We start from the raw sequence: 57,671 nt of genomic DNA on the forward strand, positions 1-57,671 counted from the left end.
CAAGGGCGGGTCGAAAATAACCGATGAGAGACTAATGACTGCGCTAATTAACAGGGCGAAGCCGAGCCGAGAGGAGAGCTCACCGCGAGAATCGAATTTACTTATGGACGAAATGTACATGATGCTGATGATGGCACGTATGCCAAAATAGCAGGCAATAATAAGCGGGTAGTTTACTTCCAAATCTTCCCCGATCCGTGCCGATAGCACAATGAGCAGGAGCATTATGAATAATGTTGCCAAACGGTGAAGATTGCTGTCTGTATCAAACCTGTTGGAGTAAATCGTGTGACTGGACCAGATCCACCACAACGGTACAAAAAGCAGCAAGAATGTCCATAATTGCTTATGTTCAAAGTGCCCGTCATGAACATGTCCGAGAGTGTGCGTAACCTGGCCTATCGTAACAACGAAAGTCAGGTTAAAAAACAACTCCAACCATGTGGCGTGTCGATTTTTTTCATAATACTTCAAAGATTTCATTAGCTGCCGGCTCCGTGTACACCTCTTTAATGTAGAAGGAAGCTAACGCTGGTTTGCCCTCGGCTCTGGTGTGGGTGATGCCGGGCCGATGTCGCAATCTAGCGATTTCGTCCGCGCACTAACAGAAGCTCAATCATCTGACTCATCTCGTTGAACTCTGGGACCCCGTCATAGCGAAGCCCGTCAATGTAAAACGCTGGGGTGCCATTCACGCCGCTGCGTACACCGCCATTGAAATCGGCTTGTATTTTGGGAATGTAAGTATCCTCTTGCATTGCAAGATCGAATTCCTCCCTGGAAAGGCCGTGTTTGAGAACGATGGCGCGATACAGCGGCAGGCCCAATCGATCCTGATTTTCGTACAATTCGTCGTGGGCCTCCCAGAAGAATCCTCGACTCCCGGCATACTCAGCGGTGACCGCTGCACCCAATGCATGGGGGTGAGCGGTGGTCAGAGGGAAGTTACGAAACACAAACAGCAAGTCATCGCGAAAATGCTGTTGCAGATTCTTGACCATCCAATAAGCTTCACCGCAATAGGGACATTCATAGTCGCCAAATTCCACCAAGGTGACCTTGGCATGCGCACTTCCCTGGCGATGGTCGTTGGCACTTACCGGGACTTTGAGAGTGGCCATGTAATCACCTGTTAATTTTTGGTTGGCGTACTTTGTGGCGAATTCACCAGAGCATCCAGCGCATCCAGAATGCCGTCCGCCCCAGGGTTGATTGCCATTGGTGAGACGTAGCTCCAGGCGACCACCCCCTCCTTGTCAATCACGAACAGTGCCCTCCTACAAACTCCGAGCTGGGACTCGTACGCTCCATACTGTCGTGCCACCGTCCCTTTGGGCTCGAAATCGGCCATCAGGCTGAAGTGGAAATTTCGATCTTTGGCAAAGGCCTGATGACACCAGGCGCTGTCAACCGAGATACCCAATAGCACCGCACCATATTCTCTGAAGGTGGGTAACAACTGGTTGTACAAGGTCAGTTGGTCACCACACACCGAAGTCCAGTCAGCGGGATAAAACGCCAGTATCACGGGATTTCCCTTTAGCTCACGCAGCGACAACTGTTGATCAGGGGTTGCGTGAAGAGTGAAGTCGGGCGCGACAGTGCCGGCCGGCAGCGGACCCTGAACCAGGTCGCCATTGGTTTTTTGTGCATCATCTAACTCTGGAGTATTCATTGCTTGAACCTTGATAGATGGGTGGTTGGGACGTGCTCAGTGGGATACGACGTGCCCGACGGGATAACTCCATCCACCATCAAGGGTTCAAATAAAGACAACGCTGCCTCGATCTCAGCCTGAGCGTGAGTAATTTCGGCAGCGAAACGTTTACGTTCCGCATCAAAGAACACAAGAAGATCCGCCGTGTAATCGCGGAATTGGATTAGGCCAGGTTGGCAGGGGAATGGTCGGATTCGCTCTGGCTCACCAATGACTATAGTCGTTGATGACGCTTACCGTAGTAACTGAACGAATTTTCGGTACCCTCCAGTGCCAACAACAGTCACGCGCTTAATGCGTCCACGGCCAGGCGTGTTGAGCAGAGCTTGGGTCTAAAGCGCTCAGTTTCCCAAACGCTTCTGGACCCGGCAAAAGATCTGAAGCGCTCAACAGGAACGCTCCAGGACCGAAGTGGCAACTGAAGTGTGGTTCAGGGCAACCGGACTCGTTCGAATCTGAAGATTCGCCTTTTCAAACTTCGGGACAGACAAGATCGGGCGTCAGGGACCGGGACGCGCGAAGGCTTAGGAAAGCTTCGAGGTCCGCATAGGGCATCGGTTTAGCAAAGTAATACCCCTGAAAAACATCGCAGCGACCGCCCTTGAGAAAATCCACTTGAGACTTGGTTTCCACACCCTCGGCGACCACCGTCAGGCTGAGGTGATGGGCCATGGAAATAATGCCTTGGGTGATCGCGGCATCGTGACGGTCGGTAGCGATATCCCGGATGAAAGAACGGTCAATCTTGATTTTGTCGATGGGTAAGCGCTTGAGGTAGCTGAGGCTGGAATAACCGGTGCCGAAATCATCGAGCGCAATGCGTACACCTAGAGCCTTGAGCTGGTGCAACGTGTCGATCGCCTGCTCAACATTATGCAACAGGAGCGACTCGGTAATCTCCAGTTCCAACTGCCCGGCGCTAAGTTCGTACCTGTTCAGCACTGCCTGTATACACTCGACGAACTGCCCACGCTGGAAATGCATCGGCGAAATATTCACGGCCATCGAGATGCCTGTGATGCCCTGCTCGCCCAGTTGACGCAACTGCGCGCAGGCCGTATCGAGTACCCAAAGGCTCAGCGGGATGATCTGACCACTGTCTTCAGCCACTGTTACAAACACCGCTGGTGAGATAAATCCTTTTTCCGGATGCTCCCAGCGCAGCAAGGCTTCGATCCCGACCACCTGCCCCGTGCGTGCGTCTATCTGCGGTTGATAATGCAGCTGGAAGGATTGAGTTTCGATAGCCTTTTGCAAGTCATTGCGCAGGCTCGCGTGCTCGCAAACACGTTGATTGAGCTCGCTGGTGTACCACTGAAAGTTGTTGCGCCCTTGCTGCTTGGCTTTGTACATGGCCATGTCAGCCTGCTGGATCAGTTGCATCGGCTGCTCAATGTGACCATCGCTCAGGGTGATGCCGACACTTGCACTCACATGCAGGTCAATGCCCTGGATGCAGTAGGGTCTGGCAATGCTGGCCATCAAGCGCTCGGCGACTGGCACTGCGTCCTCGTCACGTAGCAGGTCCGGCAGCAGCACAATGAATTCGTCACCGCCCATGCGCACGATGGTGTCACCGGGACGAACTTGCTGGGTCATGCGTTGCGACACTTCGATCAGCACCTGATCGCCGAAGTAATGCCCGATCGAATCGTTGATGGATTTGAATCCATCCAGATCAATGCACATTACCGCCAGACGCCGATTACGCCGACGACTGATGTGGCAATCCCGAACAAGTCGCTCTTCAAGCGAAACACGGTTAAGCAAACCGGTCAGCCGGTCATGGCTAGCATTGAAGCTCAATTCGCGTTCGAAATTTTTCTGTGCGCTGATGTCCCGGGCAATGCCGAATACTCCCACAATCTCTCCGTTGACCATGATGGGCAGGTTGGAGATATCCATGGTCAACAGTTGCTCACTTTCGTCGCGAAGCTGTGCCTCGAAGCGCTGAGGCGATCCGGCACGGGCTGCGCAAAAATGCTGACTGACCCGTTGCAGATCCTCATCGAGTACAAGATGGGAAAAATGATGACCAATGAAATTGACGGCCGTCTGCGGTTTCAGCTTCAGGCCCGCAGGATTGACGCTCTGGACGTTGCCGGCCAGATCGAGGGCGAACACCGGGTTGGGGTTATAGGTGAACAATGAACGAAAACGTTGTTCGCTCTCCTCCAATCGCCGACCGTCACGCTCATGACGGATCGCAATGACTGCCAGTTGCGCGGCAAACACCAGCTGTTGAATCTGCACCTCGTCCGGCGCATGGATACTCTTTTGGTACAGGGCAAATGTCCCCAACACCGTTCCTTCATGGGAGAGCAAAGGGACTGACCAGCAGGAACGCAGGTCATGCCCCAGCGCCAGGCTGCGGAAACGTTCCCAGTTCGGGTCCCGTGCGATGTCTTCGGTGACTACAAGCTCGCGCCGGAACGCTGCTGTGCCGCAGGTCCCTTCCTGCGGACCAATGGCCATTCCATCTATCGCCTCGCTGTACTCGGCCGGCAGGCCTGGTGCCGCGCCGTTAAGTAAGTGCTTGCCCTCTGCATCCGCCAGCAGGATAGAGCAGTAGGTTTCGGGAGTCTGTGTGTCGAGCATCTGGCAGATGGCGCAGAGTACATCGCCCAGATGCTGATCGGTCGCGATCATGCCGAGAATGTCACGTTGCGATTGAGGGAAGGTCTTGCTCTGAAAGCTTGGACGAGTATTCATGGTGATTCCTGAAGACTCTCGATTCGTCCGGTCTTCAGAGAGCCAGAAACTGCAGCGGGCCGATCACTGTCCCCTTGTGCGTCGGATATACACTCTATAGAGCGTTGCCCCGTTAAAAACAGACTCAGATCTAACAAAAAAAGCAGGATCACATTGTTGCCGTCTGGCTGACTTCGCTGTCTCGACTTTTGGAAATCCGCCCTTTTACGGACGTTCACGACACCGCAGGTGGCCAGATCGAACGCTGCGATTTTCAAGCCTGATTGTTCACCCGTGGCTACGGCGTGGGCGGTGCCAAGACGACGCCGCACCCTAGCGATTTCGTCCGTGCCCTACAGACCGCTCTACTGGAGTCCCGTCATACTGCCTATGGCCGAAAGCAGTCATTTGTGGACGGCAGCTATCGGCCAAAAGCGGACATTTCAGAGCGGCACCTTCCGACCAAATGGCAGGCGCATCGCTGGCCTTCTGTTGTTAAGACGTGCCGAGATAAACGGTGAATTCGATCCCTCATGCCAATAGAGTTCATTTCCGAAATGACGCGTTTAGAGGAAAAAGTGCCGGCATCGCACTGACGTTGCTAAGTCGCACACTGGACTATCGCTCGTTGCCCTAAAACGCGCTTAAGCTCAGGTCCACAAAGCTGCGTACTTTGGGATCCATATAGCGGCTCGATGCGAATACGGCGTGGACCGGCGCAGGTATCTCCGCCCATCCGGACAGCACGCAAGCTAACTTGCCTTCCGCGACATGTGGCTCAGCCATGAAGCGAGGAAGTTGTGCGATTCCCAGCCCCTCAAGCGCCAGGTTTTTTGCGGCGATCGTGCTATTGACGGCGCACCGGGGAACAGCAGTGACTTTCTCCGAATTCGTTCCGTTTACCAAGCTCCAGTTCGAGCGGCCGCGCGTAGTTTTCATGATCAGATCATGATGCTTCAGGTCGCTGACAGCTTTAATCCTCGGTCCCTGCTTCAAGTATTCCGGGGTTGCGTACAGCCCATAGAACACCTCGCCCAGTTTGCGCGCCGACAGTCCTGAATCTTCAAGCTTGCCGACACGAATAGCGACATCGAAGCCTTCATGAATTATGTCGACCAAACGGTTGGTGTATTCCGCCTCCACCGTCACCTTCGGGAAATGGCGCAGAAACATGGCGATCCAGCGATCCACAACCATCGTTCCGAACTCAGATCCGGCCGTGATTTTGAGCAGGCCCTTTGGCTCCCTAGATTGTTGCGCCACAGCCGCTTCAGCCGCCTCGGCGGCGGTCAGGATGCACATGGCCCGCTCGAAATAATCGCGTCCCACTTCAGTTACGCTCAGACGCCGAGTGGAGCGGATGAGCAGTTGTGCACCGAGCTTTTCTTCCATGCGCCGGACGATCCGACTCACTCGGGCTTTATCCGTGCCAAGTCGGTCCGCCGCCGTAGTGAAAGAGCCATCGGTGACAACGGCGACGAAGACTTTCATTTCCGGCAAATCAATTGATGTGTTCATGGACAACAGTCTGTAACTTCAGGCTCCATTTATCAATGGACCGATCGAATCTAAAGTCCGCTCCAGGCACTACAGGGTGCTGAATGTCTCTCGGCGGGTCCCGCCGAAACCCCCATAGAAGGAATATTCAAGATGACCCAGACGATCGGAATCATTGGCTCGGGCTTGGTGGGCAAAGCAGTAGCCCATCTTGCGGTCGCAGCAGGCTACAAGGTCGTGATCAGCAATTCTCGCGGCCCTGAGTCCCTTTCCAAGTTGATAAAGGAACTTGGACCACTCGCTCGTGCGGGCTCTATCGAAGAGGCCATCGCCTCGGGCGATATCGTCTCGCTGGCCATTCCGCTTGCGAACTTCAAAACTCTGCCGGCCCACAAGTTCGTTGGCAAGGTGGTTATCGATCAAACCAATTACTACCCAGGGATGGGCGATTTTCGCCGGGCCGATCTCGATCAGGGTAAATTAACTTCCAGCGAACTGGTCCAGCAACACCTCAAAGACGCGAAGGTGGTTAAGGGTATCCATAACATTGGTTGGATCCACATGCAGTACAACGCTCGTCCCAAGGGTGATGCCGAACGTACCACCTTGCCCATCGCTGGTAACGACGCCGTTGCTAAGGAAATCATCACGCGCTTCATAGAGGCCGTTGGATACAACGTGGTCGATGCGGGCTCACTCGCCGACAGTTGGCGTATCGAGCCCAACACGCCGATTTACTTCTGGCCCTACGCGCCTGCGGTTCCAGAAGGCTTGACCGAGGAGAAGGCCAAAGAAGTCTACCGTCAGCGCGGCAAACCGCTTTCGCCAGAACAAGCTCGTCAGTTGATCAGCACTACCAAGCGTCCGTCTCCCATCGGAGGAACGCTGGAAGGTCTTCCGCCCATCCATATTGCTCTGTTCCTTGAGCTGGCGAGTGCGAACACCGTCGAGGGGTAATGGTTCTAAACCGGGCGTCTTTAAAGCTGGCGTCCGGTTCTTTCAAAGTCACACCGGTCCTATCTTAGATATTCACTGATGTATCTATAGACAACAGTCTGTCGCTCCACATGCTATTTATCTATTTTCCATGCCTTCTTACAGTGATGTCTTTCACCGTAAAAAAGAGGGGCTGTAATGAAGATAGGAATACTGAACACCGGGAATCTTGGCAGTAGGCTAGCGCGGGCTTGGGGTGCTGCGGATCACCAGTTGGTGCTCGCCAAGGACGGCGAGGATCGCAAGATTGCGCCGTTGCTTGCCGAACTTGGCGATCGGGCCCGCCATGGCACTTTCGAACAGGCGGCTCAATTTGGCGAAGCTGTGTTGTTCTCGGTCTACTGGCCCAGGGCAGACGCTGTGATCGACGCGGTTGGCAACGCACTCGACGGCAAGATCGTGATCGAAACCATGAATCCGCTCGGCGTTACTAACGAGTTTGTGCACTTTCATGACCATGCTTTCATGCGTGACAACTCGACTGCCGAGTATCTGCAAAACCGTCTTCCGCGTGCGCGGGTGGTCAAGGCCTTCAGCCTGTTGGCGGCGCCGGTGCTGGAGGGTGCTGCCTGGTCTGCCTCGGCGACCAAACCTAACGTTTTCTACGCAACTGACGACCAGGAGGCAGGCGACGTCACGCGCAGTTTGATTGAAGACGCTGGCTTCACGCCCATCAATGCAGGCCCTTTGAAAGTCGCCCGCCAATTGGAGCAGCTCGGCGTTCTGCTGCACCACATCGCTGAACACGAATACAACGGCGATACCGATCTCATTCGGCTGGGTGTCTCGATTGTGGAGGCACTCCCTGGTCCCATCGTGCGCGAACGGATCTCCTGAGCGTCATGTAGATCACCCCACCAAGAATTCGAGTTTAATGGAGTTTCAGATGCCACAATCGCTAATGAGAAAAACGGCCCTGGTGACAGGAGGGTCGCGGGGAATCGGTCGATCGATTGCAGAGCGCCTGGCGAAAGAAGGCGCAACAATCGCCTTAACCTACAACGCAAGCAAGTCCGCCGCCGAGGAGGTGGTTGATGCCATCGAGAGCGCCGGAGGTAGTGCCTTCGCACTTCATTCTGATCTGTCAGATGTTCAGGCTATCCCCGCATTGTTCGAACAACTCGACCGAGAACTCATCAGACGAAACGGAAGCAAAGCGCTCGACATTCTTGTCAACAATGCCGGAAATTCCGGTTGGGGCAGTTTTCGGGATGCAACACCGGACAATTGGGACGCCATCTTCGCGGTCCACGCTCGAGCGCCGTTTTTCGTCGTTCAAGCCGCACTTAGTCGTCTAAGCGATGGCGGCCGAATTATTAACATCACCTCCGGTGCTGGCGCGCGAGCCATGTCGGCAGTGCCGATCTATTCGATGGCCAAAGCCAGTATCAACAACCTGACCCATGCGCTTGCACAGGAATTGGGTCCGTACGGCATTACGGTGAATGCCGTGGCGCCGGGCTGGGTACGGACAGACATGAACGCGGCCGTACGTGAAAACGTCGACATGGTTAAAATGATCGAAGCTGATACCGCATTGGGCCGCTTCGGAGAAACTTCAGACATCGCCGCGGTCGTGGCGTATCTGGCGTGTGAGGAAAGCCGCTGGGTGACCGCTCAGGTCATTGAAGCAAGTGGTGGCTATAAGCTGTAAAGTTGCCCTTCCATCAGGAACGCGCGATGGATGAGTACTGCGTGTTGACCATGAAAGTCACTGCCTATAATGACATTCGATTGCTCGCAGGGGCTCCCTGGTACGCGAAGGCGGTCAACGTTCGCGTACGATTTCTCTCATGAATTTTTATTTGCTAAGCGAACGTCCTCTACTGGTCTGTAGCTGTCACCTGCGAGGGTCCGCTTATGGCCGATTGCAGACCTTCGTGACAGGCAGCAATCGACCCAATGGGGACACCAGTTGCCGGAAGAAAATCGGCGAAAAGCGGCTTCCGATCAACAATGGAATCTTAGCTTCTGTGATTCACACCTACAAGCCGCATAGGAGTTCGCGCCTCACCTGAAGAGCAATTGCTGCGAAGCCCTTTCCAGTACCGCGCTTGCGGGGCGCGTAGTCCTGATTAGCAGAAACATCCTCCCATTGACTCACCGATTCCACGTACTTATGAGTGTCATCGGTATCAATTTCAAACTCTATGAACCGCTCTGCTTGAGTGAGCAAAAGACCATAAAGGCTGGGCATACCGGGAAAGTCGACTTCAAGATCCAGTACTACGGTTTCTGACCATCTAATGCCTTTCGACTCGCCATAGTTTTTTAAGGCTAGGGGAATCCCTCTGGCCAACCAAGCTTTGGCGGTTACCATGAGTGTGTGGGCCACAAGAGCATTTTGCTCTTGCACGTTCAGTTGCCGCTTTTTTAACAGACGGTCAATGCCCACTTCAATCTCCTCAGAAATCGTCGCATTCCAGAATGACGATGACCTATCAAGCGCGCAACGACTCAGGCGATTCCCATCTCCACGCTGCTACCCGCTCCGCGCGGGGCGTAGCGACGTTCCGATGTCTTCACCGAAAGACGTCTTTCGACCCAATACAGCCAGTTAAAATTGGCGGTGACCGACCAGAATCGGTCGATCGTGAGGTGGCGCCAAGCCCGTTCGGCTACCCCCTAGACGCAACGCTTAAAGCGAATAAACACTTCACCTGTTTACTCGTATATTTTTCCGCAGTACAAAAAATTAGCGAATTGCAGCCAAGGATTGGAGCCTTGAAGCCCCTGATCGACGCCAAAATTACTGGCCTCGGCCCATGCAATAGCTCCGTCTAGGAAGGCTTCTATCGTCCCGTTTTCCCAGTCACCATTCGATTTGTCTTCCGCCAGGGCGTGGGCAAAAGCCAGAAAGGTATTGGCGTCCTTTACCTGATCCAATTGCTCATGAAGCTCCATGGGTTTCTCCGCTCAAAGTCATAAGTAGCTCGTCGGATTATCCATAGAGCGAATTATGTCCGCTACTGGTCGATTGTCGCCTGTCTCAAAGGGCTGAAAATCGACCTAAAGCTGCCGATGGCGAAACGCGACTAACGATCCGCAGCGGACGTCTAGCTGACTAATTTCAACCATGGCCAGCGCGCCCGATAGCTAGCCGCTTTTTGGCTAAACAAGCTAGGCAGAGGGTTCAGTTTGTTTAGTCTAAGTAGGTTGTTCTGAAGATCGTCCAGCCCGTGTGTGCTGTAGAGCCTCCCTGTGTAAACATCCACTCCCAGGCAGGTCGAGTTGATCAGATAGCGATCTATGCCATCAGTTACCTTTCTCAATTGAGGATAGGCTGCACCGAATTTAGATTCGTACCACAAGTGAACGCGGGCCTGATTGCGTACCTCTACGTTGACGTCGAGATGGGAACAAGCATAGCGAATCCGAGTGATCACTCGATCTTCGGCCTCCCAAGAAAGATCTTCATCGAAATAAGCGATGTCGTAATCTTTGATTCCCCATTCGGCAGGCTGTCCTGCCTGATAATTCCAAAAGGTCTGAAACAGACATCCCGCTGTCAGCATGCAGTTAGGAACTTCCAGCGTCGGCAGGAGCATTAGCAATTGCTGGTTGATGACGTTTCCTTTGGCGATCGCCAGTAGTCGCTCGTTGGTCAATAAATGCATCAAATGCCCTCCGTGGTGGCTAAAGGTGAGCTTACCTGACCGAGGCTTTGGGCGAATTATTAATGTCTGCTTCTGGCACGAAAGCTGCCCTTCATGATCGACAGCTTTCGGCCAGAAGCGATCATACCGGCGTTTCACCAACCAATTACTTACCTCGAACCGGTGTCAGGGTGTTTCCCTGACGATTACCCTAGACAGCAACGCCTAAACGCTTGCTCACTATCCGCATCAGACGAGCACCTACTTCGTCCATTCCTTTGTTCTGAGCCACCACCTGCGCCCCTTCCATTAACAGCGTCAGTTCCTGCGCCACGTCCACTGGAAAAGGCAAAGCAGCCTCCTCGCACAACGTGGCGAGACGTTGAAATTGCCGTTGTTTGTGCGACTCGATCAAACGCCTCGCTGGGTGAAGTGGGTCCGGGAGCTCACCCAGACTATTGGCGAAAGGGCATCCGCGGTAGCCGGAGCTGGCCAGATCTGCTGCGATAAATTCAGCGAACCCAAGTAACTGCCTCAACGGTTGACCGGGCCACAGGCTGGACAAATCGTTAAGCACTGCACTGTATTGCTCAGCCAGTAGTCTCAGCCATTCCTGCACCAGTACATCCTTTGTCTCGAAATGCCGATACAACGTCATTTTTGTCGACCCCGCCAAGGCGGCAATAGCATCCACAGTGACTCGGGAAATGCCCTGCTCAAAAAACAGCGCCTGTGCGGCATCGATGATGCGCTCGCGGGGTGGCAGCTGGGCGATGCGCTCAGGGCGAATAGGTCTTGGCACGACAGGCTCTCTTGCGATGACATTCTGCTTGACATAGATACTACACAGTATCGCATGATACTAACAGGTATCGTACGATACTCAGCAGTATCTATCTCTCATCTCTGGGGATTTCAATGAATCTTTCCGATTACGCCGAACATGACGCTGTAGGCCTGGCAAACCTGATTGCCGACCGTCAGACCAGTGAGTCTGAAGTGCGTGCCGCTGCCCTGCGGGCCATGCAGGCACTTAATCCGCATCTCAATGCCGTCGTCGAGACATGGGTTGACGAACCGCATGCGCAATCCGGGCCTCTGCAGGGCGTGCCAATGCTGGTGAAAGATCTAGGCTTGACCGTACGCAATCGGCGCAATGAACTGGGTAGCCGACTGGCACAAGGTTGCGTTGCCGGAGCCGACTCTGAGCTGATGACGCGGTTTCGACGTAGCGGCCTGCTCGCCCTGGGCCGCACGACCACGCCAGAACTGGCGGCCAGCACCACCACGGAAAACCGTGTAGACGGCCCCACTCGCAATCCTTGGGACCTGAACCGCAGCGCCGGCGGATCCAGTGGAGGCTCGGGTGCCGCTGTCGCCGCTGGCATGGTCCCGATCGCCCATGCGACCGATGGCGGCGGATCAATTCGCGTGCCAGCGGCTTGCTGTGGTTTGTTCGGCCTGAAGCCAAGCCGGGGGCGTTTACCCATGGGACCGGATGTCGACGAGGTCTGGGCGGGGCTGGCCGTACATGGGGTGCTCAGCCGTACCGTCCGGGATACCGCCAGTGTGCTGGACGCCGTGCACGGCCCTGCATCGGGCGATCCATTTCACATTGCACCACCGACATGTTCCTACCGGTCGCTGCTAAGTCGCGAGCCAGGGCCTTTACGCATCGCCGTACAGGGCCATGCTCTGAGTGGTCAGTCGACAGCGCCTGCGGTTAGCGCCGGATTGAACCTTGTCTGTCGGACTCTGGAGGAACTGGGCCACCACGTCACTCCCATTGTCGCGGACATGGGCTTGAGCTGGGAAGCGTTCGTGGAACTGAATGCGCGATTCTGGTCCAGCAACACAGCCGCCTGGATCGACGCCATCGCCACTGCGACGGATCGGCCCATCGATGAATCGACTCTGGAACCTGCCACGCTCGCCCTTTACCGGCTCGGCCGTGAGCTGAGCGCAACCCAATTGCTGGAAGCGATGTACCAACGCAATGTGGTGACCCGAAAAGTCGGAGATATTTTCTGCAATTACGATGTGCTTCTGACGCCGACCTTGCCTGACTCCCAGCCTCTCGTAGGCCATTACAATGCGAGTCAGGAAACGCTCGATGGCCGAGGGTGGATGGCCCATGTCTTCGAACACTCTCCTTTCACTGCCGTTTTCAATGTCAGCGGATGCCCTGCCATGTCGATGCCACTGACGCAGGATCTGGCATCCGGTTTACCTATCGGCATGCAGTTCGGCGCAGCTTATGGTCGTGAGGATTTACTCCTGCAGCTGGCGGCGCAGCTTGAACGGGCGATGCCTTGGTTTGACCGACGCCCGCCCATCTGGGCGGGCAACCACCAGTAGCTTGATCGGCGTTGAATCGAAATGAGCCAAGTAGTGAGGCTGCATGCCCCAACCTCACTGCTCGCGTCGCTTTGGGTAACACTCCGCAATCAACCTGCCAGTAACGCGACCCCTGCTCCCGCCGACGCCAGACCGAGCACACGAATCAGTGCGGCGGCGCGAATCGGCAGCCACCGTGCGAGTGCGAAGCCTGCAGCATGAAGCGCTGATGTCGCGATCACGAAGCCGACCGCGTAAGCCGCAGGGCTGCTCATCTCCGGCAATTCCAGTCCATGGGCGATGCCGTGAGCCAGTCCGGACAGGCCGGTGATGGCGAGGGCGAGCACCACAGGTGGACGCGCCGCCACCGCGACCAGCAAGCCAAAAGCGAGCACCGATGCAGCGATGCCGGTTTCAAGATGGGCAATGGCGACTCCAGGCTAGCACTAAGTGGATCGATTTTATTAAGCTCAAGACAGCACCTGCTATTTTGTTTAGTCAATTACGAAAACATACAGCTCACTATTTAAAATAGGCTATCGCTTTGGCTGGCCCTCAGCTCAGCCGCGAACCGTGACGAACTATATCGCTCATTTAACGTGAAATTTTTGTAGAAGCCGTTCCTGAAATCGATTTTGCCTAAAGCTTACTATCACGAACGGCTGCTTTTTGCCGAAAGCAGCCTGCGGAGTACGTCCATTAGAAATGGACATTCAGTAATCGAAAAGTAAAACGCCGCACCTACCCGCTCAAACCCATACCCACCCTCACCTCCCCGCCACCCGATACTTCAAACAATCCCCATAAAAAACCTCCCGCACCGCCGCAGGCTTGATCCGTGAACCACTGTCATACGTCTGCTCAGTAATCCCCATCGCCATCATCCGCATCCAGGGCTTGGTAAATTTATACGTCTGCAACTTCTGCCGTGCCGCATACAACGACACCCCGGCCAGTTTCAGTTCCTGGGCCTTGGCCGCAGTGCCGGCGCCCCAGCTGCACATGTAGCGGTCGCTGTCTTTCAGCGGTCGGGCTTCTGCTGTGAAGGCTATGCCGGTGAGGGCGAGTGTGATCCATACCTTGCGCATGTGCATTCCTTAACCGCCTGAAAATGAAGCGATTTTGGCGACACTTTGTTTGCGTGGGGGCCAGCGTTTTGCCTCTTTTTAAGAAAGTATTTCAGGCGTCGGCCAGGCCGGCCCAGAAGGTTTCGGCGAACAGGCTGATGGGGGCGACGGGGCGGGTCAGGTGGATGTCGAGGGGGATGTCCCAGGTTTCGTCGAGGGCGCGTACCAGGCGGCCGTCCTGGACTTCTTGTTCAGTGAGGCTTTTCGGCAGCCAGGCCACGCCTTTGTTTTCCAGGGCCATGGACATGAGGACGGCGGCGAGGTGGCTGCTGAACAAGGGTTTGAGGTGCAGGAAGTCTTCTTTGCCTTGCAGGCGATGGGCGAGGATGCGGCCCAGGCCGGATTCTTCGGTGTAGGCCAGGTATGGCAGCGAGGCCGGTGAGGTGCCGAGGTCGGCGGTGGCGCCGGCCAGGGGGATGAGCACGTCTTCGCCGACTTTTTTGCCGATGAATTGGTCGGCGGCCAGCAATGGCGGGACGTCGGGGTGGCGGTGGCAGAGCAAAAATTGCACTTGGCCGTGGACGAGCATTTGTTCGCAGATGGCCATGCTGTCGGAGTGCAGGCGCACGGCTTCGATGGGGGTGCCCTTCTCGGCGCGGCGGATCCAGCGCGGGAAGAAGGTGAAGGACAGCGAATGGGTGGCGGCGAATTGCAGGGTTTTGGCGGCTTTGCCGGCGACTTCCTGGGCTTCGCTGCGCATGCGGTACAGGCGCCGCGCGGCTTCCTGGGCGCTGGGCAAAATCTGTTTGCCGGCCTCGGTCAGGGTTGCGCCTTGCGGGGTGCGGATGAACAGTTCGACGCCCATCCAGTTCTCCAGCGAGCGCACGCGGCGGCTGAACGCCGGTTGCGTGACGTGGCGTGCTTCGGCGGCGCGCACGAAGCTGCCGTACTCGGCCAATGCCGCCAGATCTTCCAGCCAGACCAGTTCCAAAGGGCAATGCCTCCTGTGCATAGGGCGCGGCATTAATAGCATTGGGCGGGGGTCATCGCAACGCATAACGTGGGGCCATCAACAACAAGAGGAGCACCCCATGCGTATCGTCGACATCCGCGAAAAAACCGTTTCCATTGCCTCGCCGATTGCCAATGCCTACATCGATTTTTCGAAGATGACCTGCTCGGTGGTGGCGGTAGTGACGGATGTGATTCGTGATGGCAAACCGGTGATCGGCTACGGTTTCAACTCTAACGGCCGCTACGGCCAGGGCGCGCTGATGCGTGACCGCTTCCTGGCGCGCATCACCGAGGCCGACCCGGAATCGCTGCTGGACAAGGATCACGACAACCTCGACCCGTTCGCCATCTGGAAGACCCTGATGACCAACGAAAAACCCGGCGGCCACGGCGAGCGCTCGGTGGCGGTCGGCACCATCGACATGGCGGTGTGGGACGCGGTGGCCAAGATTGAAGGCAAGCCGCTGTATCGCCTGCTGGCCGACCGTTATCGCGGCGGTGTGGCCGACGACAAGGTTTGGGTCTACGCCGCCGGCGGTTACTACTACCCCGGCAAGGACGACTCCAAGCTGCAAGACGAAATGCGCAGCTACCTGGATCGCGGCTACGACGTGGTGAAGATGAAGATCGGCGCCGCGCCCCTGGCCGACGACATCCGCCGCATCGAAGCGGTGATCAAAGTGGTCGGTGATGGCCGTCGTCTGGCGGTGGACGCCAACGGTCGCTTCGATCAGCAAACGGCGATTGCCTACGCCGAAGCGCTCAAGCCTTACAACCTGTTCTGGTACGAAGAGGCCGGCGACCCGCTCGACTACGCCCTGCAAGCGGAACTGGCCAAGCACTACGACTTGCCGATGGCCACTGGCGAAAACCTGTTCTCGCACCAGGACGCTCGCAACCTGTTGCGCCACGGCGGCATGCGCCCGGACCGCGATTTCGTACAGTTCGACTGCGCGTTGTCCTACGGCCTGGTGGAGTACATGCGCACGCTCAAAGTCATGGAAGAGATGGGCTGGTCGTCGCGCCGCGTGGTGCCGCACGGTGGCCACCAGATGTCGCTGAACATCGCCGCCGGCCTGCACCTGGGCGGTAACGAATCCTACCCGGACGTGTTCCAGCCGTTTGGCGGTTTCGCCGACGGGATTCGGGTCGAGAACAGTTACGTCGGCCTGCCGGACATCCCGGGCGTCGGCTTCGAAGCCAAGTCGGCGCTGTATGCCGTGATGCGTGAACTCGGCGAGGGCTGATTGCTGTTGCCCGCGACCCCGTAATGCGGGGTCGCGGCGTTCGTGGCGTTTTGCGACGCCAAGCCACATCGCCCATCACAACAATAAAATGAGGTGCTTCCGTGGAAATCTCGAAAACCCGCTGGTATGGCCAGCTGTATGTGCAAGTGTTGATCGGTATCGTCATCGGTGCCCTGATCGGCTATTTCGAACCTCAATTCGGCGCCAAGCTGCAACCCTTCGCCGATGGCTTTATCAAGCTGATCAAAATGCTCCTGGCGCCGATTATTTTCGGCACGGTGGTGGTCGGTATCGCCAAGATGGGCAGCATCAAGGAAGTCGGGCGCATCGGGGTCAAGGCCCTGATCTACTTTGAAATCCTCTCGACCATCGCGCTGGTGATCGGGCTGCTGGTGGTGAATATCGTCAAACCCGGCGAAGGCATGAACATCAACGTCGCGGCGCTGGATGGCAGTGCGATCAGCAATTACAGCCAGGCCGCCAGTGAGCAAGGCGGGACGATTGATTTCTTCCTCAACATCATCCCGCACACCTTCGTCGGCGCGTTTTCCAATGGTGTGATGCTGCAGGTGATTCTGCTGTCGGTGCTGATGGGCGTGGCGCTGGTGCAGATGGGTGAAACCAGCAAGCCGCTGATCAACACCATCGATTTGTTCCTGCAAGGGCTGTTCAAGATCGTCGCGATGGTCATGCGCCTGGCGCCGATCGGCGCGGGTGCGGGCATGGCGTTCACCATTGGCAAATACGGAATCGGCACCTTGCTGTCCCTCGGCCAGTTGCTGGTGGCGCTGTACGTCACGACGCTGATCTTTATTGTGGTGGTGCTGGGCACGGTGGCGCGCTGGTCGGGCATGCCGTTGATGCAGTTTTTGCGCTACTTCAAGGATGAGACTCTTATCACCCTTGGCACTTGCTCCACCGAAGCGGTGCTGCCGCGAATGATGGTGAAACTGGAGAAACTCGGCTGCCGCAAATCCGTGGTAGGCATGGTGCTGCCGACCGGCTACACCTTCAACGCCGACGGCACTTGCATCTACCTGACCATGGCCGCGATCTTCATCGCCCAGGCGACCAACACGCCGTTAACGTTTATGGACCAGATGATTTTGCTGGGGGTGTTCCTGCTGACCTCGAAAGGTTCGGCGGGCGTGGCCGGTGCCGGGTTCGTCACCCTGGCGGCGACCCTCACCACCATCCACTCCATCCCGCTGGTGGGCCTGGTGCTGCTGCTCGGCATTGACCGCTTCCTCAACGAAGCCCGGGCGGTGACCAATCTGATTGGCAACGGCATCGGCACCATTGCTATCGCCAAGTGGGACAACTCCTTCGACGTCGCCGCCTGCGAACGGGAAATCGCCGCCATGAAAGCCGAAAAAGCCTCGCGCAAGGGAGTGCCGGTGCAGTCTTGATGAACTGTTGGTGGGCACAGCAACTGAAGTGGACACAAATTCTGTGAACACCTGAGATCCCTGTGAGAGCTGGCTTGCGATGGCTGGGTCAGGCGACATTGATATTGAATGTGCCGGCCCCTTCGCGAGCAAGCCCGCTCCCACAGGTTTGATCGATGCCAGGCATAAACTCTGCAAACACCATCGATCCAATGTGGGAGCGAGCCTGCTCGCGAAGGCGGTGGGTGAGGCTCAGTGCAACTCTGTGAACACTGAACTTCCCACTCTACACCGCAGTTATAACCGGCTCAGTGCCCGGGCCAAAAACGGCGCTGTGCGGCTTTTTTTGTGTTTGGCCACGTGCTGCGGGGTGCCGGCGACGACGATAGTGCCGCCCTGATCGCCTGCGCCGGGGCCTATGTCGATGACCCAGTCGCTTTGCGCAACCACGCGCATTTCGTGTTCAACCACAATCACCGTGTGCCCGGCCTGGACCAGAATATCCAGCTGCTCCAGCAGCCGATCCACATCCCGCGGATGCAGTCCGGTGGTGGGTTCATCCAGCACATACAGCGACGCCCCGCGCGCATTGCGCTGCAATTCGGTCGCCAGTTTGATCCGCTGCGCCTCGCCGCCGGACAGCTCTGTAGCCGGTTGCCCCAATCGCAAATACCCCAGACCAATGTCCCGCAGCACCTCCAGCGAACGCCGAATCCCCGGCTGTTCGGCAAACACCGCCACCGCCTCCTCCACCGTCAACTGCAACACCTGAGCGATGGTCAGCCCTTCCCAGGTAATCGCCAGGGTCTCGGCGTTGTACCGCGCGCCATGGCAAGCCGGGCACGGCGCATACACGCTAGGCATAAACAGCAATTCAACGCTGACAAACCCCTCGCCTTCGCAATTCGGGCAACGGCCCTTGGCGACGTTGAACGAGAACTGCCCGGCGTCGTACTTGAGCTTCTGCGCCTTGGGCGTGGCGGCGAACAGTTTGCGCACGTTGTCGAACAGCCCGGTGTAGGTCGCCAAGTTGGAACGCGGCGTGCGGCCGATGGGTTTCTGGTCGACTTGCACCAGCCGCTTGATCGACTCCAGCCCGGCCGTCACCTGCCCGGCGCTGGTCTGCGGCGCGTCCTCCGCTAGGTCAAGTTCCTGCGGCTCTTCGGCGCTGACACTGCGCCCAAGGTGCGCGCCCACCAGTTCCAGCAACGCCTGGCTGACCAGGCTCGACTTGCCCGAACCCGACACGCCAGTCACCGAGGTGAAGCAGCCGAGCGGGAATTCCGCGGTCAGGTTATTCAAGTTGTTGCGGGTGATGCCCTCCAGCCGCAACCAGCCTTGCGGTTGGCGACAGGTGCGCGGCGCCTGTTGATGCTCGGCAAACAGATACGCACGGGTCTGCGATTCCGTGACCTCGGCCAACCCCGCCGGCGGACCGCTATACAGCACCCGACCACCGTGCTCACCGGCCGCCGGGCCAACGTCGATCAGCCAGTCGGCGCGGCGCATGGTGTCGACATCGTGCTCCACCACAAACAATGTGTTGCCCGCCGCTTTCAGGCGTTGCAAGGCATCGAACAGCGCCTCGCCATCCGCCGGGTGCAGGCCCGCCGAAGGTTCATCAAGCACATAGATCACCCCAAACAGTTGCGAGCCCAATTGCGTCGCCAGGCGCAAGCGCTGCAACTCGCCGGAGGACAAGGTCGGCGTGCTGCGCTCCAGCGCCAAGTAACCCAGGCCCAGATCGGTCAAGGTGCTGACCCGCTCGAGCAAATCCTGGGCGATGCGTTGCGCGGCCAGGCGTTTTTCCTCGGACAGTTGCGCGCCCAGCTCACTGTGCTCGGCAATCGGTTTCAGCACCTTGGCCACTTGCAACAGCGGCATCTGCGACAACTCGCCAATGTCCATGCCAGCGAATTTCACCGACAGCGCCGCCCGGGTGAGGCGTTTGCCGTCGCACAACGGGCAGGCGCTGCCGGTCATGAATTGCGACACGCGTTTTTTCATCAACGCGCTCTGCGAATGGGTAAAGGTGTGCAGGATGTAACGCCGCGCGCCGCTGAAGGTGCCCTGGTAACTCGGTTCCATCTTGCGCTTGAGCGCGACTTTGGTTTCTTCCGGGGTGAGCCCGGCGTACACCGGCACAGTCGGGGTTTCTTCGGTGAACAGAATCCACTCGCGCTGCTTTTTCGGCAGTGTGTGCCACGGGATGTCGACGTCGATGCCCATGGTCACCAAGATGTCGCGCAGGTTTTGCCCCTGCCACGCCAGCGGCCACGACGCTACCGCGCGCTGGCGAATGGTCAGGCTCGGGTCCGGGACCATCAGCGCTTCGGTGACTTCATACACCCGGCCCAACCCATGGCACTCCGGGCAGGCGCCTTGGGGCGTGTTCGGCGAAAAGTCCTCGGCGTACAGCATCGGCTGGCCTTTCGGGTAGCTGCCGGCGCGGGAATAGAGCATGCGGATCAGACTCGACAGCGTGGTCACGCTGCCCACCGACGAGCGAGTGCTGGGCGTACCGCGCTGCTGTTGCAAGGCCACGGCGGGCGGCAAGCCGTCGATGGAATCCACGTCCGGCACGCCCACTTGATCGATCAACCGCCGCGCATAGGGCGCCACCGATTCGAAGTAGCGCCGCTGCGCTTCGGCGTACAAGGTTGAAAACGCCAGGGACGACTTGCCCGAACCCGACACGCCGCTGAACACCACCAAGGCATCGCGGGGAATGTCGACATCGACGTTCTTCAGATTGTGCTCACGGGCGCCGCGTACACGGACCATGCCGTCGTGGAGCGCGGCGTTGGCAGGGTTGGATTTGTACGGCGAAGTCATGGGGGCGGGCCTTGTTCAACAATCGAGAAAAGTGCGCAAATTTCTGTGGGAGCGAGCCTGCTCGCGAAGAGGCTAATTCAACATAACTGTGGCCTGACCGAGCCCGCTCCCACAGCGTCATGCACGACGGCTGACATCGGGATTCATCCGCCCAGCACCATCCGCACTCGCTGGGCCAGCGCATCGGGGCTGTAGGGTTTGCTCAGCAAGTGGGTGTCGGGGCTCAGTTGGTGATCGCGGGAGATCAAATCGCGGGTGTGCCCGGACGTGAACAGCACCGCCACCGGCGGCACCTGAACCTTGGCCCACGCTGCCAGATCCGAGCTTTTGATCATGCCCGGCATCAGCACATCGGTGAAAATCAGATCGACCGCCGTACCGTCCACCAGCATTTTCATCGCCTGGTCACCGTTGGCGGCGCTCAACACCCGGTAGCCGGACTGCTGCAACAACTCCACCGAAGCGCTGCGCACGTCGTCGTTGTCTTCCACCACCAGGATGATTTCCTGGCGGCCTTCAGTGTCGTGCACTCGCACGGGCACCGGTTGCACTTCTTCGCGACCGACGCTGCGCGGGAAGTACATTCGCACATGCGTGCCCTGCCCCGGCCGACTGCTGATTTCGATGTGCCCGCCACTTTGCTTGACGAAACCGAACACCATGCTCAAGCCCAGGCCTGTGCCTTGGCCATCAGCCTTGGTGGTAAAGAACGGTTCGAACACCTTGGCCAGAATATCCGGCGCCATGCCGCTGCCGCGGTCGCTCACCGACAGGCAAACGAAAGCGCCCGGCGCCAAGTCCTTGCCCAGGCAGAATCGCGAGTCGAGCATCAGGTTCTCAGCACTCAACTGAATCACGCCCTCGCCTTTCATGGCGTCGCGAGCGTTGATCGCCAGGTTGAGTACGGCGTTTTCCAACTGGTTACGGTCGACGAAAATGCACCAGGGCTCGGCCGGCAAATGCACTTCGAAACGAATGGTTTCGCCCAAAGCGCGCTGGAGCAATTCGCCGACCCCGTCGTACAGGCTGAATGGGCTGTAGACCCCCGGCGACAAGGGTTGACGCCGGGCAAACGCGAGCAGTTGCGAGGACAGCTTAGCGCCGCGCTCGACCGCCGCCAGGGACGCGCCCACCCGCCGTTGTACATTGCTGTTGTCGGGTTCGTGGCGCGCCAGCAGGTGCAGGTTGCCGGCGATCACTTGCAGCAGGTTGTTGAAGTCATGGGCCACGCCGCCGGTCAGCCCGCCGATGGCTTCGAGCTTCTGCGACTGACGCAATTGCTCCTCGGCCAGCAAGCGCGCCCCGACCTCATCGGCCACTCGCTGTTCAAGGTTGCGAGTGAACTTGAGCAGCGATTCTTCGGCGGCTTTGCGCTCGTTGATGTCAATCAGCACGCCGGGAAAGCGAAAGGCTTTGCCGTGCTCATCAAATTCACAACAACCGCTGGCCAGCACCCACAGATGGCTGCCATCGGCGCGCAAAATGCGGTATTCGGCGTTGAACGGACCGCCATGCTTCACCGCTTGCTCGACACTTTGCGTGAGCTGCGGCAGGTCGTCGGGATGCACCATGCGGTTGGCCAGTTCCGGGTCGACGCGGTCCAGGGATTTTGCGCAGGGCAAGGAGAACGTGCGGGCAAAACGCTCGTCGCCGGACAGCAGGTTGGCCTTGATGTCCCACACGAACGAGCCGAGCAGTGCACCGGCATTCAATGCCAGGCGCACCCGCTCGTTGTCGGCGCGGTAGGCGATTTCGGCTTGTTCACGCAGTTGTTCGGAAATGACGTGGGCCGTGGTTTCGACGACGATCGCCATCACCCCCGCCGGCGCCCCGTCGTCGCCGGGCACCGGGCTGTAATAAAGGTCCATCCACACGTTTTCGGGCTGGCCATTGCGCAACAGCACCAGTTCTTTGTTGTTGAACGAGAGCGTGTTGCCGGCCAGGCAGGTGTCGACCACATGACGGTTGAAATCGGCGACCTCTGGCCAACCCAGTTCAACCGGCGAACCCAGCAGATACGGGTGGCGGCCGCCAGCAAACACCGAGTAGGCGTCGTTGTAAATCATGTAGCCCGGTTTGCCCCAGAGCATGACGATCGGCACCGGCGAGGCCAACAGCATCTGCACGGCACAGCGCAAACTCGGCGCCCAGTGATCGACATTGCCCAGCTCCGTCACCGACCAATCGAACGCCCGGATCCGCTCGGCCATTTCTCCGTTCCAGCCGGCGCAGCCGTGGCTATTGGTTAGAAACTGCATCAGTAACTCTGTGCCCCTTTCAGTGCGCGCGTTTGTTTCGAGCACCGCTGGTGTCATTGGTTTCATCAAGGTATAGCCGATTTCGACCACCGATGCGGCTGCGGTAAGCGCACGCTCAGTGATCGACAATCAAAGGTTGGCGCCGATGTTAGCCGGTCTTGCCCGCCGCGGCGATGGCTGTGGGGGGGGGGGCTTGCCCCCGTTGGGGTGCGAAGCGCCCCAAAAGTGGCAAGCACGGTGCGTCTGATGAATCTCAGCGCCTTCATGGGCGACTGCTACGCAGTCGAACGGGGGCAAGCCCCCTCACCACAAAAGCAGTAAAAACCAGGCAACCCCCCTCACTACATGGGCAGTACAAACTGGGGCAAGCCTCCTCATTACATGGGCAGTACAAACTGGGGCAAGCCTCCTCATTACATGGGCAGTACAAAACGGGTTGATTTCACCACCCATTCAATGAAAATCCCGACTGCGCACCCTGACTCCATCCAGCAACTCGCTCAAGTCACTCATCCGCCCCGCGATCAAATGCCGCACCTCGCCCACCTGTTCCCAGCGGCCATCGACCTTGAGCAGTTGAGAGCCCACCAGCACTCGGCGCTGGCGTTCGGCGAGGTCGCGCCAGACGATCACGTTGACGTTGCCGAATTCGTCTTCGAGGGTGACAAAAGTCACGCCACTGGCGGTGCCCGGGCGCTGGCGCCCCGTGACCAGCCCCGCCACGCTGACCGGGCGACCATGTTCGACGCTGAGCAATTCCTGCGAACTGCGACAACGGCGAGCCTTCAGTTCAGCGCGCAACAAGGCCAAGGGATGCGGACCGAGGGTGGTGCCGACAGTGGCGTAATCGGCGAACAGGTCTTCGCCCACCGTGGGTTTCGGCAGGCTGATCGGCGGCTCTTCCTGGTTCGGCAAACCGGCGAACAGCCCCAGTTGTTTCTGCACCCCCGCCACTTCCCAGCGCGCCCGGTGCCGATCCCCGGCCAGCCCGCGCAAGGCCCCGGCGTCCGCCAGCAACTCCTGAGCCCGTGCGTCGAGGCGTGCCCGCTCGCCGAGGTCGGCAATGTCGATAAACGCCCCGCCCGCCCGGGCCGCTTCGATGCGCCGCCCATCCTCCTCGCGAAAGCCCTTGATCATCCGCAGGCCCATGCGGATCGCCGGTTGTTCATGGTCGGTGGGCTCGAGGCTGCAATCCCAGTCACTGGCGCGCACGTCGACCGGGCGAATCTGTAACTGATGGCGGCGAGCATCCTGGAGGATCTGGTCCGGGCTGTAGAAACCCATCGGCCAGCTGTTGATCAGGGCACAGGCGAAGGCTGCCGGCTCATGGCATTTGAGCCAGCAACTGGCGTAGGTCAGCAGGGCGAAACTGGCGGCATGGGATTCCGGAAAACCGTAGCTGCCGAAGCCTTTGATCTGTTCGAAAACCTGCGCCGCGAACTCGGCGCTGTAGCCATTGCGCAGCATGCCCACCGCCAGGCGTTCCTTGTGCGGGTCGAGGCCGCCGTGGCGTTTCCACGCGGCCATGGACCGGCGCAACTGATCGGCCTCGCCGGGGCTGTAGTTGGCCGCGACGATGGCGATCTGCATCACTTGCTCCTGGAACAGCGGCACGCCGAGGGTCCGTTTGAGCACCACTTCCAATTCTGGCGATGGGTACACCACCTTTTCTTCGTTGTTGCGCCGGCGCAGGTACGGATGGACCATACCACCCTGGATCGGCCCTGGCCGGACGATCGCCACTTCGATCACCAGGTCGTAGAAGGTCTTGGGCTTGAGCCGCGGCAGCATCGACATCTGCGCCCGCGACTCGATCTGGAACACCCCCACGGTATCGGCGCGGCTGATCATTGCGTAGGTCGCCGGGTCTTCGGCGGGGATGCTCGCCAGGCTCCATTGGCGCCCGCGATGCAGGTGCAGCAGGTCGAAACAGCGACGAATCGCGCTGAGCATGCCCAGCGCCAGGATGTCGACCTTGAGCAGGCCCACCGCATCGAGGTCGTCCTTGTCCCATTGAATGATGGTGCGCTCGGCCATGGCGGCGTTTTCCACCGGCACCAGGGTGTCGAGCGGTTCTTCGGAAATCACGAAGCCACCGGGATGCTGCGACAGGTGTCGGGGGAAACCGATCAGTTGTTGAGTCAGTGCAATGACCCGGCGCAACACCGGGCTCTCGGGATCGAAGCCACCTTCGCGCAGGCGATCGAGGGGCGGCGCCTGGTCGCTCCAGTGCCCGCAGCAATCGGCCAAGGCGTTGACCTGATCCGGCGGCAGGCCCAAGGCCTTGGCCACATCGCGCACCGCGCCGGCGCCGTGGTAAGTGCTGACCACCGCTGTCAGCGCCGCGCGCCCGCGACCGTAGCGGCGGAACACGTACTGCAAGACTTCTTCCCGGCGTTCGTGCTCGAAATCCACGTCGATATCCGGCGGTTCGTTGCGCTCCCTGGACATAAAGCGTTCAAACAGCAAGGTGCTGCGTTCCGGGTCGATTTCGGTGATGCCCAAGGCGAAGCACACCGCCGAGTTGGCCGCCGAGCCGCGCCCCTGACAGAGGATGTGTTGCTCGCGGGCAAACCGCACGATGTCGTGCACCGTGAGGAAATAGCTTTCGTAACCCAGCTCGGTGATCAGATCCAGCTCATCGTCGATTTGCTTGAGCACCTTGGCCTGAGCCCGGCCTCTCCAGCGCCACTGAATGCCTTGTTCGGTCAACTGCCGCAGCCACGACTCGGCACTGTGGCCCTCCGGCACCAACTCGCGCGGGTAGTGGTAGCGCAACTTGCCGAGGTCGAAGCTGCAGCGGCGGGCAATGGCCAGGGTTTCGTCGAGCAAGGGCGCCGGGTACAACTGGCCGAGCGCCTCCAGGCTGCGCAGATGCCGCTCGCCGTTGGGGTGCAGGCGCTGACCGGCCTCGGCCACCGGCAGGTGATGGCGGATCGCGGTCATGGTGTCCTGCAAGGCCCGGCGCCCGCGCGCGTGCATGTGCACATCGCCGCTGGCCACGGCGCCCATATTTAATTCGGCAGCCAGGGCCAGCAACTGTTGCAGGCGCGTGGTGTCGTCCTGGCCGCGGTGCAGTTCCACCGCCAGCCAGGTTCGTCCGGCGAAAACGCTGTTCAACCATTGCCCGTGCGCCCGGTTCGGCTCGGCGTCCGGCAGCCATAACGCCAGCAACCCTGGCAACGGCTCGGCGAAATCCTCGCGCAGCACTTGGTACTGGCCCTTTTGCGTGCGCCGCCGGGCTTGGGTTATCAAACGGCACAGGGCCTGGTAACCGGCCAGGTTTTCCACCAGCAGTACCAGTCGCGGGCCGTCATCCACCTGCATCTCGCTGCCGACGATCAGCGGCAGTTCCTGATCCTTGGCCGCTTGCCAGGCGCGGACGATCCCGGCCAACGTGCATTCATCGGTGATGGCCAGGGCCTGATAACCCTGGGCCTTGGCCCGCTTGAACAGTTCCAGCGCACTGGACGCGCCGCGCTGGAAACTGAAGTTGGACAGGCAGTGCAACTCGGCATAACCGACGCTCATGCGAACCAGCCTTGCAGCCACAACGGCCCGCCCTCGCCCACCGTGCGATAGGCCCAGCCGTGCTGGCCGCTGCGGGTCTGGATCAGGTAGTAGTCGCGGCGTACATCGTCGCCGTCCCACCAACCGGACTCGATGCGCTCCGGGCCCATGAGAATCCGCGCCGACCCTTCGTGCACCGCCAGCGGTTCACGCAGCAACCAGCCCGGACGCTGGACGCAGGGATTGGCCACGCAGGGATGGCGCTCGCCGTTCGCCAGCCAACTGCGTTCCGGGCGGTGATCCGCTTGAAAACCCAAGCCGTGCACCGCCTCATCGCCGAGCCGCGCGCGCAGGCGTTCGCGCAATTGCTCCCAGGGCAAGGATTGCTGCGGGCGGTCGTCGAACAGTTCCTGGCGTTGCGGCACGAAGGCCGGCAAGTCTTCGGCGCTCAGGCGAAAGCCGCGCACCGGTGCCGCCACTTGCACCTGCTCCAAGCGGCCCCGGGCCAGTTCGAACAGCATCGCCGCGTCGCGCTCGGCGCTGAGCAGGCCGACCTTGATCAAACTGTCCGGTAACCCGGCGTGTTCCAGGTGCAAGGTGAAACGTTGCACGCCGCTGTCGCGCCCGCAGAGAAAGGCCGAGAGGTCGGCGGTCAGGCGCTTGAGCGGGAACAACAGGGCCTGGTGGGATTGCACATCGAAATTCAGTTCGATGCGCACATCAAAACGGTCCGGCGGCAGGTAAAAGGTCAAGGCCAGACGCCGCGCGCCGAGCAGTGCATCCAGGTGTTTGAGTACATCGGCCGGAAAACGCCGGGCCAGGCTGGCACGGGGCAGCGTCTGCACCTGGCTCAGGTTGCGCAAACCCATGCGCGAAAGGGCGATGGCTACATTTTGCGGCAGGCCGATGCGGTCCACCGGCAGGCGCCCGAGGTGCTGCTGCAAGGCTGCACCGTCGGGCACCACCAGCCCGTCGTAGGCATTGGCCAGGACCCGTGCCGCCACGGGGTTTGGCGCGGCGACGATGCGATGGCGAAAGCCCAGGTCCGTCAGTTCCGTGCGCAACCGCGCCTCCAGTTGTGGCCAGGAACCAAACAGGCCAAGGCTGGATTCGATTTCAAACAGCAGGGTTCGTGGGTAATGCACGCTGACCTGGGCGCTGAAGCGATAGGCCCAGGCGGCGAGAAATTGTTGCCAGTACTCGATCTCGGCAGCGTCGTATTCGGCAGTGACAAAACCTTTGCTCAAGGCCTGGGCGGCGGTCATGGTTTGCCCGGGGCGCAAGCCCAGGGCGCGAGCCGACAGGTTGACCGCTTGCAACACCCGACGCTGCGCCGGACCGGTCAACAGTGCCAACGGCTCGTCGGGATCGGGGCGTTGGCGCAGTACCGCGTCGAGGGCCAATTGAGGAAAGAGGACACATACCCAGCGCATGACAACCTCAATGCCCGACGGCAAAGGCAATCGGCGCCGAGCGGGCCAGACCGCCACGGCACTTGAGCACGCGCAATTGCGCGGGCCGGGCGTCGATGGCTATGCGCAACGCCGCCGGTGAAGGGTTAATGGCCTCTGCCAACGAGCGATAGGCGAAGGCCAGGGTCTGGCCGGTTTCCGCCGCCACCTGCAGACGCCGCAGCGCCCGGTCATCCGCCTGATGTGGCCAGCACAGCACTGCGCCGCAACTGCCTGAACGCAGGCATTGCTCCGCCGCCCACAGGGCTTCGCGCTCGCTGGCCTGGATGATCGACAACTGCCGCAGGTCGACCCCGGCGTTCTGCCAGGCCTGGGGATACGGCACATGGGGCGGCGCCACCAGCACGATGCGCTCGCCGGCGGCGGACAACCGCGCCAGGGTCGGCCACACCAGATGCAGCTCGCCGACGCCCTGCCCGGCCACGAGGATTTCGCTCAGGGCCGCCTCCGGCCAACCACCGGACGGCAACGCCGCATCCAGCGCCGCATGCCCGGTCGGCTGCGGGCTGGCCGCTGCTGGCGCAGGCCTGCCTCGCCAAACCTGGCCGCCATTGAACAGCGTGTCCAGCGCAACGACGGCGCCCATTACCCTTGCCTCACCAGACCACAGAACACGCCTTCAATGGCCAGGTCCTGATGATCTTCAACAATGATTGGCTGATACGCCGGGTTGCGCGGCAGCAAACGCACCCGTTCGCCGATCCGCTCGAAACGCTTGATGGTCACTTCCCCGTCGAGCCGCGCGACGACGATCTGGCCATTGACCGCTTCCGGGTTGCGGTGCACGCCCACCAGGTCACCGTCGAGAATGCCGTCCTCGATCATCGAATCGCCCTGTACCCGCAGCAGGTAATCCGGCACCCGCGAGAAAATCGCCGGGTCGAGCATCAGGCGATTGTGCACTTCGGCATCCGCCCCGATCGGCGCACCGGCCGCGACCCGGCCAAGGATGGGCACATCCAGCCATTCCGGACGCGGCGGCTGATTGAGCAAGCGAATGCCCCGGGCCTGGTTGGGGTTGACCTCGATAAAACCGGCTTCGCTGAGCGCCAGCACATGCTTGCGCGCCACGCTTCGCGAGGCGAAACCGAAGGCCGCGCTGATTTCAGCGAGGCTGGGAGGCTGACCGTTTTCGGCGATGCGATCGCGGATGAAAGTCAGGATGGCGGTACGGCGGGGAGTGAGAGTCGTCATGGAGTACATTTGTACTCTTTTTGGGGGTGGGTGACAATTGCCGTCAGTCTGGGTTTAGGCGATGGGGGTTTGGGTTTGGGGTGTATATCCGTTGCTGCGGTAACGGCTGCTTAGGGTTGCGCCCTTACGGCGAGTCACCTTTTTCAGACGCCAAAAAGGTAACCCAAAAGGCTCGCCCCTGACGTCCGGCTCCTCGCCTAGGCTCGGCGTACCTTCGCTCCGACGGGGCGGGTGGATCAAAAGCCAGATCAAGATCAAAAGCGCGGCGAGCTGACACGCGACCTGATGGGTGTACGCAGTTCTGTGGATATGCGCGGACACTGTGGGAGCTGGCTTGCCAGCGATGGCGGCCTTACAGCCAACCAATTATTGCCAGATTCACACCCATCCCATTGTGGGAGCGAGCCGGCTCCGGGCGTCGTTCCGACGAAAAAGGACTATCTGGCGATAGATTTCTAGCGCCTGGAATGGCCTCATCGCTGGCAAGCCAGGCTCCCACAGGGATCTTTGGTGTTTTCGAGAAATTCGCCAGCAGGCTCGGCGCCTCCGTCGGAACGCCGCCCGGAGCCGGCTCGCTCCCACAGGTTTCGGAGACATCCGCTATCAACTCACCAGCAGGAACAGAGCCTTCGCTCGCCCCCACACGGGCTACGCGATCAAAAACCCATCTACAAACACGTAGCCAACGCCGCCAACCGCCGCTTGGCGACAAAATCATCGTGCTGGGCGTAATACTTCAACGTAGTGCCCGACGCATCCGTGCCGAGGTCGACGAACGACTCCGCCGAGCGGGTGTACACCGTCGAGCCACCCTGCTTGCCCGGCTGCAGATACGCCCCGGCATCGACCCCAAACACCGCTTCGTCCTGCCAGGAAAATTGCACGCACTGGGCAACCTGTTTTTCCGGTTTGTCGGACTTCAGCACTTGGGTCGGGGCCTGGGTGCGGGCGTCGGTCATGGCCGAGCCGGCGCAACCGGCCAGCAGTGCAGCGGCCAGGGCCGTGATCAGAATTCGCATCGTCTTCGCTCGTTGGAAAAAAGCGGACTGTATCACCCAGGCACTCGATTCCGTTCTGCTTTACTGCAATTATCCAGCGACATGACGCAGCGTTTGCCGCACTCTGTCGCGTTTCGATCGACCATCGCTCCTTTCCGGACTTGCCATGACCCCCAACGCTGCGTTCTACAAACCGTCCACCGATTACGCCGACAAGCTCATCAGCCAGATCGGCCAGACCCCGACCTGGATCGCCAAGCGCATCGGCGTCACCGATAAGCGCATCCGCTACATCCTCGACGGCGAGCGCACGGTCAAGGGCGAGACCACGCCGATCCAGATGACCTACCCCGAACAGTTCGCCCTCGAATGCCTGGCCGCCGAAGCCAAGGCCAATAAAGCCAAACCGGTATAAACAGGAGCCTCCATGGCGGCGACCGAACAGCAACATGAACAGGCGTTGAAAATTTTCCTGGAGCAACGCCCGCAACTGCGTGAACAACTCGACAACCTCAATCCGCTGCTGGCCCAGGCCAAGGGCGAAACCGTCGCGCAGTACCGTGAAGAACGGCTGCACGAAGCGTTTGAAGCGGAAGCCGAGGATCGCAACTTGTTCGCCTGGGAGCTGACCCTCGAACTCACCGCGGCCAGCCCCGAGGACTATCAGGCGCAACGTCTGGAGGTGCATCGCGAAGTGGCGGAGATGGCCGGGATGGACTGGCTGGACTATTGCGAGTTATATGGGCTCGGTAAGTAACCCCGCACAAGGATGACCGACGCCGATGCTGCCCTCGCCCGCCTCCTCCCGCGCCAGCCCCGGTCACTTGCATCAGCAGAAATGGCGCGGGCGCATCGGCCTGAGCCTGGTGGCCGCACTGTCGGTGCTGGCGGGCATGACCGACGCTATCGGCTTCATGGCCAGCGGCGATTTCGTGTCGTTCATGAGCGGCAACACCACGCGCCTGGCGGTGGCGATCAGCGACGGTGATCTAACGCTAAGCCTGCGCCTGACCATCCTGGTCGGCACTTTCATCATCGGCAATGCCCTGGGAATCGTCGTCAGTCGCCTCGGCGGGCGGCGGGCGCTGCCGTTGTTGCTGTGCATCGCCACCCTGCTGTGCGCGGCCGCCGCCTGGCCGCTCGAGCAGCAATTGCCGGCGCTGATGGCAGCGATCATCGCCATGGGCATGCTCAACGCGGCGGTGGAAGAAGTGAACGGCTTGCCAGTCGGACTGACCTACGTCACCGGCGCGCTGTCGCGATTCGGCCGGGGGCTGGGGCGCTGGCTGCTCGGCGAGCGGCGCAACGGCTGGCGAGTGCAGCTGATTCCCTGGGCTGGGATGTTTGTCGGCGCCATCCTCGGCGCGGTCCTTGAACATCACCTTGGGCTCAAGGCCCTGCTGGTCAGCGGTTTGCTGGCGGCGCTGCTGGGCCTGGCCTCGCTGAAAATCCCCCGGCGCTGGCAACTGGGCTATATGCCGCGCTGACCGCCAACCCTCATCAGAACGTGCCGGAGTAGGCACCGCCGTCCAGCAGCAGGTTTTGCCCGGTGACGAACCCGGCCTGGGCGCTGCACAAAAACGCGCAGTACGCACCGAACTCGTCCGGCTCGCCGAAGCGTTGCGCCGGCACGCCTTTGCGCCGTTGCGTGCGGATGTCTTCCAGTGAAGCGCCTTTGGCGTCGGCGGCAGCGCTGAGGTTTTTCTGCAGGCGCTCGGTGTCGAACGGCCCTGGCAGCAAGTTATTGATCGTCACGTTGTTGCCCGCCAAACGCGGTTGCCGCGCCAGCCCGGCGATAAAACCAGTGAGGCCGCTACGGGCGCCGTTGGACAGCCCGAGGGTGTCGATCGGCGCCTTGACCGCCGCCGAGGTGATGTTGATGACCCGGCCGAAACCGCGCTCGGCCATGCCATCGACACAGGCCTTGATCAGTTCGATCGGTGTGAGCATGTTGGCGTCGAGCGCGCGAATCCAGTCTTCACGTTCCCAGTCGCGGAAATCCCCCGGAGGCGGGCCGCCGGCGTTGTTCACCAAAATGTCGACTTGCGGGCACGCGGCGAGCACCTGCTGACGAACTGCCGGGTCACTGATGTCACCCGCCACCGTACGCACCTCGATGCCCGGCGCCCGTTGACGCAATTGCGCGGCGGCGGCTTGCAAGGCCTCATCGCCGCGGGCATTGATCACCAGATTCACCCCTTCCAGCGCCAAGGCCCGCGCGCAGCCCAAGCCCAAGCCCTTGCTGGCGGCACAGACGATAGCCCAGCGTCCCGCAATCCCCAGATCCATGACGTCGCTCCTGTTCAATGCGTAGCCGAAAAACCGCTACGTTACCACCGCGGCGGCTCACCGGCAGCGTCAGCATAGACAGCCTGGCGTCAGAGATAGCGCGGTGCCGGGGTCGAGGTGCCGAACAGGCCGGACAAGACCTTGCGCTGCGCTTCGTAGCGATCCAACGCCTCGCCCTGATGCAACCCCGGAATGGTCACCACTTCGCCTAGGGCCAGGCCCGCCAGTGCCGCATCGACCATGGCCTCGGCGCTCATCACGATGCTCTGCGGCAGGTTCTCCACCGGGTTACCGGCCAGGCTCCAGAACTCAGTGGCGGTGGCGCCGGGCAATACCGCCTGGACGCGCACGCCTTTGTCCGCCAGTTCATGGTGCAGGGATTGGCTCAGCGCCAGCACGAAGGCCTTGCTCGCGCCGTACACGCCGTTGAGGATTTCCGGGGCGATGGCAACGATCGAAGCAATGTTGATCAAGGTACCGTTGCCACGGGCGACAAAGGCCGGCGCAGCAGCGTAGCTCAGGCGCATCAGCGCGCTGACGTTCAGGTCAATCATCGACTGCATGTCGTCCACCGGGCTGGCCAGCAGAGGCATCACCGCGCCGATCCCGGCGTTGTTTACCAACACGCTGATGCTGGCGTCGGTGCGAAGGATGTTTTCCACTCGCGCCAGGTCGTCGCTGTTCAGCAGGTCCGCGGCCACCACCTCGACATTGCGGCCGGTCTGGTTGCTCAGTTGCGTGGCCCGGGCGTTCAGTTTGTCGCGGTTGCGGGCGACCAGAATCAGGTCGTAGCCTTGGCGGGCCAGACGGTCGGCGTAGATCGCGCCAATGCCAGTGGATGCGCCGGTGATCAGCGCGGTGCCTTGGGTAGAAAGTGTCATGTCGAAAGTCCTTCACAGTGAGGCGAGCAATTCGCCGCGGTGAGGACATTTAAAAACCAATTCATCATGACGCAAATGACGTATAAAGTACGTTTTTAGGACATTACCTCCAGAGGCTTTTTCATGACAGCCATCGCATTCGTGGTGTTCGACGGTTTCCAGTCCCTGGCGCTCGCCGCCATGTCGGTGTTCGAGTACGCCAACTTCAGCGCCGGGCAAACCCTGTATGACGTGCGCGTGCTCTCGGAAGACGGGCGCAACTTGCGCGCGTCCGGTGGCTTGAGCGTCGGCACCGAAGCATTTGATGAGCGGGTGTTCGATACCGTGATCGTCGCCGGCGGCGATGCCATTTTGCAGGCCGCGCCGCCCGCCGTGCTCGACTATGTACGCCACAGCCTGAACACTGCGCGGCGCACCGCGTCGATTTGCTCCGGGGCGTTCGTCCTCGCCCAGGCCGGCGTGCTCGACGGTCGGCGGGCCACCACGCATTGGGCCTACGCACGGGATTTGCAGGCGCGGTTCCCGGCGATCAAGGTTGAAGAAGACCGGATCTTTGTCATCGACGGCGCGGTCTGGACCTCGGCGGGCATGACCGCCGGGCTCGACCTGGCCTTGGCCATGATCGAAAAAGACCACGGCGCCGAACTGGCCCGCAGCGTCGCGCAGAAACTGGTGATGTACCACCGCCGCGCCGGTGGCCAGTCGCAGCATTCGGCGCTGTTGGAACTCGAGCCGAAATCCGACCGCATCCAAACCGTGCTCGGCTACGCCCGCGAGCACTTGTCCGAAGCCTTGTCGGTGGAGCAACTGGCCGACGTCGCCCGCCTCAGCCCACGCCAATTCAGCCGCGCCTTCCGCGCCGAAACCGGCCAGTCCCCGGCCAAAGCCATCGAACATCTGCGCCTGGAAGCCGCCCGGCAACTGCTCGAACGCGGCCGCCTGACCCTCGACCAAATCGCCGCCGAAACCGGCTTCACCGACCGCAGAAGGATGCGCGAAGCCTTCCTACGGGCCTTCGGACAGCCACCGCAGGTGATTCGGCGCAATGCCCGGGCGGAAACCATGGCCTGAGCTTCACAGGGTTTTGGGGTTATCTGTGAGTTCGAGTCCTTAGTGTGACCACAGAATCGGCAGTTTTTATTTAGGCTTGGTCAACTCCATGATCATCCGCGACAGCAAGTAAATCCGCGGCGAGACGCTTTCGACTTCGGCGTATTCCTCGGGCGTGTGGATGTTGCCGCCGACGATCCCGAAGCCGTCGAGGGTTGGTGTGCCGACGCCCGCCGACAGGCTCGCATCCGCCGCGCCGCCGCTGCCTTCTTCGGTCAGCTTGCGCCCCAGTTCGCCATATATGCCTTGGGCCATGGCCATCAAGCGGTCGGATTCGGCCGTTTGCGGCATCGGTGGCAGGCCGCGTTGCAGGGTGGTGGTCACTTCGGTGTCGGCAATCAGCTTGTCTTTGGACACCCGCGCCAAGTCTTTTTCGATGCGATCAAACTCTTCCGGCACTGCCGCGCGCACGTCGGCCTTGGCCGTGGCCTGATCGGGGATCACGTTGGTGCGGTCACCGGCCTTGAGCACGGTGAAGTTGATGGTGGTCTTCTTCGCCTCGTCGCCCAGCTTGCCCAATTGCAGAATCTGGTGCGCCGCTTCCATCGCCGCGTTGCGCCCCAACTCCGGCGCGACCCCGGCATGCGCAGCTTTGCCCTTGACCTCGACCACCGCCGTGGCACTGCCCTTGCGCCACACCACCAAACCATCCGCCGGCCGCCCCGGCTCAAGGTTAAGAGTCACGTCATGGGCCTTGGCGGTTTTCTTGATCAGATCAGTCGCCACGTCCGAACCGGTTTCCTCACTGGCGTCGAGCAGGAACGTGATCTGCGCGTAATCCTTGAATTTGAGATTCTCCAGCACCTTGAGCGCATAAATCCCGGCGACAATCCCGCCCTTGTCATCCATCACCCCCGGCCCGTAAGCGCGACCATCCTTGATATGAAACGGCCGCTCAGCCGCCGAGCCTTCCTTGAACACCGTGTCCATGTGCGCCATCAACAAAATCTTCGCTTTGCCCGTGCCCTTCAGCGTGGCCACCACATGACTGCTCTTGTCCGGCGTATTGGGCACCAACTCAATGGCGAAACCGAGTTTCTTCAACTCATCGACCGCAATATCCCGTACTTGTGTCAGGCCGGGCTCGTAGCCGGAACCGGAGTCGATATTCACCAACTGCTCGAGCAACTTAAGTGCATCGGCCTTGTACTGCACCGCATCGGCCAGAACTTGCTTATGCGGCTCGGCGGACACCATCGGCGCGAAAGTCGTGGCGCCGGCCAAAGTAAGAAATAGGCTGGTCGCCAGCAGGGAACGAGGGAGATTAAGCATCATGAAGCCGTCCTTGATTCTTGTTGGAAGTCAGCCAACCCTACCTGACTTGGTGGTCACAAGAACATCCTGGAAGCGACATCGGTTTTTTATGTGGACGGAATCACAACCGCTTTCGCGAGCAGGTTTGCTCCCACATTTTGGATTTGGGTACATCTGGTAGTGACTGGTTGGCTGTCAGGCCGTCATCGTTGGCAAGCCAACTCCCACAGTTAACGTGGACATCCATAACACCGGCGTACATCCATCAGGTCGAGTGTCAGCTCGCCGCGCTTTTGATCTTGATCCTGCTTTTGATCTTGCTTTTGATCCACCCGCCCCGTCGGGAGGCTGAGTGGAGGCGTTTATCCGGGGATTGGCGCGCAGCGCCGCACGACGCAGTCGGGCTCATTGCATGTAGGTGCAGCGAAGCCAACGGAGGGCAATGCCCCCGGATGAATGCCGGAGCGAAGGAACACCGAGCCTTAGCGAGGGGCCGTACGTCAGGGGCGAGACTTTTTGCTTACTTTTTTGTCGTTTGAAAAAAGTGAGGCGCCGTAAGGGCGCAACCATAAGCAGCCGTTACCGCAGCAACGGATATGTACACCTGCAAAACCTCCAGCGCCAATCAAAGCGCCTTCGCGAGCAAGCCCGCTCCCACAAAAGAGCAAAGCGCCAGCGATCAAACAGCATCCAAAACCTTCATCTGCACCCCACCCGCCCGACACACCACCCGATTACGCCCACTGGTCTTGGCCTCATACAACGCCTGATCCGCATCATGCAGCCACTGCGTCGCATCCCGATGATCCGGATTGAACGCCGCCAACCCAATACTCAAACTCACCTTCAACGCCGGGCTCTGCGCATAACCCAGGGTCGAAAACCGTTCACGCAAGGCATCCATCGCCCGGGCCGCGTTCGCCAGTGGCAAATCCGGGAGGATCACGCAAAACTCATCGCCGCCATACCGCCCCGCCACATCCGCCGCCCGCAGGTTCTGCTTGAGCATCTTGCTCAACTGGCGCAGCACAATGTCCCCGGCGACATGGCCGAAGGTGTCATTGATAGTCTTGAAATGGTCGATGTCGATCAGCGCGATCGCCCCGCCGCTGCTCAGCCCTGGACGCTGGCGACGACAGCGGGACCATTCGATATCCAGTTGATCCTTCCAGGCGCCGTGGTTGAGCAACCCGGTCAGGCTGTCGGTGCGGCTCAGGGCCAGCAGTTCGCGTTTTTGCTCGCCCAGAGCGTTGGCCTGACGGAAGCAGATCCAGCCGAGCATCAACGGATAGAAGGTCAACAACGGCAGGCACGCATAAAGTTGCAACGGCGTGGTGGGCGCCATGGCACTCGGCGGCAGCAGCACCAGGCCCACGCCAATCCCCAACACCTGCACCGCCAGCCCGGTCAGCAGGAAGCGCAAGCCGCCAATCGCGACGTTATTCATTGCCATCATCGACACTGTGACCGCTGCCGGCAGCGGATTGAACTGCATCGCGACCACCCAGAAACCACCGAGCAGGGTATCGATGAGCAAGTGACGGTATTCGGCGTGAAGCGGGACTTTCGACCGCCGCGACAATTGAAAGGCCAGATGCGGCCAGATCAGGCCATTGAACACCATCAGTGCCCAGACCCAGGGCTCGGGATCGAGCGGGCGCATGGCCGCCCCAACGCACAGTAAACCCAGGACCAGGCCGAGGGCGCGCGACAGATACAGCCTCCTGGCCAGCGCAAGTCCCTTTCCTCCAATCTTTTGCATGGAGTCAAAACTCTTAGTAACCGCCACCGCAACCGCCCACCGGGCGTGCGAATAGGCTGGAGTCTATCAGGGCGCCGTCAATTAGCCATTACCGAACCACGAAGCGATGCCGCGTCGCCCGGCAAATCGGCCATGTTTGGCTATAAATAACAGGGCGACGATAGCGAACTGTTGCGGCGCATGCGTCATTCACCCTGAAGGAGCCCCATGCAGACCTATCAAGTGCTGATTATCGGCAGCGGTTTCGGCGGCCAGTGCGCCGCGGTAAACCTGCTCAAGGAAGGCATCAACGATTTTCTGCTACTGGAACGGCGTGATTTTTTCGGCGGCACCTGGTGCCAGAACACCTACCCCGGCGCTGCCGTCGACGTGCCCTCTGCGCTGTATTCGCTGTCGTTCGCCGGGTACCGGTGGACGCAGATGTTCGCCGCCCAAGACGAATTACACCGCTACACCCAGCATGTGATCGAGCAGTTCGGTCTGCGTGACAAGGTCCGGCTCAACAGCAACGTTGAGGCCATCGAGTGGGACGACGACGCCCGGCGCTGGGCGGTGCACATCGGGCAGGAAACGCTGTACGCGCAGTTCCTGATCAACGCCACCGGGCCATTGAGCCAACCGGTGATCCCGCACTTTGCTGGCCGGGAGCGCTTTAAAGGCAAGAGTTTTCACACCAATCATTGGGATCATTCCTACGACTATCGCGGCAAACGCGTGGCCATCGTCGGCAGCGGCGCCAGTGCCGCGCAAGTAATCCCGGCCATCGCCCCCGAGGTCGAGCAGTTGCATGTGTTCCAGCGCACGCCGCACTGGGTGCTGCCCCGCGCCGACCGCACGTTCGGCCGCTTCCAGCGCTGGCTGCTGGGGCAGAAACCGGCGTACAAGTTGTTGCGCTGGCTGATCTATTGGCAATTCGAAACCCGGGTCATTGCCTTCAAGTATTCACGGCCGGCGATCCACTTGGTGCAGCGCCATGCCCTGAAGTTTATCCGCCGTCAGGTGCCAGACCCGGAACTGCGGCGCAAGCTCACCCCGGACTACGACATCGGCTGTAAACGAGTAATCGTCTCCAGCACGTTTTACCCGACCCTGGCGCGCAAAAACGTAACCTTGTACAGCCGGGAACAGGGCATCAACTCGATCGATGAACGCGGAATCAATACCCAGGACGGCCAGCACATCGACCTCGACCTGATCGTCTGGTCCACGGGTTACGACGCCACCGACGGGGTGATTTCCTACCCGGTTACCGGCAAACACGGCACTCGCCTGAGCGAGGTCTGGGCCGAATACCCGCGCGCCTATCTGGGCACCAGCCTGCCGGATTTCCCCAACCTGTTTATCGTCACCGGGCCAAACACCGGCATCGGCCACACTTCGGCGCTGTTCATCATCGAGTCACAGATGAACTACATCCTCGACTGCATCCGCACCGTGAAAAAACAGGGCCTGGGCAGCATCGAAGTTCGCCCCGAGGCAGAACGCTCCTACACTGAAATGATCCATCGGGAAATGCAGCGCACCGTGTGGAAATCCGGCGGCTGTCACAGTTGGTACCAAAGCAAGAGCGGCCATGTGATCGCCATGTTTCCCGGCTTCAGTTTCAGCTATTACCGCTTGACCCGGCGCCTGAAACCCGCCGACCACATCCTGTCCTGACCTGTTGAGGAGATGCCCGAATGCTTGTGCTGATTGTCGCGATCGCCGTCTTCGCCGCCTGGGCCTGGTTAAGTTACCCGCGCATTGGTCATTGGCTCTATGACTTGAGCATGGCCGCCGAGGCACGCCTGTATCGACTGCATAAAATCGAGGTGCCGATTCGCGAAATGACCGTGTCCACTTGGCAGGCCGGGCCCTACGAAGCGGCCGACGCGATCCTGATGCTGCACGGCTACAGCGCCGACAAAAACATCTGGCTGCGTTTTGCCCGGCACTTTGTATCGAGCCACCGGGTGATCATTCCGGACATCGCCGGGCATGGCGAAACCGGTTTCAAGGCCGGCGGCGGCTATGACATCCCGTTGCAAGCGCAGCGGCTGATCCAGCTGCTGGATATTTGCGGCGTCGACAAAGTGCACGTGATTGGCAACTCCATGGGCGGCTACATCGCCGCTTGGCTTGCGGCGGAATACCCGGACCGGGTGGCCTCAGTGGCGCTGATCGACCCGGCCGGGGTCACCTCACCAGAACTCAGCGACCTGGCGCGGCAACTGGCCAAAGGCAAGAACCCGTTCCTGATCGAGTCCCGGGATGATTTCCAACAGTTTTACCGGATGACCATGGCCACCCCGCCCTGGGTGCCCGGCGTGGTGCTCGACGCAGTCGCCGAGCGCTACCAGGATCGCCGCGAGGAACTGGCGGAAATCTTCGACGACTTCCACGCCAGCCCGCCGATGGAACCGAAACTCGCGTCAATCCGCGCCCCGGCCCTGCTGCTGTGGGGTCGCGAAGATCGCCTGATCGACGTCAGCAGCGTACCGATCTGGAGTCGTGGCATTCCCAATCTGCGGGTCAACATCTGGGACGGCATCGGCCACATGCCCATGGTCGAACAACCGGGCCGCACCGCGCGCTTGTACCGCGGCTTCTTACAAGGCCTGGGGCGCTAGGCTTTAGGGCAAGGGAGCTGGTTCCTGCACCAAGCTTTTGTGGCGGGGGAGCTTGCTCCCGCTGGGCTGCGCAGCAGCCCCAACATCGTTGTGAGCGCTGCGCACTCAAGCAGGAGCAAGCTCGCTCGCCACAGGACTTTCATCTGGCTCGCGGATTTCATGTTGCTCATAAACAGTCCTGCAAAGAATGAAGTCCATCAGAAACTTCGTTTGCCCGGGCCCGCGAAGGCTGCGATCTTTCCTGCCATCACCCCTCGGCAACAGGAAATGCTTTCATGACCTCGCAGCACTTCGTCAGCCCTGACTTGATCCGCCAACGCTTTTCCAAGGCGATGTCCGACATGTACCGCGACGAAGTCCCGCTGTACGGCGCGCTGATGAACCTGGTCGAGCAGACCAACGCCCAAGTGCTTGGCCGTGAGCCGCAGATCGCCCGGCAACTGCAAAGCACCGGGGAGATCCAGCGCCTGGACCTGGAACGCCACGGCGCAATCCGCGTCGGCACCGCCGCCGAACTGGCCACCCTCGCCCGCCTGTTTGCGGTGATGGGCATGCAGCCGGTGGGTTATTACGACCTGACCCCGGCCGGCGTGCCGGTGCATTCCACGGCATTCCGCGCGGTGCACGAAGACGCCTTGCAGGTCAGTCCGTTCCGGGTGTTTACCTCGCTGCTGCGCCTGGAGCTGATCGAAGACCTGCCATTGCGTGCCTTCGCCGAATCGACCTTGGCCAAGCGCCAGATCTTCACTGCCACTGCGCTACTGTTGATCGATCGCGCCGAAACCCAGGGCGGCCTCAATGAAACCGAGGCCGACGCCTTTGTCGAAGCAGCGCTGGAAACCTTCCGCTGGCACCACAGCGCCACGGTCACCGCGGCGCAGTACCAGCAATTGAGCGCCCAGCACCGCTTGATCGCCGACGTCGTGGCCTTCAAGGGTCCGCACATCAACCACCTGACTCCACGCACGCTGGACATCGATATCGTCCAGGCGCAAATGCCTGAGCATGGCATCACCCCAAAAGCCGTGATCGAAGGTCCGCCGCGCCGCGACTGCCCGATCCTGCTACGCCAGACCAGTTTCAAGGCGCTGGACGAGCCGATTGCCTTCACCGACCAAGGGCAGCCGCGAGGCAGCCACAGCGCACGCTTCGGTGAAATCGAACAACGCGGCGCGGCCCTTACGCCCAAGGGCCGCGAACTCTACGACCGATTGCTCAACGCTGCTCGCGATGAACTGCAGGACTTCCCTAATGAAGCTAACGCCGCGCGCTACAACAGCCTGATGGCCCAACACTTTGAGGAATTCCCTGACAGCTACGAGCAAATGCGCCGACAAGACCTGGCGTACTTTCGCTACTTCACCACCGACAAAAGGCCCGACGCTGGCCTGTCGAATCTGACACTCGACGCCCTGCTCGACGCCGGTTACTTGCGCATCGAACCGCTGGTATACGAGGACTTCCTGCCGGTCAGCGCGGCGGGGATCTTTCAGTCCAACCTGGGCGATGCCGCGCAAACCCATTACGGCGCACACTCCAACCAACAGGCCTTCGAAAAAGCCTTGGGCCGCTCGACGATTAATGAGCTGGGGCTGTACGCCGCGACGCAGCAGCGTTCGATTGAGGAATGTCTGGCAGCGCTGGGGGTATCCGTACCAGGCTGATCACAATGCACGAGGCTGGATGCAAATCCTGTGGGAGCGGGCTTGCTCGCGAAGGCAATGGCACTTTCGACAAAGATGTTGAAGGTGCCGGCCTATTCGCGAGCAAGCCCGCTCCCACAATGGTTTTAGGTGTTTAACCCAACTTCGCCAACAACGCCTCAGCCACCGCTTCGGATGACCCTGGGTTCTGCCCTGTCAGCAGCATCCCGTCAGTCACCGTGTAACTGGCCCAGTCATCGCCCTTGGAAAAAATCCCGCCGTTGGCCTTGAGCATGTCTTCCACCAAGAACGGCACGACCTGGGTCAGTTGCACCGCTTCTTCCTCCGAGTTGCTGAAACCGGTCACCCGTTTGCCCTTGACCAGCGGCTGGCCGTCCGCGTCCTTCACATGACGCAGCACGCCCGGCGCGTGACAGACCAGGGACACCGGTTTGCCCGCCTTCCAGAACGCTTCGATCAGTGCGATCGAAACACGATCCTCAGCCAGATCCCACATCGGGCCATGGCCGCCGGGGTAAAACACCGCGTCGTAATCCTCGGCCCGCGCGGTGCTCAACAGGGCCGTCGAGGCCAATGCCGACTGCGCGGCAGCGTCATTTTTGAAGCGGTCAGTGGCGGCAGTCTGGAAGTCCGGCTCGTCACTTTTCGGGTCCAGCGGCGGCTGACCGCCCTTGGGCGAGGCCAGGGTCAACTGCGCGCCGGCATCCTTGAAGACGTAATACGGCGCGGCAAATTCCTCCAGCCAGAAGCCGGTTTTCTTACCGGTATCGCCGAGTTGATCGTGGGACGTCAGAACCATCAGGATTTTCATTGGATCATTCCTCGAATTCAGAAGGGATTGCACGCTCAAGGGCTGCAATGGGGAACTGAGTCATTGACCTCCGTCCGCTTCCGTTCGTTGCAAGGATTTGGCTCAACGCCCGAAGATGCCTCATGGCCTTGATGGGCAACAAGTTGCACAGCACTCGCTCGGCATTGATCTCTGCCCGAGGCTGAACGCCCAGCGCAGTTGGCACCAAGGCACCGTGCGCAAGTTGTTGCACAGCGCTGCGCAGGAACTTGCGCATATTCAGTGTAGAACTCGATGGTGATTCGTACAGAGACCTGCGAAATTAATCCAACTACTTGTTTTAATTATGTTTTTTATCGTTGGCATGGCACTTGATAACAGTCAGGCCACCCACCGGGCGATAACGCCTCTCGGGCACTCTAACTGTTCAGCAAGGAGCACTTCCATGGCAACACCCGCGTACATGTCCGTCACTGGCGAAAAACAAGGCCTGATCACCGCCGGCGCATTCACCGCCGACTCGGTGGGCAACACCTACCAGGAAGGTCACGAAGACCAAGTCATGGTCCAGGCGTTCAGCCACGACGTGGTCATCCCGCGTGACCCGCAGTCCGGCCAGCCAACCGGCCAGCGCGTGCACAAACCCGTCATCATCACCAAGGTCTACGACAAATCTTCGCCGCTGCTGCAAGCCGCACTGACCTCCGGCGAGCGCATGAGCGAAATCGTTATCCAGTGGTATCGCACCTCGGCTCAGGGCACCCAGGAGCACTACTACACCACCAAACTGGAAGACGCGATCATCGTCGCCATCAACAACAAGATGCACAACTGCCAAGACCCGTCGAACTCGCACTTCACGCACCTGGAAGAAGTGCAATTTACCTACCGCAAAATCACCTGGACCCACGAAGTGTCCGGCACTTCGGGTTCCGACGACTGGCGTGTGCCGGTGGCCTGATCGGGGCTGAGCGCTTTACGCATCGGCCAGCGTGGCTGGCCGATGTTGTTTGCGTCTCGAAGATTTCGTGCGTGTCCAGCCGCCTACCCCCGTGCCGAAGAATGTCTGATTGAAGAATCGGGCATTAGTGGCCGCCGCGCTGAAACACGACGATGCCGACAGGCTGGCACGGTACTACCCCGTCGCAAGTCAACGCCCTCAAAGAAAACGTTCCGATCTGCAAAGAGTGCGAAAAATGCAAGGCAGATGCCTGTGACCTGTGACCGAATGAGCCCCAGAACCTGGCTCGCCAACCGCCCGTTGCAAGACCACGAACGCCTGTACCTGATTATCAGCGCCGCCAGCGACGCCGAACCACTCAAGGCCTACTACCAGCAACCCGCTCCCGCCGAACTGCAGCCGATCTGGAGCGGCACATCCTTTGCCGACTGGCGACCGGTGATGCCATACCTCACCGAGCTCAAGCCTGGCGCCCCCTTCCTGCAGTGGATCGCCGATACCGACGCCATCGACTGGGGCTGGCTGGCGATCTCCAGCAGCACACTCGACGTGGTCCATGAACACCTGCGCAGTTTGACCCAGGTCTTGATGCCCAATGGCACGGTAGTGTTCTTCCGGTTTTGGGATGGACGGCATATCCAGCCAGTTTTGTCAGGACTTGGCGACAAGGCCGGAGAAATACTGCCGATGTTTGATCGGTACCTAATTAACGGCCGTGAGTTGCAGTTGAAGCCACGAGCCGTGCCACCCGCAAAGCCATGCCCTTGGTGGCAAGTACCGAAAGCACTGCTCGGTAGCATGGCAGAACGAGATCCGTCGACCTTGATCAACAACCTGATGCAATGGCTGAGCGAAGAACATCCTGACTTCTACACCGCTTACCCCGAGGGCAACCTGCGGCACAAAGTCGCCCGTTTCGTGCGCCGTCCGGACCAGCCCGACACCCTCAACGAAGCACTGTTGAACTACCTGATTCTGGAGCAGGGCTGATGGATCGCGTCACCTACATCGACACCCAACTGAAAACCTTCAAGGACAGCCTCACGCTCTATCGCGAGCAAACAAAAACCTGGTATGCCAGCGCAGCCGACCAAATCAGCCGAACAGCCGACTTGCCCTCTCTGCTCGGAATGGAGCGGCTAATCAAAGTCGGCGACACCTCCACAGCCGTAAGCGTCACGGACGGCGATTTCGCTTCAACCGTCGCCCAATGCCCGCAGAAAGGTCCATTGCTGATCGAGAGCAAGTTCGAATCGGTGTACGACATTCCGGTGGGTGACATCGAAGTCGATATCGTCGCGGTCGAGGTCGGCAAGGTTAGCAAGGTCACTCTCGATGCCCAGGGCAAGGCCAGTTGGACGGAGGGCGAACCGGGCAAGTTCTACAAAATCCGCGTGCACAACGACGTTACTCCGGAACAGATCGACGCCTTGTTCGATGCCTACAGCGGCGTGACCGCAGAGCTTGAAGTCTTCCTGCGCAAGGAATGGGCGGGCTTCAAGCCGCAATGGAGTCAGTCCACCTCGGCCACGGCCATGGCGGTGGGCAACGGCATTCTTGAAGGCGGATGGGAGGCGGTCAAAGGCGTATGGGATGGCATCAGCCTGGTGCTCGACATTTTGCAGAACCCGAAGAAGTTCGCCGCTGACCTCGGTGCCGGCACGCAAAAACTGGTGGACCTCGCCCAGCAAGCACCCGACGTCATGAAAAAAGCCATGCTGCTGGCAAGTGACGAAGCCGCGTTGTTCCTGCTCATGCGCAGCTCGTTGATCTGGCTCGCTAGCTTGCCGCCCACGAAGATGGCCGGCGACGTGGCCAGAATGACCACCGCCGCAGTCGTCGGCATCGCCATCGACATTGTCATTGCCGTGGTCCTGACCATTGCCGCCGAAGGCACTGGGTTGATTTACCTCGCGGCGCGCCTGAAGAAGTACGGAGATGTCATCCTCAAAGCCGTGGTCGGTTTTGTCGACTCGCTGTTTACCATCATCCGGGGCTTCATGGCCTACATCGGGAAATATACCGCCGTTGCCGCACGCGGCGTGACTGCGCACATGAAGAAAGGCCTGGCCGAGTTGCGTTTTGACGGCAAGAAAAACGCTACGCTGGGCCGCAGCAAGTCCGGCGACGACATGCCCCGACAGGCCACCACGCCGGCGGGCAAAAGCGCGGAACCAACGGCGAAGACCTGCACCGACAAGTGCCCAGTGTCGATGGTCACCGGCGAGGAACTGCTGACACTCACCGACGGGCAACTCGACGGCTTGTTGCCGTTCGAGTGGACACGTCTCTATCGCAGCAGCGCGGTCGAACTCGATTGCGGTTTGGGTTTCGGTTGGAGCCACGCACTGGCTCATCGCTTGGAGATCAAGGCCGACGAGGTCGTCTGGACCGACCAGGAAAACCGCTCAACACCTTTCCCCTTGCCGAGCCAGCAACGCCCCGCCATCACCAACAGCTTGTCGCGGGCGGCGATTTTCCTCGGCGATGCCCCGGCGGAACTGATCCTCGCCCAGGCCGGCAACCGCCCGACCTTTTACCATTTCCGCTACGACAGCAAAGGCGCCAGCCTGATCGCGATCAGCGACCGCTACGGCAATCGGCTGCAGGTGAGCCGCGACATCCACGGGCGGATCAAACGCCTCGATAACGGCGCTGGTCGTGCCCTGCTCCTGCGTTACGACCGCACACACATTGTCGCTGTCGATTATCAGCAGTTCACACCGGCCGACACACTGGAAGACGCCTGGAAAACCCTTCAGACGCTGATCACCTATCGCTACGACGACCAGCAACGGTTGATCGCTGCGACCAACGCGGCGGGAGAAACCGAACATTACCGTTACGACGAGCAGCACGTCATCCTTGAACGGCAACTGGCTGGCGGCGCCAGTTTTTTCTGGGAGTGGGAGAACGAGGGCAAGCAGTCGCGCTGCGTCCATCACTGGGCGAGCTTCTCGCAGATGGAAGCGCATTACCTCTGGGACGACAAAGGAAGCGTGACGGTCGCCAACGCCGACGGCAGCCAAGAGGTGTACACCCACGACGATCAGGCACGGATGATCAGCAAAATCGATCCCGATGGCGCCGAACACCTCATGGCCTACAACGAAAAAGGCCAGTTGATCGCCGAAAAAGATCCGCTCGGCGCGATCACTGAATACCGTTACGACGACGATGGCCTGATGACTGCGGTGATTGCGCCGGAAGAAGAACCGGTCACCTATGAGTACAGCCATGGCTACATCAGTGACATTCATCGCGGCATAGCCACCTGGAAATACCAGCGCAACCATCAGGGCGACATCGCCCGGCAAACCGACCCCGACGGCAACGCCACCCACTACAACTATGACCGCCAAGGCCGCCTGCTGAACATCCGCTATCCGGATGGCAGCTGCCATCATTTGGGCTGGAACAACCTTGGCCAGTTGCTCGAAGAACAACTGCCCGACGGAGGCCAGCGCAGATACCGCTACGACACCATGGGCCGGCAGATCACCCGCCAGGACGAAACCGGCGCCATTACCCAATACCAATGGGACGCCGTCAATCGCCTGACCCAACTCACCCTGCCGGGCGGGGCCACTCGCGCTTTCACTTACAACCCTTACGGCCGCGTCACCGCCGAGCGCGATGAATTGGGCCGCGTTACCCGCTATGACTACGCCGACGGCCTGCATCTGGTCAGCCGCCGCATCAACCCGGACGGAAGCCAGTTGCGCTACCGCTACGACAATGCGCGGCTGTTGCTCAGCGACATCGAAAACGAGCGCGGCGAGCACTATCACCTTGACTACTATCCCAACGGGCTGATCCAGCAGGAGACCGGTTTCGACGGCCGCCGCACAGCGTATGAATACGACCTCAAAGGTCAATTGCTAAAGAAAACCGAATTCGGTGATGACAGCAGCGCGCGGGTGACCGAGTACCAGCGCGACGCCGCCGGCCGACTGCTGGTGAAAACCGTGGCGGACGGTGGGCAAACTCACTACAGCTATGACGCCCTGGGACGTTTGGTCAACGTCGACGACGGCCAATGGCCGCTGGCGTATGAATACGACTTGCAAGACCGACTGATCACCGAACATCAGGGCTGGGGCACGCTGCGATACCAATACGACAACCTTGGTCAACTCAAGCATTGCCGACTGCCGGATGGCAGCCGGCTCGACTATCACCACCTGCAAGGTGGACGCCTGAGCGGCATCGACCTCAACGGCTCGCGCCTGACCACTCACCAGTTCTGCGTAGGTCGCGAAGTGCAACGCCGACAAGGTCTTCTGCTCAGCCAATACCAATACGACGATCAGGGCCGGTTGCATGCGCACAGCGTCAGCCAGCAGGATCGCCTTCTGATCCAGCGCCGCTACGCCTACAACGCCAACGGTAATCTTGCCGGCATCGACGACAGCCGCAACGGCCGACGCAGCTACCACTACGACCCGCTGGACCGCTTGATCAGCGTGCGCGGCAGCACCCCGGAAACCTTCGCCCACGACCCGGCCGGCAACCTGCTCGGACAAAGCGATCAACCGGTCGCCAACCTGGCTAACGTGAAGGGCAACCGCTTATTGATGCAGGGCGACCGTCATTACGAGTACGACGCCTACGGCAACCTGATCCGTGAACGCCGGGGTACCGGGCAACGCCTGGTCACCGAGTACGCCTATGACTGCCTACACCGCTTGATCGGCGTCAGTCTGCCCGGCGGCGGCACCGCGTCCTACCGCTACGACGCTTTCGGCCGACGCATTGCCAAGACCGTCGACGGCCACACCACGGAATTCCTCTGGCAAGGTGAGCGCCTGGTCGCGGAAAGCGCCGACGACCGTTACCGCAGCTATATCTACGAACCCGGCACCTTCCGCCCGCTGGCCATGCTCGACGGAGAAGACCCGCTCAAAGCCGCGCCCTTCTACTACCAACTCGACCACCTTGGCACCCCGCAAGAACTCACCGACTACAGCGGCGAAATCGTCTGGTCAGCCAACTACCGCGCCTACGGCAACCTCGCCACCCTCCACATTGCCGATATCGACAACCCCCTACGCTTCCAGGGCCAATACTTCGACGCCGAGACCGGCCTACACTACAACCGCCATCGCTACTACAATCCCGGCACCGGCCGCTTCCTCACCCCCGATCCGATTAAATTGGCGGGAGGGTTGAACAACTACCAGTACGTTCCTAATCCTACTAGCTGGGTGGATCCGTTGGGGTTGAGTGGGCAGTGTCCGGGGGGCAACAATGTTAAACCAGCAACTGGTGTGAGAAACCCTGCTGAAGATGCGAATGTAGACGAAGGAATTCCGCCTCCCCCTGAACCACCGAAAGTCGATAAATGGAGCAGAGAACCGAAAAGTATTCAGGATAAAATGACATTAAACTCCGCTAAGGCAGGCGAGGGAGACGTCATCATTAAAAATCTTAATGATCCTCTATACCAAGGAATGGAAAAATTAGAGCTTAAGATTAAGTCTCAAAATGGCAGAGATTCAGTAGTTCATTACGTCCGAAACCCGAAAACGGGAGAAAGAATGGACTTCAAGTTTAAGAAACACAGCACTCAAGGCATGAAGCCATGGGGAAATGATCCAACTGTACCACCGGGGGATTATCCAAAATGAAAGTCGTCTGTAAAATAAACAATCTATCTGGAATTACCGACGCTGGCACATTATCCAGGCTGCGCCGTTATATTTCACGGTCTGACGGCCAGCTAGACTTAGAAGTCGGAAAAGAATATATAGTTTACGGCATACAGTTCTGGGATAACTGCCCTTGGCTCTATCTATGCCTCGAAGACGATGAAGAATATCCAAAACCTTACGCCGTTGATTTCTTTACAACATCCAATGACCGACTATCACAATATTGGAAAATGAGTCACTCAACTAATAACGGTGCAGAAAACTTTTCTGCCCTTGTTGTCGAACCGTGGTCGAAAGACCATGGATTCTATGAGCGACTAATCGACGGAGATATCGAAGCTACTTTAGAATTCTCTAGATATCGAAAACTGATGGATGCCGAAAATCAAGAGAGGCAAGGTTAGATCTGCTGCCAGCCTACACGGCCTCCGCTTATTTTTTCATGCTCACAAAAAAAACGAGCGCTCTAAGCGGATGCTCGTTTTCATGATTTTTTAGAGCATTAACACCAATTAGTGCCATCCCACTAATGTTCAACACTCAATAATGGTGTCCGCCCAGTGCAGTTGCCTCGGCAATCCGTGCACTGGTAAAGAGCCCTTGCACTGGGCGAACGGCGGGTATTCTAAGGGAATCGCCAGGGTTTGTCCGTGTACATATTTTGAATAATCCTGCACACAATGTTTCGGATAAGCGGGGATATTAATGAGCCGAAAAAAATAACTCACCAGTTCGACCATTGTGTCTGAATATTGTTATACAAACTAACTATACAAGAAATGACATGATGCATAAGTTATTGCGACTTTAAGATGGGTTAGTTGATTTCAGGAATATTGGTATAAATCGAGAGTGTGCTACTGACGTATTACTTAGGAACTTGAGGAAGGTTTGCGACTGCTGCGCAGTCGAGCGGGAGCAAGCTCCCTCGCCACAGAGGCATCTGGGTGGGCAAGCTCCCTAGCCACTGGGCCTCTCGATGAGCAAGCATCCTAGCCACAGTGGCATGTGGAGGAGCAGGTCCTCACAGGGGACAGCGGCGGATCATTGCGGGATTGGTTTGTGCCCGCCGTCCTTGCGTCCGACTTTCTGCGCATCGGTCTCGCCGCCGTCCGGGTGACCCTTTTCCTGTTTGCGTTTGGCCGGGTCGTTGGGGCGCAGGGCGTTGTTGTCGCGTTCGATTTCGCCGGGCATGGCTGGATGGTCGGGATTTTCTTTGTGTGTGGTTTTCATGGCAGGCACTCAGGTTTCAGGGTCAGGCTTCAGGGTCGGCAACTTCTTCAGCGACGTTCGCTTCGGGCGAGTCTTGGTGGGATTGCTCGGCCTTGGCTTTAAGGTGTTGCCATTGCTCAAGGTCGATCGCGCCCTGCCCCAGCAAATCGTCGGCCAGGCGCAGCAGTTCGCTGTAATGGGCGTCCGGGGATTGCTGCCAGTAGGCCTTGTCATCGAACAGGCGTTGCCAGTCGGCAAGGTCAGGCGGTTTGAGGTCATCGCTCATGTCAGGCTCCAGTGAACGGCTTCACTAAGTAGGAGGACGCCGCCGTCACTGGAGTTCCGCGCGATCGCGTGCCGCTCAGTAGCCAGTCATTTCCAGATAGCCACTGCCGCCCTGGCTGCCACTGACCCTCACCGGCCCTTCCCAATAGGGAATGCGCAAGCCCATCCAGGCCTGACTGTTCAGCGCAGCGGTGGTGATGTCGAGGCCTTTGCCGGGGATTTTGATTGACCAGCGCACCGGCATCTTACGCCCGGCGACTTCCGCAGTGTCCTCGGGGGTCATGCTCAGGTCGCTGCCGTGCAGCAGTTGCGTGCGGCCTTCGGTGTCGATCCAGGTTCCGGTCACGTAAGGCGCGCCGTCCTTCTGCCGCATGCGGTAGAGCATCACTTCCTCGCCACTGTCCAGGTGCAGGGAGAACCAGTCCCAACCGGTCTGGTCGGCGGTCAACGGCTGGCTGCTCCACTCGCGGTCGAGCCAGGCCGGACCGCTGACCTGGTAGCTCTGGCCATCGATTTCCACCTGGCCACTGGCCTGGAAAAACGGCTGGCTGTAGTAATACGAAGCCTGGCCCTGCTCGGATTTAACGCTGAAACCCTGCTGCCCTTGCAACACCAGCGGCCGGGTGGCGCGCAGCTTGAGTTGGTAGGCGAAGCCCTTGTCGCGGGCGCTGAGTTGCACGTCATCCAGCGACGGCCCGGCAAAGCGCCAGTCGTCAATCCATGCATTGAATGGCGCCACTTCGACCCCCGCCTGGCCGACGCCGCCTCGGGCGTAGCGCTCGGCGGCGTGGTGGCTGGTCGCGGACGTCACGGCGGCATGGCCGAGCCAAATGGTCTGGTTGGCCCAGCCAGGCTGCTGCGGATTAGCGTTCAGCGCGCTGCGAAACAACGTCCACTGCACGCCGAATTCGCGACCCTCTGCGTCCTTGAGGTTGGCCGTCACATACCACCATTCAATCCGAAAACCCTGATGCGCACCGTGGTCCGCCGGAAAGCTGAACGTCCGCCCTGGCCGCACCTCGGTGAACGCCGCTGCCGAGGTGCCGAGCCCGGCGAAGCCCTTTTCTTCAGGCTTGGACTGATCGCAACCGGCCAATCCCAGCAACACCAGCACCCCTAAAACGACCTTAATCTTCATGGGCAAAGGTCCTCAGCAAATCCGCCGGTTGCGTGCGGTACAACCTGATCAGCGGCCAGGCCGACGCCAGCAACGTCGCCACCACGGCCAGCCCCAGTAACTGCAGCAATTGCCACGGAAAAATCCGCAACGGCAAGCGCCAGCCAAACGCCTGCACATTGATCACCGCGTCCAGGCACCAAGCCAGCGCGATGCCCAGCGGCAGCGCCAGCACCAGAGTCAACAGCGCCAGCAGCCAGGTCTGGCCGAGGTTGAGCAGCATCAACTGGCGGCGCGTCACGCCCAGCGCCCACAACGGCGCGAGTTGGCCGAGGCGGCTCTGGCTCTGCGTCAACAGGCTGATAAACAGCGCCACCCCGGCCACCCCCAAGGTCAGGCTATTGAGCGCAGCGGTGGCGGCGAAGGTGCGTTCGAAGACTTGCGTCGACCAGCCCTTGAGCCGCGCCTGATCGACAATGTGGCTGTCATCCAGGCTGAAGCGCTGTTGCAGGGTCTGCAGAAATGCCGGAATCTGCGCCGGCTCGATGCGCAGGTTGAAGCGATTCGGCGTCAACTGCGGCCAGCCGCGCTGCAAGTGCTCGGCGTTGACCAGAATGTGGCCCTTGGGGTTGCCGTAGTCGGCGTAGATCCCGACGATACGCGGCGACCACAGGCCGTTCGGCGTGGGAATGCTCAATTGATCGCCGAGCCGCAGCTTGAGACGCCGCGCCAGCTGTTCGCTGAGCATCGCCGAATCGTCGCTGGCCAAGCGATCCCACGGTGCGTCGCCGAGGGACTCCAGCAACGGCCAATGCTGGCGGTACGTCGGATGATTGATAACGCCAAACACATCCGCCGGCCAGCCCTGCAACTGCACCGAGACTTGCCAGTTGGGCAGCACTGCGGTCACTGGCGGCTGTTGCCGCAGCCAGCTGTACATCTCTTGCGACTGCGCGGGGGTTTGCGGGTTGATGTACAGCTCGGCGGTGAGCCGCTGTTCGAGCCAGTCGCTAAAGGTCTGGCGGAAACCAGCGGTCATGCTGCCGGCGCCGATGTTCGCCGCCAGCGCCAGCAACAGCGCCATCAACGCCAGGCTCAGTGCCGGCAATTGTTGCTGACAATCGGCGAGAAACCATTGCCCGAGCACTCGGCGCGTGCCTTGCAGCAACAGCCCGAGCAATCCATTGAGCAACACCGGCAAAGCCAGGGCTGAACCGAGTAACAGCGCTGCCATCAGGACAAAACCGCTGGCCAGACTGTCGCCCCACAGCAACGCGCCGACCGCGATCAACGCCGCGCTCGCCGCCACCCAGGCCTGGCGCCGCAACCAGCGCCGATGCGCCTCGTGCCAGGCTTGTGGATTGGCCAGCGCCAGCAACGGCAGGCGCGCCGCGCGCAACAAACTGTTGGCCCCGGCGAGCAAAGCGCCGAACAGACTCAGGCCGATGCCGCTCAACCACCACGCCGGGCTCAGGTTCAAGTGCCCCGCCACTTCCGCGCCGTATAAGCCACGCAGACTCGCGGCGACGTCCGGCAACAAAACGCCCGCAAGAAAATAACCGCTGATCACCCCGGCCAGCCCACCGAGCAGCGCCATCATGCCCAGTTCGACGCTCAAACAAGCGATCAGCATTCGCGCGCTGACGCCACAGGCGCGCAAGGTGCGCAGCAGGCCCAGCCGCTGTTCGAGGGCCAGACCGATCGCGCCGTGGACGATAAACAACCCCACGATGAACGACAGAAATCCCAAAGCATCGAGGTTCAGGTGAAAACTTTCGGTCAAACGCGCCAGGTTGTTTTCTTCGCCGCTGGCCTTGAGTTGCAACTGGCCTTTGAGCGCCTCAGGCAACACACCGTGGAAATCCTTCGGCAGCAGCAATCGCGTCAGTTGTTGCGGCTGTTCCAGCAGTTGTTGCGCGATGCCGATGTCCACCAGCAACACCCCCGGCGCCATGTCTTCCTGGACATGCAGCGGCGGCAACACGTGACCGCTGAGGGTCGACGGTTGCTCACCTTCGCGCAGGCCCAGCGCCTGCAAGGTCTGCGGGGCAATCCAGGTGCGGCCCGGCGGGCTGAAGAATTCGACGATCTGCGTCATGTCCAGCGCTTGCCCAGCCACCGGGCCGCCGGCCGGCAGCGACACCGGTTCGATGCCCATCAGTTGCAGACGCTGGTCGTCATGGCCGAGCAAATTCAAGCGCCCTTGCAACACCGGCGATACCGGCCAGCCCTGGCGACGCAGGTCGATGAACAAGTGCTGATCGAAGCTGCCGCCGTTTGCCGCTGTCAGGCTGGCCTGGGGTTCGCCGCCGATCAACTCGCTGGCCTTGGCATAACTGTCCCGCGCCTGGCTGTTCAGCGCTTGCACACCGGTCAGCAGGCTGGTGGCCAGCCACAACCCGGTCAGCACACTGAAAAACTGCACAGGATGCCGACGCCAATGGCTGAGCAGCGCGCGCAAGGTCTCGCGGAACACCCGCACCTCAGCTCACGCCCGCATCGGCCAGACGGCCACGCTGCAACATCACGGTTTGCGCCAGCCGCGCCGCCACCCGTGGGCTGTGGGTGACCATCAACAAGGTCGTCGGGGTATCGTCGAGCAGTTCCAGCAGCAGCTTCAGCACCTCATCGCTGGTGGCTTCGTCGAGGCTGCCGGTCGGTTCGTCCGCCAACAGCAAACTCGGCCGCGACGCCAGCGCTCGCCCCAGCGCCACTCGCTGCTGCTGGCCGCCGGACAATTGCTCCGGATAACGCCGCAGCAATTCGCCAAGCCCCAACCGTTGGACCAGATGCGCCTGCCACTGCGGATCATGCCGACCGGCCAGGCGCGCCTGAAACGCCAGGTTGTCCTCGACCCGCAAGCTGCCGATCAGGTTGAACTGCTGGAACACCAGGCCGATTTCCGTGCGCCGCCACTCGGCCAATTGGCCTTCGTTCATTTGTTCCAGGCGATGCGCACCACTTTGAATACTGCCGGCGTCGACCTTATCCAGCCCGGCGATCAAATGCAGCAAGGTGCTTTTGCCGCTGCCCGACTCGCCCATCAACGCCAGGCTGCTGCCGGGTTGCAGCGTCAGGTCGATGCCTTGCAGCACCGGCAATGGGCCTTGCGGGGTGGCGTAGCTTTTGTGGACGCCTAGGACTTGCAGCATGGACGAGGCTCGACTGGAAGAAGTGAGCCTAGGATAGCGGGCCGGAGGGGCGTTTGTCCGTTAACGCCCCTCCGGCCCTCTGTCCGACCCGGCTGACAACCGCGATCACTCGACGATCTGGTACACCGGGGTGAAGGAGTTGAATTTCTGCAAGTCGGTTTCCGCTTCGGCGCGCGTCAGAAAGCAAAACTGCGCGGCCGACTGCTTGGCCTTCAACAGCGATGACTCGGCATTGGCGAAGCAGTAACCCGTAGGACTGCTGCATTGATCCAGCGGAAAAGTGAACGGTCGCCATTGCTCCGGTTGCTGTTGCCGCACCTTGGCAATAAAACTCGACAGCGAAGCCATCATCACGCTCGGGTCACGGCGCTCGCCGGCTCGCTCGAGGATCGGTGACTGGAAACCGCCGGGCTGGTCGACGACAAACACGTAAGCGTGGCAATACAACTTGCCAGCAGCGGCCGCTGGCGGCGCAACCACTGCGGCTGCCGCTGGTGCCACAGCCACGCCCGGCGCCTTCGCCACCGGAGCGCTCGCTCCGGCGGGGATGACCAGGCTGACGTCGCGACTGGCGCGGTCACGCCAAATCCCTACCGATGCCTTGTAGCCGGCGCGCAACTTGCCGGCAATCGCCTGCACGTCACTGGGCGCATTGACCACTTGCCCGGACACGTCCCGGATCACGTCCATGGCTTTGATCCCGGCCTTGGCCGCGGCGCTGCCCGGCGCCACGCTGACCACCCAGGCGCCGCTGCGGTCCTTCAGGCCCAAGGCCTGGACCAGTTCGGGGCTCGGGGTTTCGAGGGTCAAGCCGAGGTCCTGGGCATTGACGCTTTGCTGGCTGACGGCGGTCGCAACGTTGGCTTTTGCCGGGTTGACAGTGGTTGCCGTGGCAACGCTGGCCTTGGGCTTCTTGGCGATCGGCGGTGGGGTCCAAGGTACGCGCACGGTGTTCCAGCCGATGATCATCGTGGTGATGTTCGCTGCGCGCTCGATCGCAGCCTGAGCCTTGGCCGGGCTGTCCTCCATCAGGCAATAGCCGGCGTTGCCTTTGAAGTTGTAGGTCGAACGCAGCATCTCGGTGAAGGCTTGTGACTCCGCCGCGCCGCCGTCAGCGTAGAAATCGCCATAGGTGAACATCGGTGTGACGTAAACGGACTCGTCAGTGGTGGTTGTGCAGTAACCGTAGGCGGTGACCTGCCCCGAGGCCGGCACCGTGGCCCCGGTCGCGCCAGCGACACAACCCTGTTCGGTCCGTACCTGACGGATCGAATCCATGTGCCAACCCGTGATTTTGACCAAGCCGCTATCGCCCTTCGCCGCGGCGTCCTGTTGCTGCTGACCCATACTGCCCTCACTCAACTCCAGGTCCTTGCACGACTTGCCGCGCCAGGTCGAAGTGGTGATGCCGACCGATTCCGGGGTCATTGATGCTTCATAGGCAGAACTGCCCACCGGTTGCAGCAGCCCGACCGCCGTGCCGATGCAGCCAGACAATGAACTCGCCAGGGCCACGGCGCCCAATCGAGTCACCATCAGTCCTTGATCATTCATTTTTCAGCACCATTTGCACGTCGCGTTTAGCCTGGTTGCGCCACACGCTGACGGTCGCCTTGTAGCCGGCGCGCATCCTTGAGGAGATGTCGCTGACGTCCTGGGCGCTGGCGACTTCCTGACCACCGACTTCGATGATTACGTCCAGCGGCTTGATCCCGGCCTTGTCCGCTGCGCTGCCCTTGACCGTGTCGATCACCCACGCCCCCTGAGTGGACGGCAAGCCCACTGCTTTGGCGTAGGAAGGCGTGACGGCGCCGAGGTTCATGCCTTGCAGGTTGGCACTCGGCGCATTACTGGCACTGGCGGACGTTTTCGATGGCGTGGCTGCGGCTGGCGTGGCCACGGGCAGCATCGATACTTGCGATCCCCCGGCGCCGACCACCACTGGCACAGTCTGGTACGCCAGATAACGCCAGACCTTGAGCCTGACCGTGGAACCCAACGGCGCCTTGGTCACCAGCACGCGGAAATCCACCGAGTCGGCAATCGGTTGCTCATTGATCGCCACCACTACGTCATTCGGCAAAATTCCCGCCTGCTGCGCCGGGCTGCCGGCCACAGTGCTGTGAACCACCACGCCGGCAGTCGGCAGGCCGGCCAACGCGGCTTTCTGCGCGTCGATGGTTTCCATCGAGATCCCGACCTTGCCGCCGGGGAAATTGCCTGCGGTGCAGCCTTTTTCCTGCCAGACCTGGCTGGCCGCGACTTTGCGCGCTTCACCGGCCTGTTTCAGATAAGCATTGGGACTGCCCAGATAACCGGGCACTTCAGAGAGCGACATTTCGATGTAATCGCAATTGCGCGAGCGATAGCGATCGGGGGTTTCGCGGGTGATCAGTTGTTGCAGATTGGCGCTGTTGTCGGCTTCCGAGTTCGTCGGCGGTGCAGTCACCGGCGTGTCTTCATCGCCGGCGCTTCCCACCGCATTGATCAGATAAACGGGATCGAGGATGCATCCGTTCAAGGACGACAGCATCAGCGTCGTGCCCAGTATTCGCCCTGCACTATTCCAGCGTGCGCTCATGCTGCTCCCCCCAATAAGAAATACCGCTCAAGTGCCCTGAATCAGGCCTTCTAAGCGGCAAGCTAAACCAAGGTGATAGCAATGCGCTAGCGTGTTTTTTTGACGCCTGGAATTTGTGAGAAAAAGGTGTTTACACGGTGTTGATCAGGAACGTGAAACACGCCAAGACTCAGTCCGAAAGGTAGCTACGGCGCAACGCGGCGCGGCGGTCGATGGCGTCACGCAGGCGGCGTTTCTGGGTTTCCCAGACCTCGCTGTCGACCTTGGTCGAGCGCATCAGTGCGAGCATCGCTTCCTTGGCGCGCAGGTACTCGTCCCAGGCGTCCTGGCTCTTGAGGCGGATTTGCTCCTCCTCGGACATATCCATGCGCCGCAGCGCCATCGCGCAAGGATCTTCCAGGACGACGCCGAGGGTCCGTTGAATACGGTGCGGAGCGCGGAAACCGCCGGCAATCGCCAGCAACTCCTGAGCCCGCACACAGCCCCATTCCAGCGCCGACGCCAGTGACTCGGCGCCATCGCGGTCATGAAAT

General features: G+C 60.1%; 48 protein-coding genes and 1 pseudogene (2 of these 49 cut by a window edge). 17 read left to right on the forward strand and 32 right to left on the reverse strand.

Annotation, left to right across the window (positions count from 1 at the left end; genetic code table 11):
- The 5 genes from RG836_RS26265 to RG836_RS26285 all read right to left on the reverse strand — a co-directional run.
- Window positions 1–483, reverse strand: partial view of a low temperature requirement protein A gene (locus RG836_RS26265; RefSeq protein WP_310850709.1) — the 5' end (the start) only. Its footprint begins 618 nt before the window's first position; only the first 483 of its 1,101 coding nucleotides appear in the window; its start codon is at window positions 481–483; its stop codon lies beyond the left edge, outside the window.
- A 98-nt stretch (window positions 484–581) separates the two neighbouring features.
- Complete coding sequence (locus RG836_RS26270; RefSeq protein WP_103367061.1) at window positions 582–1,121, reverse strand: DsbA family protein; 540 nt, start codon at window positions 1,119–1,121, stop codon at window positions 582–584.
- 11 nt (window positions 1,122–1,132) lie between these two features.
- Window positions 1,133–1,675, reverse strand: a complete 543-nt coding sequence (locus RG836_RS26275; protein ID WP_310850711.1) for a redoxin domain-containing protein — start codon at window positions 1,673–1,675, stop codon at window positions 1,133–1,135.
- 513 nt (window positions 1,676–2,188) lie between these two features.
- A complete protein-coding gene (locus RG836_RS26280; RefSeq protein ID WP_310850712.1) occupies window positions 2,189–4,429 on the reverse strand; it encodes a putative bifunctional diguanylate cyclase/phosphodiesterase in 2,241 nt (746 codons plus the stop codon).
- A 612-nt stretch (window positions 4,430–5,041) separates the two neighbouring features.
- Window positions 5,042–5,926: a LysR family transcriptional regulator gene (locus tag RG836_RS26285; protein WP_310850714.1), complete on the reverse strand. Its 885-nt coding sequence runs from the start codon at window positions 5,924–5,926 to the stop codon at window positions 5,042–5,044.
- Between the two features lie 132 nt (window positions 5,927–6,058).
- Between RG836_RS26285 and RG836_RS26290 the strand changes: the two genes are divergently transcribed.
- The 3 genes from RG836_RS26290 to RG836_RS26300 all read left to right on the forward strand — a co-directional run bounded on the left by RG836_RS26290 (window position 6,059) and on the right by RG836_RS26300 (window position 8,555).
- Complete coding sequence (locus RG836_RS26290) at window positions 6,059–6,862, forward strand: NADPH-dependent F420 reductase (protein ID WP_310850716.1); 804 nt, start codon at window positions 6,059–6,061, stop codon at window positions 6,860–6,862.
- Window positions 6,863–7,039: 177 nt separating this feature from the next.
- Complete coding sequence (locus RG836_RS26295) at window positions 7,040–7,738, forward strand: NADPH-dependent F420 reductase (RefSeq protein ID WP_310850717.1); 699 nt, start codon at window positions 7,040–7,042, stop codon at window positions 7,736–7,738.
- 49 nt (window positions 7,739–7,787) lie between these two features.
- On the forward strand, window positions 7,788–8,555 hold the full coding sequence (locus RG836_RS26300) for an SDR family NAD(P)-dependent oxidoreductase (protein ID WP_310850718.1): 768 nt from the start codon (window positions 7,788–7,790) through the stop codon (window positions 8,553–8,555).
- Window positions 8,556–8,885: 330 nt separating this feature from the next.
- Here the strand turns inward: RG836_RS26300 and RG836_RS26305 are convergent, their stop codons facing one another.
- From RG836_RS26305 to RG836_RS26320, 4 genes are all read right to left on the reverse strand, one after another.
- Window positions 8,886–9,296: a hypothetical protein gene (locus RG836_RS26305; protein WP_310850719.1), complete on the reverse strand. Its 411-nt coding sequence runs from the start codon at window positions 9,294–9,296 to the stop codon at window positions 8,886–8,888.
- 269 nt (window positions 9,297–9,565) lie between these two features.
- Window positions 9,566–9,805 (reverse strand): DUF7660 family protein, encoded by a 240-nt coding sequence (locus RG836_RS26310; RefSeq protein WP_310850720.1) that lies wholly within the window; start codon window positions 9,803–9,805, stop codon window positions 9,566–9,568.
- Between the two features lie 152 nt (window positions 9,806–9,957).
- A complete protein-coding gene (locus RG836_RS26315) occupies window positions 9,958–10,518 on the reverse strand; it encodes a nucleotidyltransferase family protein (RefSeq protein ID WP_310850721.1) in 561 nt (186 codons plus the stop codon).
- A gap of 190 nt (window positions 10,519–10,708) precedes the next feature.
- Window positions 10,709–11,299 carry a TetR/AcrR family transcriptional regulator gene (locus RG836_RS26320; protein WP_310850722.1) on the reverse strand — a complete coding sequence of 197 codons (591 nt, stop codon included), beginning with the start codon at window positions 11,297–11,299 and terminating at the stop codon, window positions 10,709–10,711.
- 116 nt (window positions 11,300–11,415) lie between these two features.
- Between RG836_RS26320 and RG836_RS26325 the strand changes: the two genes are divergently transcribed.
- Window positions 11,416–12,855: an amidase gene (locus RG836_RS26325; protein ID WP_310850723.1), complete on the forward strand. Its 1,440-nt coding sequence runs from the start codon at window positions 11,416–11,418 to the stop codon at window positions 12,853–12,855.
- A gap of 89 nt (window positions 12,856–12,944) precedes the next feature.
- Here RG836_RS26325 and RG836_RS26330 read toward each other — a convergent pair.
- The 3 genes and pseudogenes from RG836_RS26330 to RG836_RS26340 form a co-directional block, all read right to left on the reverse strand.
- Window positions 12,945–13,271: pseudogene (locus RG836_RS26330) on the reverse strand (HupE/UreJ family protein); the annotation flags it as partial.
- A gap of 330 nt (window positions 13,272–13,601) precedes the next feature.
- The gene (locus RG836_RS26335) at window positions 13,602–13,922 is read right to left on the reverse strand and encodes a hypothetical protein (protein ID WP_310850724.1); all 321 of its coding nucleotides are present in this window, start codon (window positions 13,920–13,922) and stop codon (window positions 13,602–13,604) included.
- Window positions 13,923–14,013: 91 nt separating this feature from the next.
- A complete protein-coding gene (locus RG836_RS26340; protein WP_310850725.1) occupies window positions 14,014–14,892 on the reverse strand; it encodes a LysR family transcriptional regulator in 879 nt (292 codons plus the stop codon).
- Window positions 14,893–14,992: 100 nt separating this feature from the next.
- Here RG836_RS26340 and RG836_RS26345 point away from each other — a divergent pair, with 100 nt between their 5' ends.
- Together RG836_RS26345 and dctA are read left to right on the forward strand one after the other, a co-directional pair.
- Window positions 14,993–16,162, forward strand: a complete 1,170-nt coding sequence (locus RG836_RS26345) for a mandelate racemase/muconate lactonizing enzyme family protein (protein WP_310850726.1) — start codon at window positions 14,993–14,995, stop codon at window positions 16,160–16,162.
- Between the two features lie 101 nt (window positions 16,163–16,263).
- A complete protein-coding gene (gene dctA, locus RG836_RS26350) occupies window positions 16,264–17,571 on the forward strand; it encodes a C4-dicarboxylate transporter DctA (RefSeq protein ID WP_310850727.1) in 1,308 nt (435 codons plus the stop codon).
- Window positions 17,572–17,847: 276 nt separating this feature from the next.
- Here the strand turns inward: dctA and RG836_RS26355 are convergent, their stop codons facing one another.
- The 7 genes from RG836_RS26355 to RG836_RS26385 form a co-directional block, all read right to left on the reverse strand.
- On the reverse strand, window positions 17,848–20,385 hold the full coding sequence (locus RG836_RS26355; RefSeq protein WP_310850729.1) for an excinuclease ABC subunit UvrA: 2,538 nt from the start codon (window positions 20,383–20,385) through the stop codon (window positions 17,848–17,850).
- 143 nt (window positions 20,386–20,528) lie between these two features.
- The gene (locus RG836_RS26360; protein ID WP_310850730.1) at window positions 20,529–22,643 is read right to left on the reverse strand and encodes a hybrid sensor histidine kinase/response regulator; all 2,115 of its coding nucleotides are present in this window, start codon (window positions 22,641–22,643) and stop codon (window positions 20,529–20,531) included.
- A gap of 453 nt (window positions 22,644–23,096) precedes the next feature.
- Window positions 23,097–26,195 carry an error-prone DNA polymerase gene (locus RG836_RS26365; protein WP_310850731.1) on the reverse strand — a complete coding sequence of 1,033 codons (3,099 nt, stop codon included), beginning with the start codon at window positions 26,193–26,195 and terminating at the stop codon, window positions 23,097–23,099.
- Entirely contained in the window at window positions 26,171–27,586 is a 1,416-nt protein-coding gene (locus RG836_RS26370; RefSeq protein WP_310850732.1) for a Y-family DNA polymerase, read from the reverse strand. The genes RG836_RS26365 and RG836_RS26370 overlap by 25 nt, the downstream gene beginning before the upstream one ends.
- 7 nt (window positions 27,587–27,593) lie before the next feature.
- On the reverse strand, window positions 27,594–28,211 hold the full coding sequence (gene imuA, locus RG836_RS26375; protein ID WP_310850733.1) for a translesion DNA synthesis-associated protein ImuA: 618 nt from the start codon (window positions 28,209–28,211) through the stop codon (window positions 27,594–27,596).
- Complete coding sequence (gene lexA / locus RG836_RS26380) at window positions 28,211–28,828, reverse strand: transcriptional repressor LexA (RefSeq protein ID WP_310850735.1); 618 nt, start codon at window positions 28,826–28,828, stop codon at window positions 28,211–28,213. Before lexA ends, imuA begins: the two co-directional genes overlap by 1 nt.
- A gap of 659 nt (window positions 28,829–29,487) precedes the next feature.
- Entirely contained in the window at window positions 29,488–29,838 is a 351-nt protein-coding gene (locus tag RG836_RS26385; protein WP_310850737.1) for a hypothetical protein, read from the reverse strand.
- Between the two features lie 145 nt (window positions 29,839–29,983).
- On the opposite strand from RG836_RS26385, the gene RG836_RS26390 reads away from it, so the two are divergent.
- The 3 genes from RG836_RS26390 to RG836_RS26400 are packed head-to-tail and all read left to right on the forward strand — an operon-like array spanning window position 29,984 to window position 31,304.
- Window positions 29,984–30,232 carry a hypothetical protein gene (locus tag RG836_RS26390; protein ID WP_310850738.1) on the forward strand — a complete coding sequence of 83 codons (249 nt, stop codon included), beginning with the start codon at window positions 29,984–29,986 and terminating at the stop codon, window positions 30,230–30,232.
- A 12-nt stretch (window positions 30,233–30,244) separates the two neighbouring features.
- Window positions 30,245–30,574 carry a DUF6388 family protein gene (locus tag RG836_RS26395; protein WP_310850739.1) on the forward strand — a complete coding sequence of 110 codons (330 nt, stop codon included), beginning with the start codon at window positions 30,245–30,247 and terminating at the stop codon, window positions 30,572–30,574.
- 25 nt (window positions 30,575–30,599) lie between these two features.
- On the forward strand, window positions 30,600–31,304 hold the full coding sequence (locus RG836_RS26400) for a YoaK family protein (RefSeq protein WP_310850741.1): 705 nt from the start codon (window positions 30,600–30,602) through the stop codon (window positions 31,302–31,304).
- Window positions 31,305–31,317: 13 nt separating this feature from the next.
- On the opposite strand, the gene RG836_RS26405 is transcribed toward RG836_RS26400, so the two are convergent.
- Window positions 31,318–32,106 (reverse strand): SDR family oxidoreductase, encoded by a 789-nt coding sequence (locus RG836_RS26405; RefSeq protein WP_310850743.1) that lies wholly within the window; start codon window positions 32,104–32,106, stop codon window positions 31,318–31,320.
- An 89-nt stretch (window positions 32,107–32,195) separates the two neighbouring features.
- Window positions 32,196–32,987 (reverse strand): SDR family NAD(P)-dependent oxidoreductase, encoded by a 792-nt coding sequence (locus tag RG836_RS26410; protein ID WP_310850745.1) that lies wholly within the window; start codon window positions 32,985–32,987, stop codon window positions 32,196–32,198.
- A gap of 123 nt (window positions 32,988–33,110) precedes the next feature.
- On the opposite strand from RG836_RS26410, the gene RG836_RS26415 reads away from it, so the two are divergent.
- Window positions 33,111–34,058 (forward strand): GlxA family transcriptional regulator, encoded by a 948-nt coding sequence (locus RG836_RS26415; RefSeq protein ID WP_310850747.1) that lies wholly within the window; start codon window positions 33,111–33,113, stop codon window positions 34,056–34,058.
- 66 nt (window positions 34,059–34,124) lie between these two features.
- Here the strand turns inward: RG836_RS26415 and RG836_RS26420 are convergent, their stop codons facing one another.
- Together RG836_RS26420 and RG836_RS26425 are read right to left on the reverse strand one after the other, a co-directional pair.
- Window positions 34,125–35,372: a M20/M25/M40 family metallo-hydrolase gene (locus tag RG836_RS26420; protein WP_310850748.1), complete on the reverse strand. Its 1,248-nt coding sequence runs from the start codon at window positions 35,370–35,372 to the stop codon at window positions 34,125–34,127.
- A gap of 658 nt (window positions 35,373–36,030) precedes the next feature.
- Window positions 36,031–37,113, reverse strand: coding sequence for a diguanylate cyclase (locus RG836_RS26425; RefSeq protein ID WP_310850750.1), 1,083 nt, complete (start codon window positions 37,111–37,113; stop codon window positions 36,031–36,033).
- A gap of 207 nt (window positions 37,114–37,320) precedes the next feature.
- Between RG836_RS26425 and RG836_RS26430 the strand changes: the two genes are divergently transcribed.
- From RG836_RS26430 to hglS, 3 genes are all read left to right on the forward strand, one after another.
- Window positions 37,321–38,772 (forward strand): flavin-containing monooxygenase, encoded by a 1,452-nt coding sequence (locus tag RG836_RS26430; RefSeq protein WP_310850752.1) that lies wholly within the window; start codon window positions 37,321–37,323, stop codon window positions 38,770–38,772.
- A 20-nt stretch (window positions 38,773–38,792) separates the two neighbouring features.
- Window positions 38,793–39,722, forward strand: a complete 930-nt coding sequence (locus RG836_RS26435; protein ID WP_310850754.1) for an alpha/beta fold hydrolase — start codon at window positions 38,793–38,795, stop codon at window positions 39,720–39,722.
- 275 nt (window positions 39,723–39,997) lie between these two features.
- Window positions 39,998–41,386, forward strand: coding sequence for a 2-oxoadipate dioxygenase/decarboxylase HglS (gene hglS / locus RG836_RS26440; protein WP_310850755.1), 1,389 nt, complete (start codon window positions 39,998–40,000; stop codon window positions 41,384–41,386).
- A 133-nt stretch (window positions 41,387–41,519) separates the two neighbouring features.
- Here hglS and RG836_RS26445 read toward each other — a convergent pair whose 3' ends face one another.
- Window positions 41,520–42,197: a type 1 glutamine amidotransferase domain-containing protein gene (locus tag RG836_RS26445; protein ID WP_310850757.1), complete on the reverse strand. Its 678-nt coding sequence runs from the start codon at window positions 42,195–42,197 to the stop codon at window positions 41,520–41,522.
- A gap of 424 nt (window positions 42,198–42,621) precedes the next feature.
- Between RG836_RS26445 and RG836_RS26450 the strand changes: the two genes are divergently transcribed.
- The 4 genes from RG836_RS26450 (at window position 42,622) to RG836_RS26465 (ending at window position 49,195) form a co-directional block, all read left to right on the forward strand.
- A complete protein-coding gene (locus RG836_RS26450) occupies window positions 42,622–43,137 on the forward strand; it encodes an Hcp family type VI secretion system effector (protein ID WP_310850758.1) in 516 nt (171 codons plus the stop codon).
- A gap of 252 nt (window positions 43,138–43,389) precedes the next feature.
- Entirely contained in the window at window positions 43,390–44,127 is a 738-nt protein-coding gene (locus tag RG836_RS26455; protein ID WP_310850782.1) for a DUF4123 domain-containing protein, read from the forward strand.
- Entirely contained in the window at window positions 44,127–48,767 is a 4,641-nt protein-coding gene (locus RG836_RS26460) for an RHS repeat-associated core domain-containing protein (RefSeq protein WP_310850760.1), read from the forward strand. The genes RG836_RS26455 and RG836_RS26460 overlap by 1 nt, the downstream gene beginning before the upstream one ends.
- A complete protein-coding gene (locus tag RG836_RS26465) occupies window positions 48,764–49,195 on the forward strand; it encodes a hypothetical protein (RefSeq protein ID WP_310850761.1) in 432 nt (143 codons plus the stop codon). Before RG836_RS26460 ends, RG836_RS26465 begins: the two co-directional genes overlap by 4 nt.
- A gap of 640 nt (window positions 49,196–49,835) precedes the next feature.
- Here RG836_RS26465 and RG836_RS26470 read toward each other — a convergent pair.
- The 8 genes from RG836_RS26470 to RG836_RS26505 form a co-directional block, all read right to left on the reverse strand.
- Window positions 49,836–50,024, reverse strand: coding sequence for a hypothetical protein (locus tag RG836_RS26470; RefSeq protein ID WP_310850762.1), 189 nt, complete (start codon window positions 50,022–50,024; stop codon window positions 49,836–49,838).
- A gap of 22 nt (window positions 50,025–50,046) precedes the next feature.
- Entirely contained in the window at window positions 50,047–50,289 is a 243-nt protein-coding gene (locus tag RG836_RS26475; protein ID WP_310850763.1) for a hypothetical protein, read from the reverse strand.
- 75 nt (window positions 50,290–50,364) lie between these two features.
- Complete coding sequence (locus RG836_RS26480) at window positions 50,365–51,426, reverse strand: lipocalin-like domain-containing protein (RefSeq protein ID WP_310850764.1); 1,062 nt, start codon at window positions 51,424–51,426, stop codon at window positions 50,365–50,367.
- On the reverse strand, window positions 51,416–53,887 hold the full coding sequence (locus tag RG836_RS26485; RefSeq protein ID WP_310850767.1) for an ABC transporter permease: 2,472 nt from the start codon (window positions 53,885–53,887) through the stop codon (window positions 51,416–51,418). The genes RG836_RS26480 and RG836_RS26485 overlap by 11 nt, the downstream gene beginning before the upstream one ends.
- A gap of 1 nt (window position 53,888) precedes the next feature.
- Window positions 53,889–54,557, reverse strand: a complete 669-nt coding sequence (locus RG836_RS26490) for an ABC transporter ATP-binding protein (protein ID WP_310850768.1) — start codon at window positions 54,555–54,557, stop codon at window positions 53,889–53,891.
- 105 nt (window positions 54,558–54,662) lie between these two features.
- Complete coding sequence (locus RG836_RS26495) at window positions 54,663–56,111, reverse strand: PDZ domain-containing protein (RefSeq protein WP_310850770.1); 1,449 nt, start codon at window positions 56,109–56,111, stop codon at window positions 54,663–54,665.
- Complete coding sequence (locus RG836_RS26500) at window positions 56,104–57,138, reverse strand: PDZ domain-containing protein (protein WP_310850771.1); 1,035 nt, start codon at window positions 57,136–57,138, stop codon at window positions 56,104–56,106. Before RG836_RS26500 ends, RG836_RS26495 begins: the two co-directional genes overlap by 8 nt.
- A 169-nt stretch (window positions 57,139–57,307) precedes the next feature.
- Window positions 57,308–57,671 carry the 3' portion of a hypothetical protein gene (locus tag RG836_RS26505; RefSeq protein ID WP_310850772.1) on the reverse strand. 179 nt of this gene lie beyond the right edge of the window, so only the last 364 of its 543 coding nucleotides appear in the window; its start codon lies off the right edge, out of view; its stop codon occupies window positions 57,308–57,310.

It is taken from the genome of Pseudomonas rhizozeae, assembly GCF_031583775.1.
Taxonomy (GTDB): domain Bacteria; phylum Pseudomonadota; class Gammaproteobacteria; order Pseudomonadales; family Pseudomonadaceae; genus Aquipseudomonas.

Coding starts and splice junctions, on each gene's coding strand:
- RG836_RS26500 (WP_310850771.1), bottom strand. CDS start 57,138: ATGAGCGCACGCTGGAATAGTGCAGGGCGAATACTGGGCACGACGCTG.
- RG836_RS26450 (WP_310850758.1), top strand. CDS start 42,622: ATGGCAACACCCGCGTACATGTCCGTCACTGGCGAAAAACAAGGCCTG.
- RG836_RS26460 (WP_310850760.1), top strand. CDS start 44,127: ATGGATCGCGTCACCTACATCGACACCCAACTGAAAACCTTCAAGGAC.
- RG836_RS26415 (WP_310850747.1), top strand. CDS start 33,111: ATGACAGCCATCGCATTCGTGGTGTTCGACGGTTTCCAGTCCCTGGCG.
- RG836_RS26355 (WP_310850729.1), bottom strand. CDS start 20,385: ATGACTTCGCCGTACAAATCCAACCCTGCCAACGCCGCGCTCCACGAC.
- RG836_RS26480 (WP_310850764.1), bottom strand. CDS start 51,426: ATGAAGATTAAGGTCGTTTTAGGGGTGCTGGTGTTGCTGGGATTGGCC.
- RG836_RS26405 (WP_310850743.1), bottom strand. CDS start 32,106: ATGGATCTGGGGATTGCGGGACGCTGGGCTATCGTCTGTGCCGCCAGC.
- RG836_RS26295 (WP_310850717.1), top strand. CDS start 7,040: ATGAAGATAGGAATACTGAACACCGGGAATCTTGGCAGTAGGCTAGCG.
- hglS (WP_310850755.1), top strand. CDS start 39,998: ATGACCTCGCAGCACTTCGTCAGCCCTGACTTGATCCGCCAACGCTTT.
- RG836_RS26395 (WP_310850739.1), top strand. CDS start 30,245: ATGGCGGCGACCGAACAGCAACATGAACAGGCGTTGAAAATTTTCCTG.
- RG836_RS26385 (WP_310850737.1), bottom strand. CDS start 29,838: ATGCGAATTCTGATCACGGCCCTGGCCGCTGCACTGCTGGCCGGTTGC.
- RG836_RS26275 (WP_310850711.1), bottom strand. CDS start 1,675: ATGAATACTCCAGAGTTAGATGATGCACAAAAAACCAATGGCGACCTG.
- imuA (WP_310850733.1), bottom strand. CDS start 28,211: ATGGGCGCCGTCGTTGCGCTGGACACGCTGTTCAATGGCGGCCAGGTT.
- RG836_RS26400 (WP_310850741.1), top strand. CDS start 30,600: ATGCTGCCCTCGCCCGCCTCCTCCCGCGCCAGCCCCGGTCACTTGCAT.
- RG836_RS26430 (WP_310850752.1), top strand. CDS start 37,321: ATGCAGACCTATCAAGTGCTGATTATCGGCAGCGGTTTCGGCGGCCAG.
- RG836_RS26410 (WP_310850745.1), bottom strand. CDS start 32,987: ATGACACTTTCTACCCAAGGCACCGCGCTGATCACCGGCGCATCCACT.
- RG836_RS26420 (WP_310850748.1), bottom strand. CDS start 35,372: ATGATGCTTAATCTCCCTCGTTCCCTGCTGGCGACCAGCCTATTTCTT.
- lexA (WP_310850735.1), bottom strand. CDS start 28,828: ATGTACTCCATGACGACTCTCACTCCCCGCCGTACCGCCATCCTGACT.
- RG836_RS26360 (WP_310850730.1), bottom strand. CDS start 22,643: ATGCAGTTTCTAACCAATAGCCACGGCTGCGCCGGCTGGAACGGAGAA.
- RG836_RS26445 (WP_310850757.1), bottom strand. CDS start 42,197: ATGAAAATCCTGATGGTTCTGACGTCCCACGATCAACTCGGCGATACC.
- RG836_RS26270 (WP_103367061.1), bottom strand. CDS start 1,121: ATGGCCACTCTCAAAGTCCCGGTAAGTGCCAACGACCATCGCCAGGGA.
- RG836_RS26285 (WP_310850714.1), bottom strand. CDS start 5,926: ATGAACACATCAATTGATTTGCCGGAAATGAAAGTCTTCGTCGCCGTT.
- RG836_RS26475 (WP_310850763.1), bottom strand. CDS start 50,289: ATGAGCGATGACCTCAAACCGCCTGACCTTGCCGACTGGCAACGCCTG.
- RG836_RS26470 (WP_310850762.1), bottom strand. CDS start 50,024: ATGAAAACCACACACAAAGAAAATCCCGACCATCCAGCCATGCCCGGC.
- RG836_RS26290 (WP_310850716.1), top strand. CDS start 6,059: ATGACCCAGACGATCGGAATCATTGGCTCGGGCTTGGTGGGCAAAGCA.
- RG836_RS26390 (WP_310850738.1), top strand. CDS start 29,984: ATGACCCCCAACGCTGCGTTCTACAAACCGTCCACCGATTACGCCGAC.
- RG836_RS26425 (WP_310850750.1), bottom strand. CDS start 37,113: ATGCAAAAGATTGGAGGAAAGGGACTTGCGCTGGCCAGGAGGCTGTAT.
- RG836_RS26490 (WP_310850768.1), bottom strand. CDS start 54,557: ATGCTGCAAGTCCTAGGCGTCCACAAAAGCTACGCCACCCCGCAAGGC.
- RG836_RS26495 (WP_310850770.1), bottom strand. CDS start 56,111: ATGAATGATCAAGGACTGATGGTGACTCGATTGGGCGCCGTGGCCCTG.
- RG836_RS26335 (WP_310850724.1), bottom strand. CDS start 13,922: ATGCGCAAGGTATGGATCACACTCGCCCTCACCGGCATAGCCTTCACA.
- RG836_RS26310 (WP_310850720.1), bottom strand. CDS start 9,805: ATGGAGCTTCATGAGCAATTGGATCAGGTAAAGGACGCCAATACCTTT.
- RG836_RS26315 (WP_310850721.1), bottom strand. CDS start 10,518: ATGCATTTATTGACCAACGAGCGACTACTGGCGATCGCCAAAGGAAAC.
- RG836_RS26280 (WP_310850712.1), bottom strand. CDS start 4,429: ATGAATACTCGTCCAAGCTTTCAGAGCAAGACCTTCCCTCAATCGCAA.
- RG836_RS26325 (WP_310850723.1), top strand. CDS start 11,416: ATGAATCTTTCCGATTACGCCGAACATGACGCTGTAGGCCTGGCAAAC.
- RG836_RS26465 (WP_310850761.1), top strand. CDS start 48,764: ATGAAAGTCGTCTGTAAAATAAACAATCTATCTGGAATTACCGACGCT.
- RG836_RS26345 (WP_310850726.1), top strand. CDS start 14,993: ATGCGTATCGTCGACATCCGCGAAAAAACCGTTTCCATTGCCTCGCCG.
- RG836_RS26435 (WP_310850754.1), top strand. CDS start 38,793: ATGCTTGTGCTGATTGTCGCGATCGCCGTCTTCGCCGCCTGGGCCTGG.
- RG836_RS26370 (WP_310850732.1), bottom strand. CDS start 27,586: ATGCGCTGGGTATGTGTCCTCTTTCCTCAATTGGCCCTCGACGCGGTA.
- RG836_RS26300 (WP_310850718.1), top strand. CDS start 7,788: ATGCCACAATCGCTAATGAGAAAAACGGCCCTGGTGACAGGAGGGTCG.